The organism is Collimonas rhizosphaerae (assembly GCF_038896935.1).
Classification (GTDB): domain Bacteria; phylum Pseudomonadota; class Gammaproteobacteria; order Burkholderiales; family Burkholderiaceae_D; genus Collimonas; species Collimonas rhizosphaerae.
In genome coordinates this window covers 1-55,384 of sequence record NZ_JBANDC010000024.1, presented here as the reverse complement: position 1 = coordinate 55,384, position 55,384 = coordinate 1, and the positions used below count along the sequence as shown (strand labels likewise).

Genomic DNA, 55,384 nt, shown 5'->3' with positions numbered 1-55,384 from the left:
AGATAAGCGCCTGGTGCGTATAAGAGGAAAACCATGACAGTCGGAATTTACGAAACCAATCTGGATGGTGCAGATTTGCGCATCGGTATTGTGCAAGCCCGCTTCAACGAAGATGTCTGCCACGGCTTGATCTCGGCCTGCCTGGCGGAGCTGAAGCACCTGGGCGTGGCGGATGAAGACATCCTGCATGTCACCGTGCCCGGCGCGCTGGAAATCCCGCTGGCGCTGCAGAAGATGGCAGAGACCATGCAGTTCGATGCGCTGATCGCGATCGGCGCCGTCATCCGCGGCGAGACTTACCATTTCGAGCTGGTCTCGAATGAATCCGGCGCCGGCATCACGCGTGTCGGTCTGGACTCCGGCATCCCGATCGCGAACGCCGTGCTGACCACCGAGAACGACGAGCAGGCCGAAGCGCGGATGGAAGAGAAGGGCACCGACGCTGCGCGGGTGGCGGTGGAAATGGCCAACCTGGCGATCGCGCTGGAAGAGCTGGCGGAAGCCACCAGCGAAGAATAAGATGTTGTGACAGGCGAGGCGCCGGCGGCGCTTTGCCTTTTTGTATGTGAACGATAGCTGGAAAAATTATGACCAATAAAACTTTGCACGCCAATCCGAGCAAGAGCCGCACGCCGCGTCACCGCGCGCGCGAATTCGCGTTGCAGGGCCTGTATCAATGGCTGTTGAACAATGAAGACGTGACCGCTATCAGCGAAAACATCCGCCAGGCGCACGGTTTCGACAAGGCCGACGCCGAGCATTTCAACTCGCTGCTGTACGGTGCGATCAAGGACGCCGGCACCTTGCGCGCCGGCCTGGAGCCGCTGATCGACCGCAAGATCAGCGAGCTGTCGCCGGTGGAACACGCGGCCCTGCTGATCGGCGCTTTCGAACTGCAGAACCACGTTGAAATCCCTTACCGCGTAGTCATCAACGAAGCGGTCGAACTGACCAAATCGTTCGGCGGCATCGACGGCCACAAGTATGTGAACGGCGTACTGGACAAATTTGCCGCCAAGGCGCGCGCCGTGGAAATCGGCGCCGGCAAGAAATCCTGATCCAGCAATCAAGGCGGAGCCGCGGATGCTGCGTTATCGCTTCCGGTTCCGTGTTTCAGGCGAGGCGAACAGCCGCTGACAGGTAGCGCCGCGCCACTCGGAAAAGCATTCATGACATTCTCGCACCTGGCTTCACGCCTCGACAACATCGCACCGTTCCATGTGATGGAGCTGGCAAAAATGGCTGCAGCGCTGGAACGGCAAGGCCGCCACATTATCCACATGGGTATCGGCGAACCTGATTTCACCGCGGCGCCGCTGGTGATCGAAGCCGCCGCCAAGGCCATGGCCGACGGCAAGATGCAGTACACCTCGGCCACAGGCCTGCCGGCGCTGCGGGAAGCGATCTCGGCCCATTACCGCCAGGTGTTCAGCCTCGATATCGCGCCCGAGCGCATTGTCGTCACCGCCGGCGCTTCGGCGGCCTTGCTGCTGGCTTGCGCCGCGCTGGTGGAAAAGGGCAGCGAGGTGCTGATGCCTGATCCTTCCTACCCCTGCAATCGCCACTTCGTCGCGGCCTTCGACGGCCAGGCGAAAATGATCGCCAGCGGTCCGCAGCAGCGCTTCCAGCTGTCCGACCAGATGGTGTGCGAGCACTGGGGTGAGCAGACGCGCGGCGTGCTGCTGGCGTCGCCGTCCAATCCGACCGGCACCTCGATCCTGCACAGCGAGCTGGAGAAGATCATCGCCACGGTGCGCGGCAAGGGCGGCTTTTCCATCGTCGATGAAATCTACCAAGGCCTGAGCTACGAAGGCGACCCGTTTTCGGCGCTGTCGCTGGGCGACGACATCATCGTCATCAACAGTTTCTCCAAATATTTCAACATGACCGGCTGGCGTCTCGGCTGGCTGGTGCTGCCGGAACCGCTGGTGGCGCCTATCGAAAAACTCGCCCAGAACCTGTTCATCTGCCCCTCGGCGATTGCACAGCACGCGGCGCTGGCTTGTTTCGAGCCCGAGTCGCTGGCTTTGTACGAGTCGCGCAAGAGCGAATTCAAGCGCCGCCGCGATTACCTGGTGCCGGCCTTGGTCGAACTGGGTTTCAAGGTGCCGGTGATGCCGGATGGCGCGTTTTATGTGTATGCGGATTGCAGCGCCCTGTTTAAGGAAGGCGACGACGCCGACAAGTTCGTCAAGGAAGTCTTGAATCAGGCCGGCGTCAGCATGGTTTCCGGCCTGGATTTTGGCCCCTATACGGCACAGCACTACGTCCGCTTGTCGTACGCGACTTCAATGGAAAACCTGCAAGAAGCGGTACGTCGCCTGGGGCAGTTTCTCGGCAAGCATTAAATTCAGACAATGTTCGCTGCCGGCATTCCGGCGGTATTGAAAAAGGAGCTTCCATGCACTTCGTTTTCCCTCCCAAACCGGCAGCAGCCGTTCCCGTGGCCGGCAGCGACCAATTGTTTCCGGTACACCGGATCTACTGCGTCGGCCGCAATTATGCCGAACACGCCAAGGAAATGGGCAGCAGCGGCCGTGAAGCGCCGTTCTTCTTCATGAAGCCCGCCGATGCGGTGCTGCCGGTCGCCCACGGCAGCATAGGCGAGATGCCTTATCCATCCATGACCCAGGACCTGCACCACGAAATCGAGCTGGTGGTGGCGCTGGCCACCGGCGGCAAGAATATCCCGGCGGCGGAAGCCGTCAAGCACATCTGGGGTTACGCAGTCGGGCTCGACATGACCCGCCGCGACCTGCAGGGCGAAGCCAAGAAGCTGGGACGGCCATGGTGCACCGGCAAGGGCTTTGATCATTCGGCGCCGATTTCGCCCATCCATCCGATCGGCGCCACCGGCGTCATCGAGCAAGGCGATATCCACCTGGACGTGAACGGCGCATTGCGTCAGAAGGGCGACATCAACCAGATGATCTGGAACATCGCCGAGACCATTGAGCAACTGTCCGCCTATTTTGAACTGCAGGCCGGCGACCTGATTTTTACCGGCACGCCGGCCGGGGTTGCCGCCGTAGGCAAGGGCGACTTGCTGGAAGGATCGGTAGCCGGTGTCGGCGATCTGCGCGTACGCCTGGTCTGAGCAGATACCGATGAAACTGTATAGCTACTTCCGCAGCTCCGCCTCCTACCGGGTACGGATTGCCTTGAACTTGAAAGGCATGCCCTACGATACCGTTCCCGTGCATCTGCTGAAACATGGCGGCGAGCAGCTCAGCCAGATGTACCGGACCTTGAACAGCGACGGCCTGGTGCCGACCATGGTCGACGACGATGCAGTCGACGGCCAGGCGGTGCTGACGCAGTCGCTGGCGATCCTGGAGTACCTGGAAGAAATCCATCCGGCGCCGGCATTGCTGCCGCCGGCTGCGCTGGACCGGGCTTTCGTACGCAGCATAGCCTTGTCGATTGCCTGCGACATCCACCCGCTCAACAACCTGCGCGTGCTGCGTTACCTGGTGCATGAATTGAAAGTGGATGAAAACGCCAAGAACGCCTGGTACCGGCACTGGTGCGAAAGCGGCCTGGCGGCGCTGGAGGTGACGCTGGCCAGGGACAGCCGGCCCGGCAAGTTCTGTTTCGGCGATACGCCGACGCTGGCCGACTGCTGCCTGGTGCCGCAGATTTTCAATGCGCAGCGCCTGAAATGCGACCTGTCGGCGATGCCGACCGTGATGGGCATTTACCAGAACTGCCAGCAGCTTGACGCCTTTACCAAGGCAGCGCCGGAAAACCAGCCGGATGCGGAAGCCTGAACCGGGTCAGCGACAATAAAAAAGCCAGGGTGTGCAACCACCCTGGCTTTTTTTCAGGCGCCGGCCTGGATCGGCGCGGCAGGATGAAAACTCTCCGCGCGCGAGATAGGCCAGTATTTCTCGAACACCGGGTAGCGGTATTTCTGGTTCAGCAAATCTCCCGGCTGCAGGTAATGCAGCAGATCAGACATCAGCTTCACTTCATGGTCCGAGGTACGGCGCACGATGTGATGCGCGCGTAGCGCAGAAGCATGCGGCAGGCCCGCGGCCTGCACCAGCTCTTGCAGCGCATGCAAAGTGCTTTCATGGAAGCGATACACGCGTTCGGCCTTGTCCGGCACCACCAGCGCCTTCTGCCGGCCCACGTCCTGGGTCGCGACGCCGGTCGGGCAGCGGTCGGTATGGCAGCTTTGCGACTGTATGCAGCCGAGCGAGAACATGAAGCCGCGCGCCGAGTTGCACCAGTCGGCGCCTATCGCCAGCGTGCGGGCCAGGTCGAAGGCGGTGATCACCTTGCCGCTGGCGCCGATCTTGATGCGGTCGCGCAGGCCGGCGCCGAGCAGGGTGTTATGCACCAGCAGCAAACCTTCCTGCAGAGGCATGCCGACGTGGTCGACAAACTCCAGCGGCGCCGCGCCGGTGCCGCCTTCGGAACCGTCCACCACGATGAAATCCGGCAGGATGCCGGTCTGCAGCATGGCTTTGACGATGCCGAAAAACTCCCAGGGATGGCCGACGCACAATTTGAAACCGACCGGCTTGTCGCCCGACAGCGTGCGCAGTTTCTGGATGAATTCCAGCAGGCCGATAGGATTCGAAAACGAGGAGTGGGCGGCGGGCGAAATGCAGTCGACACCCATCGGCACGCCGCGCGTGGCGGAAATCTCCGGCGTGACCTTGGCTGCGGGCAGCACGCCGCCGTGGCCGGGCTTGGCGCCTTGCGAGAGCTTGACCGTGATCATCTTGACCTGCGGCGAAGTCGCTTGCGCCACGAATTTTTCTTCATTGAAGCTGCCGTCGCCGTTGCGGCAGCCGAAATAGCCGGAGGCGATCTGCCACAGCAGGTCGCCGCCGAATTCGCGGTGATAGGGCGAGATCGACCCTTCGCCGGTATCGTGCGCAAAGCCGCCTTTCTTGGCGCCGCGGTTGAGCGCGCGGATGGCGTTGGCCGACAGCGCGCCGAAGCTCATCGCCGATACATTGAAGACCGACATCGAATACGGCTGCGCCCGCTCGGCGCCGACCGTGACGCGGAAATCATGGCTGGCGATGATGGTCGGCGACAGCGAGTGGCCGACCCATTCATAGCCGCGCAGCTTGACGTCCAGCTCGGTGCCGAACGGCCGGCTGTCGACTTCGCCTTTGGCGCGCTGGTAGACCAGGCTGCGTTCCTTGCGGGTGAACGGTGCGCCGTCGTTGTCGCTCTCGAAAAAATACTGGCGCATTTCAGGGCGGATCATTTCAAACAGAAAACGGAAATGCCCCATCAGCGGATAGTTGCGCAGGATCGCATGGCTGCGCTGGTTCATGTCCCAGATGCCGAGCGCGGTCAGCAGGCCGGGGAGCACCGCCCACCACCATCCCATCTCGCCGGCCGCGGCGCCGGCGGCAAGCAGCAAAGTCAGCAACAGCACTGCCCAGAAACTAAGGTAACGACTGACTCTCATGATTTCCTTCCTTTTAAGATTGCCGCTGCGCCGGCGGTTCGCTTGTGGAAAACCGCTTGTAACGGTAGCAGGCTGACAATTTTACACATTGACGGCGCGCTCCGTGCGGCCGCCGCTTCCGTTTGTCCTACAAGGACTTCGGTCCCTGTCCTATAGCGCCCCGTGGGGAGGCTGGTTAGCATGGACTCACCGATGCAAGGGTAGCGATGCGGGCCGGTCGGGCCGGCGCCGTCGCTCTACAGACCGCCCCTGCATATCAAGCCAGCCGCGTTGCCGAAAGACCGGCCTGGCATTGAATCGACAACCATCAAGGAGTGCACAATGAACTGGGACACTATTCAAGGCAACTGGAAACAATTCAAGGGCAACGTCAAGCAGCAATGGGGCAAGCTCACCGACGACAAGCTGGAGCAGATCGCCGGCAAGCGCGACCAGCTGGCCGGCAGCATCCAGGAAGCCTATGGCGTCAGCAAGGACGAGGCCGAAAAGCAGATCCGCGCGTTTGAAGAGCGTCACAAGGAACGGTAGTTCCGAATCCTCGATTCCACCATGCATGATTGGGCAATGACGCCATGATGTCGAAGAAAGGGCATTGACATGACTATCAACAAAATCCTCGCGGCCATGCTGATCGGCGTTGCCGGTTTTAGCGGCACATCGCTGGCGCTGGCGGCGGACAGCGCCAAAGCCAGCTACAAGGCGGCAGAAGACCTGGCGGACGCCACCTACAAGAGCGACAAGGCAAAATGCGACGAGCTCAGCGGCAACGGCAAGGATGTCTGCCTGAAGCAGGCCAAGGCCACCCGCGAACACACCACGCAAGATGCAAAAGCCGAATATAAAAATACCCCCAAAGCCATCGCCAGCGCACGCAAATCCGAAGCTGACGCCGACTATGCGGTAGCCAGGGAAAAATGCGATGGCCTGGCGGGCAACGCCAAGGATGTCTGCATCAAGCAGGCCAAGGCGGACCAGGTTAACGATGTAGCCAACGCCAACACCCAGAGGGATGTTTCCAAGGCCAAGGCTGACGCTCGGGAAGAACGCGCCGATGCACGCTACAAGGTTGCCATGGCCAAGTGCGATGCGCTGGCAGGCGCTGCCAAGGAAGACTGTATCGTTGCGGCCAAGGCTGAGCTCGGCAAATAACCATAGGGTTTACATTGAAGGCAGTCGGACGCACACTGAACGTCACGCGCTGGAGACAGCGCCGGACAACTTATCAGATTGCGACGGTTGAATAGATGATAAAAATTTTGGTGGTTGACGACCATGCGGTAGTCCGCGCCGGCGTCCAGTATTTCATTGCTGATATCCCGGAGATGGAAATCGCCGGCGAAGCCGCCAATGCGCAGGAAGCGATCCGGCTGATCCGTTCCGAGGAATACGACATCGTGCTGCTCGATATCGCGATGCCGGACAAGAGCGGCGTGGAAGTGCTGAAGCAGATCAAGCGCGAGAAGCCGCTGTTGCCGGTGCTGATCCTGAGCATGCACCCGGAAAGCCGTTACGCAGTGCAGGTGCTGCGCAGCGGCGCCGACGGCTATGTGCAGAAAGAAGCGCTGGCGACGGAGCTGGTGAAGGCGATCGAAACCATCCTGCAGGGCCACAAGTACATCAGCTATGCGGTGGCCGAGCTGCTGACGGCAGATCCCGCCAGTAATGAGAATGCGCCGCTGCATGAATCCTTGTCGGCGCGCGAGTATGAAATTTTTTATAAATTGAGCCAGGGTGAAGGAGTGACCAGGATTGCCGAAGAGCTTTGCCTGAGCGTCAAGACCATCAGCACTTACCGTACACGTGTGCTGCAGAAGATGAGCATGACAAGCAATGCGGATATTATTTATTATGCGATCAAGAACAATCTGATCGATTAGATGGGGCAATCGTGTCGCGGGTGAAAACTGCCTGCCGTTCGCCGGCCTGGCGCAATGCATGAATTGAAGCGAGGGATGTTGAAAGATAGCCGTCAACTAAAATGGACCATACAACAACCTCCGATATAGCCAAATCCGGCGCCACGCCGTTGCGGATTTTTTTGGTCGAAGATTCAGTGGCTGTCAGGGATTTGATGATTGATACCTTGAGTGAAATTCCGGGCGTGGTCTTTGCCGGATTTGCCGAGGAAGAAGCGGATGCATTGAAAAAAATCGATGCCGAGCCTTTTGACGTGCTGATCCTGGATATCGAACTCAAGCAGGGCAATGGCATGAGCCTGTTGCGCACGCTGGCGGCATTGCCCAAGCCGCTCAATTCCACGAAAATCATATTCAGCAATAACGTCAGCAACGCTTTTCGCCGCGCCGGCGAGAAGTACGGCGTGCGTTTTTTCTTCGACAAGAGTTCGGAATTCACCAAGCTGCGCGACCTGCTGGCGGCACTTGGGACAGGGTTGCCGGATCATTGACCGAGCTGTTGCATTCCATTGATCGCCTGCAACGCTTTCAGCCATACCCGCCCGCCGGCATCCGGCGGGTTTTGTGCTGTTTCCTTTTGCAATGATCCGGTTATGCTATCGAACGACATGAAAATCCTGGAGACGACTTGACGACAGACGACCATGAGGCTGGGCTGGGCAATCCGCATTACCAGGATTTGCTGAAGGCGCGGGCGCTGGAAAGCCTTGCCGCTACACGCAACTATGTGTCGCGCACCGCCATCGCCGCCATCCTGGTGAGCCTGGCGCTGACGATCGTGTCTGCGGCGGTGCTGGTTGCCGGCGTTTACCAGGTAGCGCTGCCGTTCCCGACATCGCAGCTACCGCTCATGCGGGCCAACACCGCCGCCGGTTTCCTGCTGGCGGCCGGCAGCCTGCTGCTGCAGTGCCTGACGGGCAGGCTGCGCAAAGCCGCCAGGCTGGCGGCGCAAGCGCTGGCCATCCTGCTGCTGCTGTTTGCCATGGCAGCGTTGTGGCATGAAGCGTTTCGCAGCCCAGGCTGGCTTGACATCCTTCTTGCCGCGCTGGCGCCGCAGCCCGGCTTGCGCAGCCCGAGCGGTTTGCATCCGATGGTGGCCATCGGTTTTGTTTTGTGCGGACCGGCTTTGCTCCTGCTTGACCGCCGCGGCAAAAAAACCAGCCACCTGACCGAATACCTGGCGATTGCCCTGATATTTTTAAGCGCGATCCCGCTGCTGGGTTATCTGTACCACGTTGCGGCAATGACCCAGATGGTGTACGCCACCAGCATCCCCTGGCCGTCGGCCATCGCTTTCCTGCTGTTCGGCATGGCGCTGCTGATGGCGCGCCCGCATCAGCGCCTGATGGCGATCATCACCCGCCATGCGCCGGGCGGGCAGATGCTGCGCCGCTCGCTGCCGCAGATGCTGGTCTTGCTGGTGGCCCTGCACTGGCTGGCGGACTGGGGCGCGCGCCAGGGATTTTATGACCGTACTTCGGTGCCGCCTTTGCTGACCCTGATCGACGGCGTGCTGGTGCTGTTCATTTTCTGGCGCGCCGCAGGCCAGGTCGACCGCGAATACGGAGCACGCCTGCAAAGCGCGGCGGAGCTGGCGGAAGCCACGGCCTTGTTGATTGCGGTGAGCGACAACACCAACGACCCGATTTTCGTGAAAGACAGCCAGGGGCGCCTGATTTTCGCCAATCCGGCCTATTTGCGCCAGCTCGGGCTGAACTGGCAAGAAGCCAGACACCGCCGCAGCCGTGAGCTGTTCCCGGATCAAGAAGATGCAATCCGCATCGATCAAGATGACGCCCGCATCATGAACGGCCGGGTTTCCGAAACGCTGGAACAGACGGCGCAGCTGCCGGGCAGCCTGGTCACCACTTTCCAGACCACCAAGGCGCCGTGGTTCGGCCAGCAAGGGCAGGTCATGGGCGTGGTCGGCATCGCCACCGACATCAGCGAGCGCAAGCGTGCCGAGGATTCGCTCAGGCAGCGCGAACTGGAGCTGGAGCGCACCATCGCCCAGCGCACCGCCTTGCTGCGCGAACTGGCCAACCACATGGAAACCATACGGGAAGAAGAGAAGCGGGCGATTGCGCGCGAGCTGCACGACAACATGGGCGCATCGCTGACGGCGCTGAGCATGCACCTGGAAGGCGTCTACAAGATCCTGCCGGAGAATGAGCACTGGCAGCATCGCCGGTCGCAGATGCAAACCCTGCTGAGCTCGCTGGTGGCGACCACACGCCGGATCCAGACTGAATTGCGGCCGAACATGCTTGAGCTGTTCGGGCTGAAAGCGGCGATTGTCGAACAGCTGGAAGATTTCGGCCAGCGCACCGAGATCGTGTGCAACTCCAGCCTGCCGGATGAAGATATTGCGGTCGATCGTAAAATCGAAATAGCGGTCTATCGCATGCTGCAGGAAATCTTGAATAACGTCTCCAAGCACGCCCGGGCCACCCAGGTCGATCTGATCCTCGACATCGACGAAGACCGGCTGGCGCTGACGGTGCGCGATAACGGCGTCGGCATGTCGCAGCAGCGTTTTGAAAACACCACCACCCACGGTTTGCGCGGCTTGCATGAAAGGGCGACCTACCTGGGCGGGCAAGTCCGCTTTGCCGGAGGCGAAGGCAAGGGAACGACTGTGGTGATCGAATTGCCGATGCCGGGGCAGGCGCCGGCGGATGCGCCTAAGGCATAGGCTGACGGCTGCAGGGCGCAAGGCTGGGAGCGCCGGCCTGGTGCTGGCTCAGGACGGTGGGCAGGGATCGGTCGCCACCAGTACGCTGCAGGGCACTTTTTCAACCAGGAGAGTATCCACCGAGCCGCGCCACCAGCGTGTCGCCATCGGTTTCTTGCGCGAATGGCCGACGATCACCAGGTCTACCCCCAGCTTGCTGACCAGGTCGCTGATCACATTCACCGGTTCGCCGCTTTCAAAATGGTCGACAGCCTTGATGCCGGCGTCGCTGAGCAGCTTGTGGCCCTTGATCAATTCTTGTTCGAGCAGGGTTTTTTCAGCCCTGATGGCGGATTCGGCGACGAATTCGCCGGCCATCAGGTAGGTGGCAAGGTTGATGACCCCCAACAGGTGGACCTCGATTTCAGGGCCGGGCGCCAGCTGGATGCAGGAATACAGGGCCGAACGGCTTTCGGGCGTGCCATTGTAGGCGACGAGAATTTTCCGGTACATATGCCCTCCTGAAAATTGTATTTGCAATGCTCTCTGCTTTCATCATAGCGCAGTCTGGGGCTGTCAACCAGATGCCATTTGGGTATTTGCAGCGATGTTTTCCGGCGCCGGTCTTGCATGGCGAAAATCGATTTTCGGATTCTGCCCATGCCGTTTTTTGGCGCGTTGCCGGGTTTCCCCGAATACTGCAAATTGGCGGCGCCTGATCAAAAAGCGCCGAAACTACGGCACTATTGCGCTATGCAGCACTATAAAAGTAGACTTGGCGGGTAATCCGCCAGTTCGGGCTGCGCAAGCTTCAGCGGTTTGCAGCGTGATTGATCAATAAAAAATCGAAGGAAAAATGGATGTCGGATGAAATCGTGATTGTCGGCGGCGGCGCCGGCGGCCTGGAGCTGGCTTGCAAGCTCGGCCGCAAACTGGGGAGCGGCCACGTCACGCTGGTGGACCGGGCGCTATACCATATCTGGAAGCCGTCCCTGCACGAAGTTGCGGCGGGAACGCGCGATATCCACCAGGAAGGCTTGTCCTACCAAATGTTGGCGCATGACAATAAATTCCGCTTCGTCTACGGCGCCATGACCGCGCTCGACAGCGTCAACAACACGATCACGGTGGATGCGGTGCTGGATGAATCGGCGCAGGAACTGATCCCGCCGCGCCAGATCGGCTTCAGCAAGCTGGTGATCGCGGTCGGCAGCGTCTCCAACTATTTCGGCATCAGCGGCGCCGAGGAAAACACGATTTCGCTGAACACCACCGAAGACGCCGAGCATTTCCGGCTGCGCCTGCTGAAAATGCTGGCGATGGCGGACCTGAAGAAAGAAAAGGATCCCGACGCCGGAGTCGACATCGTGATCGTCGGCGGCGGCGCAACCGGCGTCGAACTGGCGGCGGAGCTGCGCGACGCCAGCAGCGTCTACACCGATTACGATTTCCCGCACCTGAATCCGAACCGCGATGTCCGCATCACCATCCTGGAAGGCGCGCCGCGCTTGCTGGCGCCGCTGACCGAACGGGTTTCCAAGGCGGCCACCAAGCTGCTGCAGGAACGCGAAGTGAAGGTGGTCACCGATTGTCGCGTCGCCGCCATCGCAGAGAATTTCGTGACTGACGCCAACGGCAACAATTACGCGTCGGACCTGTGCGTATGGTCGGCCGGCATCAAGGCTCCCGATTTTCTCAAGACCCTGGGTTTGCCGGTGACCAAATCAGGCCAGCTGGAAGTCGACGGCTTGCTCAAGGTCGCAGGCAGCAACAATATCTATGCGCTGGGCGACTGCGCCGCTTGCATCGGCCCCGACGGCAAAATGGTACCGCCGCGCGCCCAGGCCGCGCACCAGCAGGCCGACTACCTGCTGGAGATGTTCGTCCGCTCGAACAAGGGACAGGCGGCGCTGGACACCCCCTACGTCTACAAAGACCATGGTTCGCTGGTGTCGTTCGGCAGGAATACCTCGGTCGGCACCTTGATGGGATCGCTGACCAAGCTGGGCTGGTTTGTCGACGGCTTCTTCGCCCGCATGATGTACGCCAGCCTGCACCTGATGCATCTGAACGCCTTGCTGGGGCCGGTGCGCACCGGCGTTACCGCCGCCGCCAGCAGCCTGATGAAGCACGCCAAGCCGTCAGTCAAGCTGCACTGAGTTTGTAAGCATGTTGTTCAGATGTAAAAGTATGTATCGCTTGCATGATTTCCGGCGGAGCTGGTCTATAGTTCAAATCAACAGCCGTGGGCATACCGGTCTGTGACTATGCGACCCTTGAAGGAGTCAATCATGCTGTACAAAAAATGGATATGTGTTGCGCTGCTGGCCAGCACGACTGCTGCGGTTTCTACCTCTGCCATGGCTTATGACGATGGCGCCAATACCGCCATCGGCGCGGTGGCGGGTGCTGTCATCGGCGGCGCGGTGGGCGGCCGTAACGGCGCTATCGTCGGCGGCGTGCTGGGTGCCGCGGTAGGCGCGACTTCGGGCGGCTATCGTGACGATGGCGGTTATTACGACCGTGGCCAAGGCTATTATGCGCAGCCGGCGCCGGTGTACGTACGCCCTGAGCCGGTCTATTACCAGCCGGCGCCGGTTTATTATCGGCCGGCCCCGGTGTACTACCGTCCGCAGCCTGTGTATTACCGCCCGGCGCCGGTCTATGTGGAAAACCGCGATTACTATCGCCAGCAATATCGCGGCGGCTACTACGAGCGCTGATCCAAGCCTGGATTAAACAACAGGCGCCGGTCCAGATAAGAATCTGGACCGGCGTTTTTTATTGGCGCGGCGGATTCTTTGCTATGCGCCAGGCTGCATACGTCCTATATTGAAAAGACTCAGGATACCTGGCCATTTCACGGAGGAGACTGCTGTGGGCAAAACCAGACATGCGCCGGCCGACGACAAGCACGGCAAACAAAAGAAAATACAGCAGGTGAATCCGGCCGAGCGCTGGACCGGGCACGCACTGGACGGCAGCCAGCAGCTCGATATCGTCGAAGAACAAATGTATGTGAACGAACCCGGAACCACTATCGACCAGCCTCTGGTGCCGCAGAAAACGCCAAAATGATGCGCCTGGAGAGCCTGCGGCCTGGGACAATTTGTCCAGCCCGGACAGGCGTTGCAGGCGGCCGTCAACCTTGCTTGCTAGTTTATAATCGTGCAGAGAATGCCTTCCCTAAAAAATGCAGCATTATAAAAAAGTAGGAAATCATGCGGATTCTTTCGGTAAGACCGGCTTGCGGCCGAGCGCCAGTTCACGGGCGCCGCCTTGGCTCCCTGTTTGTCCTTGCCGCGGCGCTGCTGGCTGTCGCCGCCAGCGCGGCTGAGGTCGACGCCGGCGCCGTTCCCGACACCATCAAGCAGCGCCTCACCGCCTGCACCGCCTGCCACGGCGAGCAGGGACGCGCTACCAACGACGGCTACTACCCGCGCATCGCCGGCAAACCGGCCGGCTACCTCTACAACCAGCTGCATAATTTTCGTGAAGGACGCCGGCAGTATCCGATGATGACCTACCTGGTCGACCATCTGTCCGACGCCTATCTGCAGGAAATCGCCCACTATTTTGCGGACCAGCATCCGCCTTATCCGCCGCCGCAGCCGCCCGATCCGTCGAACGCTACGCGGGCGCGCGGCGAAGTGCTGGTCAACAAGGGCGATCCGGCCAAGAAGATCCCGGCCTGCATCGCCTGCCACGGCAGCGCCATGACCGGCGTTTTGCCGACCACGCCAGGCTTGCTCGGATTGCCGCGCGATTACCTGGTGGGCCAGATTGGCGCCTGGAAGAACGGTGCGCGCCATGCGGTGGCGCCCGACTGCATGGCGCAGGTGGTGCAGCGCCTGAGCGCGGAAGACATCGGCGCCGTCGCCTCCTGGCTGGCGGCGCAGCCGGTGCCTGCCGACGCTACAGCGGCCGCCCCCGGCACGGCCAAGTTGCCGCTGGCGTGCGGCAGCATTCCCCTCCCTCCGGCCAACCCATGATCAAGCAGAGCGCAGAATGAAACGACTATTCAAGTGGGTGCTAGGTGGTTTGCTGCTGCTGATCGCGGTTGCTGCCGGCGTGCTGGCGGTCTTCAACGCTGATGACAACAGTGCGCCGCCGCAGCCGGCGCAAGCCGCGGCGAGTCCCGGCGACCAGATAAGCCGCGGCGCTTACCTGGTGCGCGGCGGCGATTGCATGGCCTGCCATACGGCGCGCGGCGGCAAGGAACTGGCTGGAGGGCGCGCGATACAGACGCCGTTCGGCGCCATCTATGCGCCGAATCTCACGCCTGACAACGACACCGGCATCGGCACCTGGTCGGCCGACGATTTCTGGCAAGCCCTGCACAACGGCAAATCGAAAGACGGCAGCCTGCTGTATCCGGCCTTCCCGTACACGAATTACACCAAGGTCACGCGCGCCGACGCCGACGCCATGTTTGCCTACCTGCGCAGCGTGCCGCCGGTGCCGCAAAAGAACCGCCAGCACGAATTGCGCTTCCCCTACAACAACCGGTTCCTGCTCTACGGCTGGCGCGCCCTGTATTTCCGGCCTGGCGTATATCAGGCCGAGGCGCAGCAATCGGTGGAGTGGAACCGCGGCGCCTACCTGGTGCAGGGACTGGGCCACTGCAGCGCTTGCCACACCACCCGCAATGCTCTCGGCGGCACCGACCTGAAAGCGGACCTGGGCGGCGGTTTCATCCCGGTGGTGAACTGGTATGCGCCGTCGCTGACCTCGGACCAGGAAATCGGCCTCGGCGACTGGGACATCGAACACATTACAGGTCTGCTGAAAAACGGCGTCTCGCCGCGCGGCACGGTGCTGGGGCCGATGGCGGAAGTGGTCGGCGCCAGCCTGCAGCACCTGAGCGACCAGGATGCGCGCGCCATGGCGGTTTACCTGAAGTCCTTGCCGCGCCAGAAGGAAGCCGCGGAACCCGACGAACGCGCCAGGCCGGACGAGGTGGCGCGGGTGATGGAACTGGGCCAGAAGATCTACAAAAACCATTGCATCGATTGCCACCAGGCTTCCGGCAAGGGGCAGTGGCCGGCTTACCCGCCGCTGGCAAGCAATCACGCGATCACCATGCCGGCGCCGGTGAATGCGATCCGGGTGGTCCTGAACGGCGGCTTCGCGCCCAGTACCGCCGCCAATCCGCGTCCTTACGGCATGCCGCCTTACGGGCCGACGCTGAACGATGGCGAAGTCGCCGCGGTGGTTTCGTATATCCGCAACAGCTGGGGCAACAAGGCGCCGATCGTGGGCGCATCCGAGGTCAGCCGCTATCGCGCGGTGCCGCTGGATTAAAACCGCGGTTTCTTCACGCCCCCAAAAAAAGCAGCCATCGGCTGCTTTTTTCACATGGCGCGGCTTAGACGGTCAGCATGATCTTGCCGATATGCGAACTGCTTTCCATCAGTGCATGCGCTTGTGCCGCCTGCTCCAGCGGAAAGGTCTTGAAGATCACCGGCTTGATCTTCTTTGCCGCCAGCAGCGGCCAGACACGCTCCTGCAACTGGGCCGCGATGGCAGCCTTGAAAGCGACCGGCCGCGGCCGCAGGGTCGAGCCGGTAATCGTCAGGCGCCGCATCATGACGTGGCGGAAATCGATGCTGGCGCTGCTGCCGCCCAGCGTGGCGATGAAGACCAGGCGGCCGTCGTCGGCCAGGCAGCTGATTTCGCGCGGCACGTAATCGCCGGCCACCATGTCCAGGATGACGTTCACGCCTTTGCCATCGGTCGCAGCCTTGATGACGGCAGCGAAGTCTTCCGTGCGGTAATTGATCGCGCGTTCGGCGCCCAGCGCTTCACAGGCGCGGCATTTTTCATCCGAGCCGGCGGTAGCGAATACCCGGTGGCCGAGCGCCGTGGCGATCTGGATCGCTGCGGCGCCGATGCCCGAGCTGCCGCCTTGCACCAGCAAGGTCTCGCCGCTCGCCAGTTTTGCGCGGTCGAAGACATTGCTCCACACGGTGTAAAAGGTTTCCGGCAGCGACGCCGCTTCCGCCGCGCTCCAGCCGTCGGGCAGCGGCAGGCATTGGGCGGTCGGCGCGCAGCAGTATTCGGCATAACCGCCGCCTTGCACCAGTGCGCATACCAGGTCGCCTTTCTTGAACGGGCTGCTGCCGAAGTCGCCGTCGACGATTTCGCCGGCGATCTCCAGCCCCGGCAGGTCGGACGCGCCCGGCGGCGGCGAATAATTGCCGGTGCGCTGGAACACGTCGGGCCGGTTGACGCCGGCAGCCTGCACCTTGATCAGCACTTCGCCTGGCTTGAACGAGGGCAGGGGGCGTTCGCAGATCTGCAATACTTCCGGGCCGCCGGGATGGGTGATTTCGATAGCGCGCATGGCATGGTCTCAAGGTAAAGAGGCCATTGTATGACAAGTCTTATTTCTCTTTTGAAAGCGAGAGTGATAGCTTTTCTGTATTAGCTCAACACAGGCATTCAAGTTATTATTTTGATGCTAAAAGACAAGATTTCTCTATGGAAATTCTTTCAATCAAGGGCTTCATGAAGAACAGGCAATGACCGACCGCGCAAGCAATGCAGGTAACAACGCCATGTCCAAGCCGGCCTGGCACCATATGAACGCTTCGCCGGCGACGCGGCAGGCGACCAGCCGCCAGCGGCGGCGTGCATTGTGGACCTGCATCGGGATTGTCTCGGGAACATTGCTGCTGCTGCCGCTGGCGGCGGTCATGGGGCCGCGGGTGCCAGCCTTCCTGCCTTCCTACCAGACGGCGACGGTGGTCGCTTATGTCATCATCACCTACCTGATTTTTGCCCACTATCGCGCCACCAGGGCTCTCGATCTGCTGTTTGTCGGCGGCGCCTGCTTTTATTGCGCCGGGATTTTTTTACTGCAGTTCCTGGCCTTGCCCGACATGTTCCTGCCGCACGGATCGCTGCTGGGCGGCGAGCAGACTGCGATCTGGCTGTGGTTTTTATGGCATGCCGGCCTGGCGCTGGGGATCCTGGCCTACGCCGCCAGCAACTGGCGCAATCCGGCCCTGATGTACCGGCACTCCCAGCGCCTGGCGCGTTGGCTGATGGCCGCCGTGGCGGCGGCGCTGCTTGCCAGCATGGCCCTGGTCACCGTATTCCATGCGTATTTGCCGCGGCTCGATGACAACGGCGATTTTCGCCGGCTAGCCAGCAGCGGCGCCGGCCCTTTGCTGCAGTGCATGACCGGCCTTGCCTTCCTGGTCTTGTGGCAGGCCACGCGCTTCCGCGCGGTGTTGCACGTATGGCTGGGGGTTGCCCTGGTTGCGCTGCTGTGCGACAACGCCATCACCATGGCCGGCGGCAGCCAGTTCTCGGTGGGCTGGTACGTCGGCCGCTGCAACGCCCTGGCGTCGGCCACGCTGCTGCTGCTGATCTACCTGCGCGAAATGAACCAGGTCTACCTGAAGACGGTACAAGACGCCCGCCTGCTGGCGCTCAACAACGCCATGCTGGAAGTCAGGATGGACCAGGTGCGGCTGGACGACTTGACCGGGCTGCCCAGCCGTTCACTGTTTCTCGAACTGGCTGAAACCTTGCGCAGCCGCGATTTGGCGAGCCGCCAGGCGGTGGCCTTGCTGTTCATCGACCTGGACGGCTTCAAGCGCGTCAACGACGACCTCGGGCACGACCGCGGCGACACGGTGCTGGTCGAAGTGGCCGCCGCCCTCAGGTCGGTGCTGCGCGACAGCGATATCGCCGGCCGTGTCGGCGGCGACGAATTCGTGGTGTGCCTGGCGGCTCCCGCCGCTGCCGTCAAGGCTACCGCCACCGCGGTCGCCGGCCGCATCGTCAGCCGCGTCGCCGCCATCGGCGACGGCATCGGCTGCAGCATCGGCATCGCCCTGTGCCAGGCCGAGAACCTGGAGTGGGATGCCGCATTGCGCCAGGCTGACGCAGCGATGTACCAGGCCAAGCGCCAGGGTAAAAGCCGCTTCACGGTATACGGCCATGCGCTGCTGGACGAGATGGCCTGAAGCTTGACAGTTCCTTTGTAAAAATAGCATTAAATTAATAATCGATAAATTCGATCGTTTGGCTATAAATTTTCCGTTTTTCTTTTGAATTCCTCTCGACCATACTGCAATTCATTGGTAATGACCCCATGCCAATCAACAGGAATCGATTCCTGTTTTAATTTCGAATTAATCGCATATAAGAGAGGAAACATCATGCCAATCGCAACCGCCAAGCCAGGAAGCACGCTGCTGAACCCTGCCAACCACACCCTGATCATGATCGATCACCAATCGCAAATGGCGTTCGCCACCAAGTCCATCGACCTGGCTTCGCTGCGCAATAACGTCGCCCTGGTGGCCAAGGCCGCCAAAGAGTTCGAGGTGCCGACCATCCTGACCACAGTCGCCGAAAAGTCGTTCTCCGGCCCCATCTTCGACGAAATCAAGACCGTGTTCCCAGGGCAGGAAGCGATAGACCGCACCACCATGAATACCTGGGAAGATGCGCGCATTGCTGAACGCGTCAACGCTATCGGCAAGGACAAGATCGTGCTGGCCGGCCTGTGGACTTCGGTATGCATCGTCGGTCCTGCGTTGTCGGCCCTGGACCAGGGATTCGACGTGTATGTCATCACCGACGCCAGCGGCGATGTCTCCGACGAGGCTCACCAGCGCGCAGTGGAACGCATGATCCAGCAAGGCGCGCGTCCCATGACCTCGCTGCAGTACCTGCTGGAACTGCAACGCGACTGGGCGCGCGGCGAAACCTACAACGAAACCGTGGCCACTTCGATTGCGCACGGCGGCGGCTACGGCCTCGGCTTGATCTATGCCAAGACCATGTTCAATGCCTCTGAAGCCCATTAAAGACCAAGAGGCCCTGTGCATCCATTGGCGGGGCCGCGTTACACCAGATCCGATAGCGTGAGGAGAAAACCATGAGTGCAGACATGATTTTGTTGAACGGCCGCTTTCACACGGTCGACAAGGCACAGCCGCTGGCGACGGCGGTAGCGATACAGGATGGCAAGTTCGTCGCGGTCGGCGATGCGGAGGAAGCGATGCGTCATCGCGGCGCCGCGACCCAGGTGATCGACCTGAACGGCCGCACCGCGGTCCCGGGCCTGAACGACTCCCACTTGCACCTGATCCGCGGCGGCCTCAACTACAACCTGGAATTGCGCTGGGAAGGCGTGCCTTCGCTGGCGGATGCGTTGCGCATGCTGAAAGAACAGGCGCTGCGCACCCCGCATCCGCAGTGGGTACGCGTGGTCGGCGGCTGGACTGAATTCCAGTTCGCCGAAAAGCGCATGCCGACGCTGGAAGAAATCAACGCCGCCGCACCTGACACGCCGGTGTTCATCCTCCACCTGTACGACCGCGCCTTGCTCAACCGCGCCGCCTTGCGCGCCGTCGGCTACACCAAGGACACGCCGAATCCGCCCGGCGGCGAAATCCAGCGCGACGCTGCCGGCAATCCGACCGGCATGCTGATCGCCAAGCCGAATGCGATGATCCTGTATGCAACCCTGGCCAAGGGCCCGGCTTTGCCGCACGAGCAGCAAGTCAACTCCACCCGCCAGTTCATGCGCGAGCTGAACCGGCTCGGCGTCACCAGCGCCATCGACGCCGGCGGCGGTTTCCAGAATTATCCCGAGGACTACGCCATCATCGACCAGCTGGCGCGCGACCAGCAGCTGACGATACGCATCGCCTACAACCTGTTCACCCAGCGCAAGGGACAGGAGCTGGACGATTTCCAGAAATGGACCGGTTTGGTCACGCCCGGCCAGGGCGACGATTTCTACCGCCATAACGGCGCCGGCGAAATGCTGGTGTTTTCGGCGGCGGACTTTGAAGATTTCCTGGAGCCGCGGCCGGAGCTGGCGGCAGGCATGGAAAACGAGCTGGAGCAAGTGGTGCGGCACCTGGTCTCGCAGCGCTGGCCGTTCCGCCTGCACGCCACTTACAACGAATCGATCAGCCGCATGCTGGATGTGTTTGAAAAAGTGAACCGCGAGATTCCATTCGACGGCTTGCACTGGATCTTCGACCATGCGGAAACCATCACGCCGCAGAATATCGAACGGGTGCGCGTGCTGGGCGGCGGCATCGCGATCCAGCACCGGATGGCGTTCCAGGGCGAGTATTTTGTCGACCGCTACGGCGCCGACGCCGCGGCCCACACGCCGCCGATAGCGCGCATGCTGGAGATGGGCGTGCCGGTCGGCGCCGGCACCGATGCTACCCGGGTGGCCAGCTACAACCCTTGGACCGCGCTGTACTGGCTGGTGTCGGGACGCACCGTCGGCGGCATGAAGCTGTACGACACCGCGGCCAGGCTGCCGCGCGAAACCGCGCTCGAACTCTGGACCAACGGCAGCGCCTGGTTTTCCAGCGAGCAGGGCAAGAAGGGCCGCATCAAGCAAGGGCAGCTGGCGGACCTGGCGGTGTTGTCGGCAGATTTTTTCAGCGTCGACGAAGACAGCATCAAGGCGCTGGAATCGGTGCTGACGGTGGTTGGCGGCAAGATCGTCTATGGCGCCGCCGAGTTCGCGCCGCTGGCGCCGCCGCCTATCCCGGTGCTGCCGGACTGGTCGCCGGTGAAAACCGTGCCGGGCCATTACCGTCCTGTGGCGCAGCAGCGCCAGGCCCTGCCGCATCAGTGTGCCGGCGCCTGCGGCGTGCACGCCCACGCGCATGACGCAGCAAGGAAATCGACGGTGCCGATCTCGGATTATTCGGGATTCTGGGGTGCGCTGGGTTGCAGCTGTTTCGCTTTTTAAGCTTGTCGCGGACTTCCCGGTGGAAGTCCGTTTCTTTTAGGGACGGATTGAGGATTATCATGCGCTATACAAAAATCGTATTGGGTTTGCTGTTGTCGTTCGCGGTCGGCGCCGCCTGCCACCTGGCGCAGATTCCGGTGCCTTCGCCGCCGGTGCTGAGCGGCGCCATACTGGTGTTCATGATGAGCAGCGGCTACTGGCTGGTGGACCGCTACCTGGCGGCGCGCGCCGCCGCCGGGAGCAAGTTATGATTGCCCTGCTGCTGGGCATGGCGCTGGGTTTGCTGGTCGGCGCCTTGTGCCGCTGGTTCGACCTGCCGTCGCCGACGCCGCCGACGCCGGTCGGCGCATTGCTGGTGGTGGCGATGACATTGGGTTACCTGGCCGCCGGCCAGGTTTGACAGAGGGGAGGAGGCAGGATGGAGGCAGGCAATCGCAGGACCCACCAATCGGTCGTATTGAGTTTCCTGGCCGGTTATGTCGATACCGTAGGCTTCATCGCCTTGTTCGGCCTGTTCACTGCGCACGTCACCGGCAACTTCGTGCTGATCGGCAGCGAACTGGCCAATCATTCGCACGGCGTGCTGATCAAGCTGCTGGCGTTTCCGGCATTCATACTCGCAGTGGCGCTGACGCGCGTCACGCTGATCTGGCTTGAGCGCAGCGGCCGCCAGCCCATGCCCTACCTGCTGGTGCTGCAATTGATTTTCTTGCTGGGCTTCATGATCGCCGGCTGCCTGGCGCAACCGCTCGGCAATACCGAAGCGCCGCTGGCCCTGCTGGCGGGCATCTGCGGCGCCGCCAGCATGGGCGTGCAGAACGCCAGCAGCCGCCTGGTGCTGCAGCACCTGACGCCAACCACGGTCATGACCGGCAATGTCACCCAGCTGGTGATCGACCTGGTCGACATCCTGCGCGGCGCGGCGGACGAAACGGTGCGCCAGCGCTGCGTCAAGTTCTTCTGGCCGGTGGTGATGTTCGGCGTCGGCGCCATCGCCGGCGCCTTTGCCTACAAGTACCTGCGGTTCCTGTCCCTGCTGCTGCCGTCGGCGCTGCTGGCCTGGCTGGCGGTTACGGAATATCTTTCGGAAAAGAGCGAAGCCGGATCGCCATCAACTTTATAATGATCGAGGAATTGAACGCAGTACCCTGATATTGCCGACCTGGCAATTCTGGCAATTATCGACATGGCAACGAGGCGACGAAAGCGATGACCTACCTGTTTCATCTGATCGAGCAATATGGGCTGGTCATCGTATTTTTCAATGTGCTGGCGGAACAGCTGGGGGCGCCGGTGCCGGCCTATCCGACGCTGGTGATCACCGGCGCCCTGATGCATCGCGGCGAGTATTCGGCGCCGGTGCTGTTGCTTACCGCGGTGGCGGCGGCGCTGATCGCCGATTTCCTCTGGTACCTGGCGGGCCGGCGTTACGGCAGGAAGGTGTTGTCCACGCTGTGCCGGATTTCGCTGTCGCCCGATTCCTGCGTGCGGCAGACCGAATCCATCTATTCGCGCTGGGGCGCACGTTCGCTGCTGGTCGCCAAATTCATCCCGGGCTTTGCTTCCATCGCCAGCGCGCTGGCCGGCACCATCGGCACCAGCCGCACCACCTTCATCCTCTACGACAGCATAGGCGCGGCCTTGTGGGCCGGCCTGGCGATTTTCCTCGGCTCCCTGTTCAGCACCGCCATCGACGACCTGCTGAACGTGCTGACCGAACTCGGCCAGTACGGCATGATGCTGGTGGCCGCAGGCTTTGCGATATTCGTCGCCAGCAAATGGTGGCAGCGCCGGCGTTTCCGCATGTCCTTGCGCATGGCGCGCATCTCGGTGGAAGAGCTGGACCAGCTGTTCAAGCAGGGCATCACGCCGGCCATCGTCGATGTCCGTTCGCCGGCTTCGCAGCAGGCCGGACGGATCCCCGGCGCACGCACCATCTCGCACCAGGAAATCAACAGCTTCGTGTTCGATGCGCCGGTGGACCAGGAAGTGATCGTCTACTGCGCCTGTCCCAACGAAGCCTCGGCGGCGCTGGTCGCCAAGCAGCTGATGCTGCGAGGCTACAAGAAAGTGCGGCCGCTGTCGGGCGGCATAGACGCCTGGATCGCGGCCGGCTACGCGATCGATTCCTAATTCTTTTCTCTCTATCGGGAGTTCCATGTTCAGAATCAGTCTCGATGCGCTGTTGATTCTCGACGCCATCGACCGCCGCGGCTCGTTCTCCGCCGCCGGCAGCGAATTGCACCGGGTCCCTTCGACCATCTCCTACACCGTATCGAAACTTGAGCAAGACCTGGGCGTGCAAGTCTACGAGCGCCAGGGGCCGAAGGTGGCGCTGACGCGCGCCGGCGCCGAGCTGCTCAAGGAGGGGCGCTACCTGCTGAAGGCGGCGGAAGACCTGGAGCACCGCGTGCGCCGCGTGGCCTCCGGCTGGGAGACCGAGCTGACGATCTGCATAGACTCGCTGTTTTCGGTAACGGCGCTGGAAACCGATATCGCCGCCTTCTGCGCGGTAGCCGACAAGACCCGCTTGCGCATCGCCAGGGAATCGCTGGCCGGCACCTGGGAAGCGCTGCTGGAGCGCCGTGTCGATTTGCTGATCGCGGCACCGGGGCAGGGGCCTGCGGGCGGCGGTTATATCGCCGAGAAGATGGGAACGATTTCTTTCGTGTTCGTAGTGGCGCCAAACCATCCGCTGGCCAAGGTGAAGCGTGTGCTGGGCAAGGCCGAATTGTTGCCGCACCGCGCCATCAGCGTAGCGGATTCGGCGCGCAGGATGGCCTCGCGCACGGTCGGCCTGCTGTTCGGGCAAGACACGCTGACGGTGCCGGACATGCGCAGCAAATACGACTTGCAGCTGGCCGGCATCGGCTTCGGTTTTTTGCCGGAACCATGCGCGCGCGCGGCGATTGCGTCGGGCGCCTTGGTCGTGAAAGAAGTGGAAGAGCCGAAGCCGGACGAAACCTTTTCGCTGGCGTGGCGCACCGGCGACGACGGCGCCGCCTTGAGCTGGTGGATGGAGCGCATGCGCGGCAGCGACGCCATGGCGCGCCTGGTCCGGCATGTGCCTGGAGCGCTCTAAAAAACCAGGCCGGGCAGCTTGGCGCTGTCCCGGCCTGGTTCACTTCCGCTGCGCCTGCAAAATCAATACGGCAGGTCGAACAGCAATACTTCCGCAGCGTCGGCCTTGGCCAGCGTGACCGCAGTCTCGGCTGTCACCTTCACTGCGTCGCCGCCGTTCAGCGCGAGACCGTTGACGCTGACGCGGCCGCGTATCACATGCACATACGCGTTGCGTCCTTCGGCCAGCGTGTGCTGCAGCGGTTCGCCGCCGTTCAGGATCGCTGCATAGATCGACGCATCCTGGTGTATCAGCACCGAGTTGCCGCGGCCGTCGGCCGATGCGATCAGGCGCAGCTGTCCTTGTTTTTCGGCGACGGTGAAATGCTTTTCTTCATAGCTGGGCGGGATGCCGGCGACATTCGGCTTGATCCAGATCTGCAGGAAATGCACCGGCGCCGTCGCCGAGTGGTTGAACTCGCTGTGGCGCACGCCGCTGCCTGCGCTCATCCTTTGCACATCGCCGTAATGCAGGACCGAGCCGGTGCCCATGCTGTCCTTGTGTTCCAGCGCGCCGTCCAGCACATAGGAAATGATTTCCATGTCGCTGTGGCCGTGCGTGCCGAAACCCTGGCCGGCTTTTACGCGGTCTTCGTTGATCACCAGCAGCGGCCCGAAGCCGGTATGCTCGGCGTCGAAATAATGGCCGAACGAAAATGTATGGTGCGAATTCAGCCAGCCGTGGTCGGCAACGCCGCGTTCCTCGCTTTTACGAATTTGAAGCATGGTTTTTCTCCGTCAATGACTGCAGGCGGCCCCATTTTTCACCATGAAGAATGATTGCGGCGGATGCAGTGTTGAAGCAACTGGAAGAAGTATGCGCGTTGCCAAATCAAAAGAAAAACGGAAAAAATAGGGGTGTATGTTCGAATTTATCGATCATTACGGAAATGCCTTTGTTCATGCGGTTCACGGGATGACGGGCTGATTATTGCAAACGTCTTGAAGACAGGGAAATCGGCATTGCAACATAAAATTCGAAAATGGATGGCCAAGTATAAATTATTGGCGACAAATACGTAGCCGGATGATGAAATTCGCAAAGGGGGAGAGGGGCCTTGCCGCATGTAAAAATCGGCAGGACAAAACAAAAAAGCCACCTGCATTTTCCGGTTGAGCGTTTCGTATTGTATGTTTTTCCGCTGAAGCGTTCATCGTGGAAATTTGATGACTCATCATTTCTCATCCAACCAAATTTCTCATCCAGCCAAACTGCATTGACGCCGGATCCAGTGCTCGCAAGATTACGCCTGCATCTGCCGGCTGCGAAAATTGACAGGGAAAATTGACAGGTATTTATTTCGCTAGTCGCTTGCTACTCTGAATGAGCACCATCACAGTGACGCGTATGTCGTGATCACTGAAGTGTTTTAGTTCGTCACTTTACTCAACTCATTCTAGGAGTTTAAAAATGTCAACTCAAACTGCCGCCGTTTCATGGGGAACCAGCTCGCCGTCGATCCGTGTTTATACGTCCAATGGCTCTACGATCTCTGAACGTTGCTACGACGGATCGAAGGGGTGGTACACAGGCGCCTTTAAGCAACCAGGTGAAAATGCCTCTGCAACCAGCTGGTTGAACGGAAGCACCATCCATATCCGCGTCTATGCAACCACTGGTAGCCAAACGACCGAGTGGTGCTGGGATGGCGAGGGTTGGTACAAGGGCGCCTACACCGGCTAGTTTTGTGCCAATGAAGCGCGAAACAAATCAAATTCCGCGCGCTCATCGACAATAGGCGAGAGCCGGGTCTTGCAATGGCTCCAATGACGTTCGTTGCTGACCTGTTTTTTGCCTATAAATAAAATCAGCTCTTTAGCCCGTAAATTACTCTGGGCAAGGAGCTGATTCTTCATTCAAAACAGCCAAATCGAACACAGCGAATAGAGCAGTAATGATCTTGCCAATTCGAATTTTGCGGAACTGAGTGGGCGGCAAAGAAAAAGGCCCCCATTGCTGGGAGCCTTATCTGTACTGCTTATTCGTGGTAGGCCGTGCGGGATTCGAACCTGCGACCAACGGATTAAAAGTCCGCTGCTCTACCAGCTGAGCTAACGACCCGAAAGACCGCTATTATATGTAAAGTGCATATGAGCTGTCAAACCCATATGCACTTTTATTTGCACAATCCACAAAATTAAATTTTGCCGCTCACTTCAGCGTGGACAGCCGTTCCTTTGCAGTCTGGGCTGCCGGCGTGTTCGGATACTGCGACAGCAGCTGTTCCAGTGCGCGCTTGGACTGTGGCTTGTTCTTCAGCTCGGTATAGCTGCTGGAGATATTCAACAGTGCATCGGCGGCCTTGGGATTGTCGGCATATTTGGTGACAACCACTTGCTGTGCCGCAATCGCATTCTTGTAGTCGCGCAGGGCGTAATAGGCGTTGCCCAGCCAGTACTGCGCTGACGGCGCCAGGCCTGAATCGGGGCTGGACCGTATGAAATTCGAAAACGCCGTTGCCGCGGTTTTATAGTCGCCGGCCTTGAAGGTCGCCAGCGCTGCATCGTAGGCTTTCTGGTCGTTGGCGCCGATGCTGACTTCCTGGCCGTCGACGCTGACCTTTTGCGGCTCCAGCTTGCGCAAGCGGGTATCGAGGTCGACGTAGAAATCTTTCTGGCGCTGCTGGGTATTGGCCAGCTCGTTGGTCAGGACTTCGATCTGTCCGCGCAGCTTGGCGATTTCCTGGTTCAGGTGTTCATTCTGGTCGGACAGGCTCAAGGAGCTGGTCTTGTCTGCCTTGGTGTCGACCCTGGCATTCACCGCATCGATCTTGCTGCGTATATCCAAAATCGCCCGACGTGCTTCATCGTCGTCAAACAGCCCGGCGCGGGCGGTCGGAGCGGAAAAAACCGCGGCCAGCATGGCCGCAGTCATCGTGGCTTTGAAGAACGTCCGCATCATTATTGATAAACGATGTCGGAACGGCGGTTTTCAGCGTAGGACGCTTCGTCGCTGCCGAGAGCCTTAGGTTTTTCCTTGCCCAGCGAAACTGCTTCGACCTGGGTATCCGATACGCCCAGCAATACCAATGCCTTGCGCACTGCCTCGGCACGTTTTTGTCCCAGCGCCAGGTTGTATTCGCGGCCGCCGCGGTCATCGGTATTGCCTTGGATGATGATCTTGCGGTTCTTGTGGCTGTTCAGGTACTGGGCGTGCGCTTCGACCACGGACTTGAACTCGTCCTTGACGATGTAGCTGTCGAAGTCAAAGTAGATGCTGCGCTTGGAGAGGATGCCGCCTGGCTGGTTCAGCGGATCGCTGGAGCCGGCGTCAACCGTATTGACGGAACGGGTATCAGCGCCGGTAGCGCCGCTGTCGACGACCGGGACTGCCTTGTCGTCCAGCTTGACAGGGGACGAGCAAGCGGCCAGCAGGATGGCGCTGGCAATGACGAGGGCAAAGTTTCTGATATTTAGCATTTTTAATTCTCCAGAGTGGGAAACGAACGTCGATTCAAAGTAACTACGTGATTATTTCATGAAAGGACCCCAAGTAGGCTCCCGTATGTCGCCAGCTTGCATAGTTAAGCGCTGTTTTACGCGGCCGTCAACCGAGACCACTGCCAGCGAGCCGCGGCGGCCCGATTCGGTGGCGTACATGATGTATTTGCCGTTCGGCGAAAAACTCGGCGATTCATCCTTGACCGTATCCGACAAGCGCTGTTCCTGGCCGTTGGTCAGGTCCAGCGCATACAGCTGGAAGCGGCCGCCGCGCTGCGAAATATAAGCCAGCGTCTTGCCGTCGGGCGAAATGCGCGGGCTGATGTTGTAGGTGCCGCCGAAGGTCACGCGCTGGGCGTCGCCGCCGTTGGCGCTCATCTTGTAGATTTGCGGGCCGCCGCTGCGGTCGCTGGTGAAATAGATGTTCTGGCCGTCGGCCGAAAACTGCGGCTCGGTGTCGATGCCGTTGGTCTGGGTCAGGCGCCGCAAGCCGCCGCCGTCGGAGTTCACCACGTAGACCTGGGTCAGGCCGTCGCGCGCCAGTGCAATCGCCAGCTTGCTGCCGTCAGGCGACCACGACGGCGCCGAATTGCTGCCCTTGTAGTTGGCCACCACGATGCGCTGCTTGGTGATCAGGTTCTGCACATAGACCACCGGTTTCTTGGCTTCGAACGAAACATACGCAACCTTGGTGCCGTCTGGCGACCAGGCCGGCGAAATGATCGGTTCGTTGGAGCGCAGCGCGACCTGCGTGCCTTCGCCGTCGGAGTCGGCGACTTCCAGCCGGTATTCCTTGCCGGCCTTGATGATGTAGGCGATGCGGGTAGCGAAGGCGCCGCGCGCACCGATCAGTTTTTCATAGATGTCGTCGGCGATCTTGTGGGCGGTAACCCGCGTGTACTGTGGCGCGGCGGCCATCGCCAGGGCCGACAGCTGGGCCGATTTGACGGTGTCCATCAGACGGTAGCGGACATCGAAACGGCCATCGGCCAGGCGCTGCACGCTGCCGACCACCAAGGCGTCGGCGCCGCGCGCTTTCCAGTCGCCCAGGTTGACCTGGGTCGCTTCGGAGATGACGTCGCCGGTATCGATGATCTTGAAAAATCCGCTGCGCGCCAGGTCGGCCTTGATGATGGCGGTCACCTGTTGCGGCGCCAGGTCTTCGTTGCTGAAACCGGCAATCGCGATCGGAATCTGGGTAGCGCCGACGCCGGAGGTTTCGATACGCAATTGAGCATTCACCGGAGCGCTGAATACCAGCGCGCTAAGCGCTAGCCCGATGACCGCGAATATCTGGTGCAGTTTGTTTTTCATGGCTTACTGATCTTTCGGTTTATGGGTTCCGATGAAGCTGGACGGTACAGAACCCGTTTTGTCTTTTGGATAAGGCGCCGATTTCTCAATCGCTCGTTTGACCGCCTCGTCGAAACCGGACACCCCCGACGGTTTCCTGAGGCGTACGCTTGCTACCGAACCGTCCGGTAGCAGTTGGACATCAAATTCCGCTGCCGGGTTTCCAGCCAGCCCTTCGGGCACATTAAAGATGATGTTCGACTTGATCTTGCTGGCGACCTTTTGCGCATAGCCGGGATCGCCGCGCGGCCCTTGCGACTGAGCTGCGGTGCCGGTGCTGTTGGCAGCGCCGTTGCCCACGGCCTGGCCCAGCATGCGCTTCATTTCATCGCTGCGACGCTTGGTTTCGGCGGCGGCCTCGGTTGCTGCCTGCTTCTTCTTGGCATCGGCTTCAGCCTTTTTGGCAGTATCCAGCTTCTGCTTTTCCTGTGCCGCGGCCTTGTCCTTGGCGGCTTTTTGCTCGGCTTCAGCCTTCAGCTTGTCCTTGAGCTCATCCTCGGCTTGCTGTTTTTGCAATTTCTTCTGCTTTTCCAGTTCTTCCTGGCGCTGCAGGTCCTTGCGTTCCTGCTCTTTGCGTTTCTTTTCCTGTTCCAGCGCGATTTCCGGGTCCGGCAATGGCGGCGCCACCACCTTCGGCGGCGTGGTTTCCTGGATCACAGGTTCCGGCTTCGGCTCTGGCGTCGGCTGCGGCACGGGTTCCGGCGGCGTCGGCGCGGCGTCCTTGATCTGTGGATCCCAGATTTCAGCCTCGACCGCTATCGGCTGCGTGCTTTGCCAGTGGATGCCGAACCAGAGGAAGGCAAACAGGGCGGCGTGCACCGCCGCTGCAAGCAAGATGGCGCGTATGCTGCCGGGTTCTTTTGGTACGGAATACGGGGAGTTGCCTGTCATAACCAGATCGTCACTTTGTCGCCAGTCCGACGCGGTTAATGCCAAGCATCTTGGCTTCCGAAATGACCTTGATCACTTCGTCGTATTTAATATCCTTGTCGGCCGAAATCATCACCGGCATGTCGGGTTTGTCGGCATGCAAGAGCTGCAGCTTTTGCTTCAAGCCGTTCCTGGGCACGCTCTCGGCCTTGCTGGTGCCGCTTTTCTGGCCGTTGATGCGGACGCTGGTCAGGTCGCCGGGCTTGAGGGTGATCTCGATGTATTCGGTCGGCGGCGTCGCCGATTTCGCCGCATTCGGCAAATTGATCACGCTCGGGTTGGTCAGCGGCGCCGACACCATGAAAATCACCAGCAATACCATCATCACGTCGATGTACGGAACGACGTTGATGTCCGCCTTGAATTTGCGGGTGCGGCCGCCGCGCATGGATGAGGGGCCGGACATTAGCGCGCCTGACGTTGCAAGATGTTGGAGAATTCTTCGATGAAGCTCTCGAAGCGGATGGCCAGGCGATCGACATCATGCGAGAAACGGTTATAGGCAACCACCGCCGGAATCGCGGCGAACAGGCCGATCGCAGTGGCGATCAAGGCTTCGGCGATGCCGGGCGCAACCGCTGCCAGCGTTGCCTGCTGGACGTTTGCCAGGCCGCGGAACGCATTCATGATGCCCCACACGGTGCCGAACAGGCCGACATAAGGCGATACCGAACCGACCGAGGCAAGGAAAGCCAGGTGCGATTCCAGCGCATCCATTTCCCGCTGGTAAGCCGCGCGCATGGCGCGCCGGGCGCCGTCCAGCATGGCGGCGGAGTCGCCTGCGGCCTTGTTGCCGAGTGAAGCCTTGACCTTGTTGAACTCATCCATGCCGGCTTCGAAAATGCGTTCCAGCGCGCCGGTTTGTCCCGCACCTTTGCGGCGGTTCGAGGTGGCGTCCTGGTACAGGGTGGCGAGGTTGCCGCCGGACCAGAATGCGCGTTCGAATTCCTCGGTCTGCGAACGGGCGCTGCGGATCGCGAACATCTTGCGGAAAATGTAAGTCCAGCTCATCACGGAGACTGCCAGCAGCAGCGCCATGACCAGCTGTACTAACACTGAAGCATTGGTGATGAGGGTAATAAACGAAAGATCTTGGGTGACATTCATGGATAGCGGTCTTGAGGAATGGTCTTAGGTTTAAGTAAAAGACTTAAACGGTGAATTGTAATCGTAAAGTGCTTACCGCAAAATTAGCAATTGATGAAGAAATTGTTACCGGACGTTATCTCTGGCCCCGGGTTTATTGCAATGTTGCTCAGACCATGCCCGGCGCCGGAAGGTTCAAGGGTTGCCGCCGCGAACTATTTGGCTGAGTGCATTAAAGCAAGCTTTATGCCGCTGCCGGCACGGAATCAGCGGCGCCGGGCTTGATCTTGTGCAGCACCTGCTTGGGAATGGCTTGCGGCCGGAAGCTGCCGGCGTTCACGCAGGCCACGCTGATGCGGCCGGTGGCCAGCAAGGTTGGTCCATCCTCGCCGAGGCGCCAGGCTTGCTGGATGAAGTCGACCACCACGCGGCCGATGCGCTCGACCACCACGGTCAGCTGCAGCTCGTCGTCCAGCTTGGCCGGCGCATGATAGTCGACGCTGGTGCTTTTGACCACAAACATGACGCCGTCGGCCTGCTCCAGCGCGCGCTGGCCGACGCCGGCCGCGCGCAGCCATTCGGTGCGGGCGCGCTCGAAAAATTTCAGGTAGTTGGCATAAAACACCACGCCGCCGGTATCGGTGTCTTCGTAATAGACACGGATGCGCCAGCTGAAGTCTGGATGCGGGGCGGAGGTCGGGTTGCTCATCGTCTGGCTTGCTTCTGTCGTAGAGGGGAATCAGGAGGACGGGCTGCAGGCGGGAAGCGCGCTGCAGCCGTTTCGGCTTGGCCTGCGGCTCAGTTGCGCTTGATGCTCATGCCGGCGAAACCCTGGCAGGTCGGCATCATTTCGATGCGGTTGATGTTGATGTGGGGCGGCAGCGTCGCGACCCAGTAGGCGGTGTCGGCGATATCGCCTGGCGTCAGCGGCTGGGTGCCTTCATATACCTTGGCGGCCGCTTCGTCGTTGCCGCGGTAGCGCACGTTGGAGAATTCGGTGCCGCCGCACAAGCCCGGCGCGATATCGGTTGCGCGCACGCCGGTACCGACCAGGTCGGCGCGCAGGTTCAGCGTGAACTGCTTGACGAAAGCCTTGGTGGCGCCATACACGTTGCCGCCCGGATAGGGATATTCGCCGGCGATGGAGCCGAGGTTGATGACGGTGCCGCGCCCGCGTTCCACCATGCCGGGCAATACCAGGCGGGTCATGGTCACCAGGCCCTTGCAATTGGTTTCGATCATGGTTTCCCATTCTTCCAGCGAGGCTTGCTGCGCCGATTCCACGCCCAGCGCCAGGCCGGCGTTGTTGACCAGCACGTCGATTTCCTGCCATTCCGGCGGCAGCGCCACCAGCGCGCTGCTGATCGAAGCCTTGTCGGTGACGTCCATGACGATCGGCAGGACGGCCGCGCCCAGTTCAGCGGCCAGTTGGTCGAGCCGGTCCTTGCGGCGGCCGGTAGCGATGACCCGATGGCCGTTCTTGGTGAATTTACGTGCCATTTCGGCGCCGAAGCCAGCGGTTGCGCCGGTAATCAAGACAATCATGGTCAATGCTCCTGTCGTTGCGTATTGCGTTGCGGTGTTGGTCCAGCCGGAAATTGTAGCCCAATTTGGCGGGCCGCCATTGCCTATCGCAGAACGGCGGCCCGGTATTGGCCTTGGTGCAGGCCGCACCAGAACGTGGCACAGGAACCGGCCCCGGTTTTGACCCGGCAAGATCGCCGCTGGTATCGATGCCCGGCGTTGCCGGGAAACGTGGCGTGGCACAAATATTGCTGAGCAGCATTTTTCACTGCTGTCTACGATAAGGGTTATAAAACAATGAGACCTGGTTCCTCGAATCTGACCTGCGCGATTGCTGCGGCCGCAGCAACTTCCACCTTGCTGCTGGCGACAGCGACGGCCGCCGCGCAACAGCTGCCTGCCGGCGCCGATCCGGCCGCCGCGCCCGAAGTGAAAAAAACGGCGAAGCAGAGCGAGCAGATTGAAGCGGTGGTGGTGACGGCGCAAAAGCGCAAGGAGGACGCCAGCAAGGTGCCGCTCAGCATTTCGGTGATCAGCGGCGAGGAATTGCAAGCCGCCCACATCAACAACTTTGCCGACGTCACGCGGGCCATGCCGAATATCTCGTTCTCGGGCGCCAGCGGCGCGGGCGCCGGCCTCAGCAATATCGAAATCCGCGGCATCAGTTCGGCCGCCGGTTCGGCTACCGTCGGCGTCTATCTCGACGACGTTTCGATGACCACCCGCAACCTGTACAGCATGGGCAGTTCCGAACCGAAGTTCTTCGACATCGACCGCATCGAAGTGCTGCGCGGCCCGCAGGGAACGCTGTATGGCGCCAGTTCGATGGGCGGCACCATCAAGTTCATCAGCAACCAGCCCAACCTGAAGGAGCGCGAAGCCAGCGTCTATTCCGAAGTGTCGGGGACCAAGGGCGGCGGCACCAACTACACCGTCAACGGCGTCGTCAACCAGCCCCTGATCCCGGGCGAACTGGCGCTGCGCATCGGTATCCAGACCGGCCATGAAAGCGGCTATATCGACCAGGTATCGCCAACCACAGGCAATGTGATCGCTTCCGGCATCAACTCCCAGGATTCAAGCGTGGTGAAACTGGCCATGAAATGGCAGCCGACCCGCAACCTGAGCATCACGCCCTCGGTGTTCTACCAGGAAGTCAATTCCAAGGATATCGATGCCTCCTACCTGGCCCTGCCCAAGAACCAGACCAGCAAGCTGGTGCGCGAACCGGGCAACGACCGCCTGCTGGTGCCCAGCCTGACCGTCAACTACGACATGGGCAAGGCTGACCTGGTGTCGGTTTCCAGCTTTTACCAGCGCACCTTCAACCGCACCCAGGACGGCACCACCGTCAACAACCTCGGTTCCGCGGTGCCGGACACGCCGCCCGGCCTGGCGGCCGCGATCGGCGCCTTGCCGTCGGCGGTATACCTGCAGAACCAGGTGCGGCAGTTCTCGCAGGAATTCCGGGTCGCCTCCAAGCCGTATGACCAGAACGTGTCGCCTTTCACCTGGCTGGGCGGCGTCTATTACGCCAACCTGCACACCAATGTCACCGACAACGAGCCGATCTTCGGCCTGAACGCCACTTACGCCGCGTTCGGCGCCAATCCGGCCGATCCGGGCCAGCTCGGGATCGCTTTCCCGAACGATAATTCCTACTTCAGCGAGCGCCACTACCGTACCGAGCAGAAAGCGGTGTTCGGCGAGCTCAATTACTATTTCGTGCCGACCCTGCACGGCACCGTCGGCCTGCGTTACCTGCAAGCCACCGACAGCCTGAGCCGCAACGGCGACGATTACTGGAACGGCGGCCCGACCAGTTCATCGGTCAGCAGCAGTTCTTCCAAGCTCACGCCAAAGTTTTCGCTGATCTGGGAAGTCGATCCCAACAACACCGTGTACACCTCGGCCACCGAAGGATTCCGGCTGGGCGGCAATACCCGTCCGATCCCGGCCTCGCTGTGCGCCTCCGACTTCGCCAATCTCGGCATCACCGAGGCGCCGACTTCGTTCAAGTCCGACAAGCTGTGGAGCTATGAACTGGGCAACAAGTCGCGCCTGCTGGGCAACCGCCTGTCGGTCAACGCTTCCGTGTTCTATATCCAGTGGGATGGCCTGCAGCAGGATATCCAGCTGCCGGGCTGCGGCTTCGATTATGAAACCAATGTCGGCAAGGCCAAGAGCTACGGCGCCGAGTTCGAGATCAAGGGCAAGCCGACTTCCAACATCTTGCTCGGCCTGTCCGGCGGCTACACCAAGGCCACCCTGTCGTCCGACGTGCCGTCGCTGAAAGCGCACGCCGGCGATCCGATCCAGGGCGTGCCTAAATACAACGTGAGCCTGACCGGCCAGTACTCCTTCAACCTGCCGGGCGACTATTACGGCTTCGCCCGCGCCGCCGCGCACTGGACCGGCAGCAGCCACGGCACCCTGGTGGCTACCGACCCGGATTACCAGCGTCCGGCCTACAGCACCGTCGATGCTAGCGTCGGCGCCACCTATGACCGCTGGGAGCTGACCTTGTTTGTCAAGAATTTAACCAACAGCGACAAGGTGATCCAGCGTCCGAACGTGCAATCGGTATCGGAAGGCTACCGGGTCGCGCCGCGCACCATAGGCGTCAGCCTGGCGGGCAAGATATAAATATCTGCAATAATTATCTTTTTGGCAGGTTTCGTGCAAGAGCCGTCCTCCGGGACGGCTTTTTTTATTCCGCCTCAAGGCCTACGCCCAATCTTGCCCAAACCAGGTGCTTCGCTTACAATAGCCGCACCATTTCGTCTCACGTGACTGGCGAAAAAACCGGACCGCGCGGATTCATAAGATCGCGGCGGCTTCGGCAAAAGGTGGGCATCCACCGGGAAGCGTGAGATTTCATCCGCCGTGCGCCTGGGCAGCCCTAATGGAAAGTACGACTGAGGCTGCCGCATTTCCCCTTATCCTGGCCCTCATTCGATTTAGGCACACCCTTATCGTTTGGAGTATCACATGTTCGAAAAAAACCATACCATCGCCAATGTCGATCCGGAATTGTGGAGCGCCATCCAGAAAGAAAACCACCGCCAGCAAGAACACATCGAGCTGATCGCGTCGGAAAACTACACGTCGCCTGCCGTCATGGAAGCGCAGGGCACCCAGCTGACCAACAAGTACGCCGAAGGTTATCCAGGCAAGCGCTACTACGGCGGCTGCGAATTCGTCGACATCGCCGAGCAGCTGGCGATCGACCGCGTCAAGGAACTGTTCGGCGCCGAAGCCGCCAACGTCCAGCCTAACTCCGGCTCGCAAGCCAACCAGGGCGTATTCTTCGCCATGCTGAAACCAGGCGACACCATCATGGGCATGTCGCTGGCGGAAGGCGGCCACCTGACCCACGGCATGGCATTGAACATGTCCGGCAAGTGGTTCAACGTGGTGTCCTACGGCTTGAACGAAAAAGAAGAAATCGACTACGAAGCATTCGAGCGCCTGGCGCACGAAAAGAAGCCGAAGCTGATCATTGCCGGCGCTTCGGCCTATGCGCTGCGCATCGATTTCGAGCGCATGTCCAAAGTTGCCAAGGCAGTCGGCGCTTATTTCATGGTCGACATGGCGCATTACGCCGGCCTGATCGCTGCGGGCGAATACCCGAACCCGGTGCCGCATGCCGACTTCGTGACTTCGACCACCCACAAATCCCTGCGCGGCCCGCGTGGCGGCATCATCCTGATGAAGGCCGAATTCGAGAAAGCCATCAACTCGGCGATTTTCCCAGGCATCCAGGGTGGTCCGCTGATGCACGTCATCGCCGGCAAGGCAGTGGCGTTCAAGGAAGCGCTGACGCCGGAATTCAAGACTTACCAGCAGCAAGTCGTGAAGAATGCCGACGCTTTGGCGAAAGCACTGATCGCGCGCGGCCTGCGCATCGTTTCCGGCCGTACCGAATCGCACGTGATGCTGGTCGACCTGCGCGCCAAGAAGATCACCGGCAAGGAAGCCGAAGCGATCCTGGGCGCGGCGCACATGACTTGCAACAAGAACGCGATTCCTAACGATCCGGAAAAGCCGTTCGTCACATCCGGCATCCGTGTCGGCAGCCCGGCGTTCACTACCCGCGGTTTCAAGGAAGCGGAAGCGACCAAGGTCGGCAACCTGATCGCCGACGTGCTCGACAATCCGCATGACGCAGCGACCATCGAACGGGTCAAGGCCGAAGTCAAGAAACTGACCGACGCTTTCCCGGTATATGCAGCTTGATGCTTGAAACACCGGTTGCCGATGCGCTGCAGAGCCTGTCGGTAAGCGGCTAGAGCCATGGGCCCGGCGCAGCTTGAACTCTGCACGGGCCCATGCGCCATGTAACGCCGGTTTGTTTCAAATCGGCGCATGGCCGCAAAAAGGAATAATGTAGAGATGGAACTGCCGACACAGCCTGTTGCAATCACTTTCGGATTACCGCCATCATGAAATGTCCATTCTGCCAGCATGAAGAAACCCAGGTGCTCGACACGCGGGTGTCGGAAGAGGGCGACTCGATTCGCCGCCGGCGCCGTTGCATGCAATGCGACAAACGTTTCACCACTTTCGAACGGATAGAACTGGCGATGCCGGTGATCGTCAAAAAGAACGGCAGCCGCACCGATTTCGATCCGCTCAAGCTGCGCGCCAGCCTGATGCTGGCCCTGCGCAAGCGGCCGGTGTCGGTCGAGGCGCTGGACGAAGCCCTGCAGCGCATCAAGGAAAAACTGCTGTCGAGCGGCGAGCGCGAAGTGCTGTCCGGCCATGTCGGCGAGCTGGTGATGCGCGAGCTCAAGCGCCTGGACAAGATTGCGTATATCCGTTTCGCCTCGGTCTACAAGAGTTTTGAGGATGTGGCGGAATTCCAGAACATGATCGAAGAATTCTCCGGGCCGCCAAGCCGCAGGAAATAAATCCTGCAGGAAGTCATTTCTTAAATACGCTAGCGCCGGCCTGTCCGGCGCTATTTTTTTGTCAGAATGATTGATGAAAATGAAATGAATACTACCTGGCCAGGAGCGCCTTATGCATTTGCTGCGAACGTCCATGCGCGTGATTGCGCCCGATGCGGGCCTGACCCTGATCGAAGCCATGATCGCGCTGGCAATCGCCGGCATCTTGCTGAGCCTGGCGGCGCCAGCCATGCGAGGGTTCCTGGTCCAGAACCGGCTGGCCGCAGACACCAGCCAGCTGGTTGCCGCGCTGACGCTGGCGCGCAGCGAAGCCATCCAGCGCGGCCGCGGGGTGCAGGTGTGCCGCAGCATAGACGCCGACACAGCCGCCGCCGCATGCAGTGCGGCCGCTACGGCCAAGCGCGCCGCCGACGACTGGGGCGCCGGCTGGCTGGTGCAGGTGGCCGACAGCGGCCAGATCCTGTCGCGGCAGGGGGCGCTGGATGACAGCAGCCAGGTCGCCGCCACCAGGAAAACGATCACCTATAACAGCGGCGGCAACGCCAGCAGCAGTTTCGCCAAGCTGGCCGTCAGCCACAACGGCGAGTTCGCGCGCACGGTATGCATCTCCAGCACCGGCCGCATCAGCGTAAAGCCTGACACTGCCGAATGCTGAATCCTGCATCCATCTGCAACAGGCAAGCCGGACTTTCGATGGTGGAATTGCTGGTGGCGCTGGCGATTGCTTCCGGTTTGCTGCTGCTGTGCACGTCGCTTTATCTCGGCAGCAAAGCCAGCTTCCGTTTGAACGAGGATAAACGGCGGCTGCACCAGGACGGCAATTACGCCATGGTCCTGATGGAAAGGGATCTGCGGCAGGCAGGGTTTGGCAACCTGGCCAGCGCCGCGCCCGGAGCTGCGCCCATCACCGATTTCATCCTGGCCGACGGCGCGCCGGCCCAGGGGCTGCGCGGCTGCGAGCATGGTTTCGTCAAGCCGCTGGGGCCCGGAGGCAAGGATTTCTCCTGCAGCACGGCGCCCGGGATGGCCGCTTTCGAAGTCCGCTACCGGACGGATGACTACCCCGATCCGGCCAGCGGCGCCGGCGTCGATTGCCATGGCGCGGGAGTGGCGTCGAATGCAGTGCCGCCAGGCCATCCGGCGTACATGCTGGCGCCGTCCGTCACCATCGCCAGCAATCATTATTTTGCTGCGGTGCACGCCGGCAGCGGCGCCAGCTCGCTTTATTGCCAGGGCAACGGCAGCAACAACGCGCAGCCGATCGTCAATAATGTCGAGGACATGAGGCTGACATACGGCGTGGCGGCAGTTGGCGACACGACGCCGCGCCAGTTCTTGAACGCAACCCAAGTGACGGCCTTGTCTGACGACCAGCTGCAGAACTGGGAGCGGGTCGTCAGCGTCAGCCTGTGCCTGCAGTTGCATGGAGAAATCCAGCTGGCCACCGGCCCGCAGCGCTACGTCGACTGCAGCGGTACGGCCAGGCTGGCAGGCGACCGCCGCTTGCGGGCGGTATTCAAACGGGTGGTTACCTTGCGCAACCGCGCCGCGGCGAGCCTGGCGCCGCCTTGAAGCCGGCAATACCCGGCATCGCATTTTAATTAACGATGGCGTCGGCATATTTTTGTACAATCAACGCATCTATCCTTTCTCACGGCTTTCACATGATTTCCAGGTTTTTTCCATGAGCGCGGCTGAACAGTTGATGTCGCAAGCCCTGCAGCTCGCCGAAAACGGCCTGCTGTCAAGTGCGCCGAATCCCGCCGTCGGCTGCGTGATCGTCAAGGACGGCCAGGTCATCGGCAGCGGGTTCACCCAGCCGCCGGGCGGTAACCACGCCGAGATCCAGGCGCTGCAGGATGCTGCCGCCAAGGGCCACGATGTGCGCGGCGCCACCGTCTACGTCACGCTCGAGCCTTGCAGTCATTTCGGCCGCACGCCGCCTTGCGCCGATGCCTTGGTGCAGGCCGGCGTAGCCAAGGTAGTTGCGGCCATAGGCGATCCCAATCCGCTTGTGGCGGGGCAGGGCATGGCGCGCCTGCAGGCGGCAGGGGTCGCGGTCGAATCGGGCGTCCTGGCGGCGCAGGCGCGCGAGCTGAATATCGGGTTCTTCACGCGCATGCAAACCGGCAAGCCCTGGGTCAGGCTGAAAGTGGCCGCCAGCCTGGACGGCAAGACCGCGCTGCATAACGGCCTGAGCCAGTGGATCACCTCGCAGGCGGCACGCGACGACGGCCACATGTGGCGCGCCCGCGCCGGCGCCATCCTGACCGGCATCGGCACCGTGAAAGAAGACAATCCGCAGCTGACGGTGCGCACCGTGCCGCCGGTGTCGCGGCAACCGCTGCGGGTGATCGTCGACAGCAAGCTGAGCATCAGCCCGGACGCAAAAATCCTGGTGGGCGGCGGCAACCTGGTGTTCAGCGCTGCCGCCAATCCGGAAAAACAGGCTTTGCTGGAGCAGCAGGGCGCTGAAGTGGTGGTGCTGCCGAACGCCGCCGGCAAGGTCGATTTGCCGCAAGTCATGCGCGAACTCGGCAAGCGCCAGATCAATGAATTGCATGTCGAAGCCGGCTCCAAGCTGAACGCCTCGCTGATCCGCGAACATTGCGTCGACGAATTGCTGGTTTACCTGGCGCCCTCGATCCTGGGCGACGGCCGCGGCATGTTCAGCCTGCCGGCGCTGGAAAACCTGGATGACAAGTTAAGCCTGAAATTTCATGAAATCAAGCAGATAGGCGAGGATTTGCGTATCCTTGCACGATTCCGTTAATTTTTTATATTGCCATCATGTTCACTGGTATCGTCGCCGCCGTCGGCAAAATCACTTCCGTCAAACCGCTGGGTTCCAGTACCGATGATGGAGTCCGGCTCCAGATCGACGCAGGCGCCCTGTCGCTGGCCGATGTCGCGCTGGGCGATTCGATTTCCCTCAACGGCGCCTGCATGACCGTGGTCGAAAAGAGCGCCGGCAGCTTTGAAGTCGACGTTTCGCGCGAAAGCCTGAACCGTACCGTCGGCCTCGACGCCACCGGCGAAGTGAACCTGGAAAAGGCCCTGACCCTGGCCGACCGCCTGGGCGGCCACCTGGTGTCGGGCCATGTCGACGGCCTCGGGCTGGTGCAGAAATTCGAGCCGGTGGGCGAGTCCTGGGAGCTGGTGATCAAGGCTGCGCGCGATCTTGCCAAATATTTTGCCTACAAGGGCTCGGTGGTGGTCAACGGCGTCTCGCTGACGGTCAACCGGGTCGACGATGTGGCCGATGGCTGCCTGTTTTCGATCAACCTGATTCCGCACACGATTGAAGTGACGTCGCTGAAACATCTGCAGGTCGGCAAGCAGGTCAACCTGGAAGTGGACCTGATCGCACGCTATGTGGAACGCATGCTGAGCGTCGACCAGGGTGCGGCTTCTTAAAGCATCCCGGAATGCGCCCATGAAAAAAGCTATCGCACCGCAGCTGTTGCTGCTGCTGATTGCGCTGGTTGCATGGTTTTCCATCGCCGCGCAATTTTCCATTTCGATCCCGATCCTGGTGGCCAAGGGCATGACCTACGGCGAGGCCGTCTGGCGCATGTTCGGCTACCTGACCATCCTTACCAATGTCCTGCTGGCGGTGTGCTGCACGCTGCTGCTGCTTCAGCCTGATTCCGCGTCCGGCCGGTTTTTCTCACGGCCCGGGGTGCTCACCGCGATGGCCCTGTACATCATCTTTGTCGGCCTTGGCTACAACCTCCTGCTGCGCAACCATGCGCCGTTTACCGGCCTGCACAGGCTGTCGGACGAGGGTTTGCACACCGTGGTGCCGTTGCTGTTCGTGTCGTACTGGCTGCTGTTCGCGGTCAAGAGCGGCCTGCAGGCAAAAGACAGCCTGCTGTGGCTGGTCTACCCGCTGGCTTATTTCGTGATGGCAATGGTGCGCGGCAGCTTGTCGGGTTTTTATCCCTATCCGTTCCTGAATGTCCTCCAGCTCGGTTATCCGCGGGTGATGGCCAATGCCGCCATGCTATTGGTGGGATTTTTCCTGATCGCAATGGCCTTGGTTGCGATTGCCCGTTACAGGCGTCAGGACTTGGCGATCGATTAAGCCCGGGTGTACGAAAAAAGCCACAGTTCATATACAGCGATACATGTTGTTACAGGCCTTACGACTTGTACGTAGCGCCACCTTCAAAAATTAGGTTAAATATAGTCATGTTTAACTCAAAGCCATCGAGAATTGCCATGAAAAACCCCATGCGCGTTGCCCTGTTCGGAATGCTTGCTGTCGGCATGTTCGCGGCGGCCCCGGCGTTTGCCGGAGCACATTGGTCGGTGAATATCGGTGTGCCTGGCCCCGCCTACTACGCACCGCCGCCGGTCTACTATGCGCCGCCACCGGTTTATTACGCACCGCCGCCGCCCGTGTATGTGCGGCCGCCTCCGGTCGTGGTGTATGGCGCCCCTGGCTACTATCCGCCGGCTTATTACGGCCGTCCGGGATACTGGCGCGGTGGCCGCGGCTGGCATGACCATTACTGGCATGACCGCGGCTGGCGCCGTTGATTAGAATCAGGTCACGCTGCCGGTCGGCAGCGTGACTAAAAACAGACACGCTGCAATTTACTGTATGCATATACAGTAGTTATGGTACAGTGCAATTCCCTTCAACGAGATTGGAATTGCTGCCATGACGAACTTGGACATTACCTCCGGCTCCCGCTTTGGTATGGAGTCTACCCCTTCCTCAATCCTGATGCGCTTCGGCAAGCGTGAGCTGTTCATCTGCCGCGATTTCTACAAGCGCCTCTATCGAAGCAATCCCGTGGTCGAATGCAACGCCGGCATCCAGGCTGGCCATCTCGAAATATTGCTGTTTCGCAAATGGCTGGTAGTCATGTCGAAAGCGCACTGAAGCGATTGCCGCATGTCCCCGATTGTTTCCCGATTGCATATTTTGCGTAATTGAAACAAATGTTCTAGCCCGCCACATGGCGTGATTCTCCCGCAGCTGTTAAATTTGTTGCCGTTGGCTTGTCCAGGCACATAAATATAACCAGAGCGGGAGACGCACAGTGAGCGATGAGTTCGACTTCGTGGTGATAGGCGGCGGTTCGGCCGGCAGTGTCATGGCAGGCCGCCTGACGGAAGATCCTGGAATATCGGTATGCTTGCTGGAAGCCGGCGGCAGCGGCGACAGCTGGGTGGTGAAGATGCCGGTCGGCGCGGTTGCCATGGTGCCGACCCGGATCAACAACTGGGCGTTCGAGACCGTGCCGCAAGCCGGCCTCGACGGCCGCCGCGGTTACCAGCCGCGCGGCAAGGCGCTGGGCGGATCATCGGCCATCAACGCCATGGTCTATATCCGCGGCCATCGTTCCGATTACGATCATTGGGCCCGGCTCGGCAATAGCGGCTGGTCGTTCGACGATGTGCTGCCCTATTTCAAGAAATCAGAGCATAACGAACAGTTTGCCAACGCCTGGCACGGCCAGGACGGGCCTTTATGGGTCAGCGGCCTGCGCAGCGACAACCCGATCCAGCAGCACTACCTGGAAGCCGCGCGCCAGGCCGGTTATCCGCTGAGCGCGGATTTCAACGCCGAGCAGCAAGAAGGTCTCGGCGTTTACCAGGTCACGCAGAAAAACGGCGAACGCTGGAGCGCCGCGCGCGCTTACCTGATGCCGCACCTGGGACAGCGCAGCAACCTTAGGGTGGAGACCGGCGCCTATGCCGAACGCCTCGTCATCGAGCAGGGACGGGCGGTCGGCGTTGAAGTCCGGCAGGGCGGCACGTTGCGTGTGCTGCGCGCCCGGCGCGAAGTGATCCTGGCCGCCGGCGCTTTCCAGTCGCCCCAGCTGCTGATGCTGTCAGGCATCGGCGACGGCACCGAACTGCGCAAGCTGGGCATTCACGTGCAGCACCACTTGCCGGGCGTCGGCAAGAACCTGCAGGATCATCCCGACTTTGTGTTTTGCCATCAGTCCGACAGCCTGGACACCTTCGGCATTTCCGCCGGCGGCGCGCTGCGCATGTTCAAGGAGCTGCAGCGCTACCGCAAGGAAAGGCGCGGCATGTTGAGCAGCAATGTCGCCGAATGCGGCGGTTTTTTAAAGACCCGGCCGGATTTGCCGGCGCCGGACCTACAATTGCATTTTGTCGTCGGCTGCCTGGAGAACCATGCCCGCAAGCTGCGCTGGGGACACGGTTTCTCCTGCCATGTCTGCCTGCTGCGGCCGAAAAGCGTGGGACACGTCAGCCTGCGCAACACCAATCCGCAGGACGCGCCGCTGATCGACCCCAAGTTCCTGGACCATCCGCAAGACCTGGAAGACATGGTGGCCGGCTTCAAGGCCACCCGCAAACTGCTTGAAGCGCCGGCGCTGGCCGCCTACAGCACGCGCGACATACGCACCGCAGGCGTGCAGTCGGACGAACAGATACGCGCCATCCTCAGGCAGCACGTCGATACGGTCTACCACCCTGTGGGCACCTGCAAGATGGGCGTCGACCAGGCCGCCGTGGTGGATCCGACCTTGCGGGTGCGCGGCATCCAGGGCCTGCGGGTGGTCGATGCCTCCATCATGCCGACCCTGATCGGCGGCAATACCAATGCCCCCACCATCATGATCGCCGAGAAAGCGGTGGATTTCATACGGCAAGGGCGATGACGGCAAAGGCGCCGGCAGCGACGAATATCGCTGCCGCTACGCGAAAACAGCCTGACAAGGCAAGCGGCATATGCGCCTGTTGGCGCAAAACAACGCTATGTTGCGGCGCATGATGACGGTTAAAGTTTTTTGGCTCAGTATCGCTTCACGCAAAAAAGAGTCCATCTCTCTAGAGGTGAGGAGACAGGGAAGCCCGCATCGTTAAAGATAGCGGGCTTTTTATATGGTGGAGCCGGTTCGGCGGCGAGAGTGATATTCACGAAACTTATATAAGGAATCAGAAATAAGAATTGGCAATAAACCCTCCGTTTTTATATGCTGCGATGCATCAACACAGTCTATTTAACCGGAGCCCTGCCATGACTTTCGTTCAAACCCTGCCTTTAATCGCCGTTGTCGCCGCCTTTGCCCTGCGTTTCTACCTGTCGAAAAAAATCGGCAACAACCAGAAGTAATTCCCGGCCGGCAGCCCGGCTGCCCAGCCGGACGTGTTTATCCCGGCACAACCGCGGTCCGCATCACCGGATACAGGTTAAAGCGCTCATCCCACGAAGAATGACGGCGCGCGAAGAACTCCAGCCGCGCCGCCGGATCTTTGGCAAACGCCGGATCGTCGGCCAGTTTCTGCTTGAACTCGGCCGCCAGCGCCGGATCCGCCGCCAGCTGTTCGCGCGCGACATCTTCCGCCACATACGCTTCCATATACTCCTTCTTCTCGAAGGCATTGTTGAAACGGCCCCAAGCCGCCAATGAGTCTGGCGCCTGCGGTTCCAGCAACGCCATCACCAGCCGCGCCTTGGCCTGGGCTATCGGCACGAACAGGGCGCCGGCGCCGAGGTCGCGCGTTTCGCTGTGCCAGGCGCCTTGCAACTTGAGCAACTGGTGGCTTTCCATCGGTTGCGCATCGAAGGCGGTCTTGGTGGCGCGGAAAGTTTCCAGCGTTACCCGGTTCAGCGCCGCCGGCAGCACGCGGAAAGCAATGCCGTGCTGCTGCAGCTTTTGCCCGACCCAGGCAGCGTGCGCCGCCGGCACCAGGTAACCGGCCTGCGGCGCGTTGACGCTGAGGTCCGGCTGCAGGTCGTCGCGCACCGTCACATTCCAGATCTGCGGCTTGCTTTCGTCGTAGCGTGTCATCAGCGCGCCCGAAATATCCGACTGGGTGCGCGTATATTCATAACCGCGGAACGCCACCGGACGGGTCTTCTCGCTCGCCTCGTAAGTCAGCGCAACCGGCTGGCCGCCCAGCCTGGCGGCGCGCAGGTCGGCCTGCTGCGCATTCTTCAGCCAGGCGTCGCCGTGCGCGGCGATCTGCGCCATGATCGAGACAATGGTGTTGTGCGTGATGCGCACCCGGGTCGGATAATCTTTCCAGGAGTGGGTTTCCACCAGCATGCCGAAGCGGTTGCGCAGATGGAAATAGCCGGTTGAAAAACGCGGCGGCGAGACGCCGTCGACAAAACCGGAACTGGGATCGTCGTCAACCTTGAACGACATGTAGAACGGCAGCGGCAGCGAACCCTGCTTGCTCAAATCGCTGATGACAGCGTCGCGCAAAGCCTCGCCGTCCTTGCGCTGGGCGAGGTCGCTGGCGTGCACCGGTTCGACCTGGATCGAAACGTCGTGCTCGAACTTGGCGCCGTCGGTGACATGCAGGTCGATATACGCCAGCGGATCCCAGCGGTTGACCAGCTGCAGCATGGCCTGCATTTCCGGCGCGTCGGCCTTCGCGTAGTCGCGGTTCAGGTTGAAGTTCTGGCCGGTGGTGCGCCAGCCCATTTCTTCCGGGCCGCGCTGGTTCGGACGGTTCCAGCGGCCAAAGCGCTCATGGCCGTCGATATTGAACACCGGCACGAAGACCAGCACCTGCTTGTCCAGCACGCTATTGGCGGAGGTATCCTGCAACGCTTCACGCAAGGCCAGGAAACCGGCATCCTTGCCATCGATCTCGCCGGCGTGGATGCCGCCCTGTATCAGCAGCACCGGCAGGTTGCGCTTGTGCGCGGCTTCCGCGGTCAAGGCGCCGCTGCGCGAGGCGATCAGCGCCAGCATCGGCCGGCCTTCCGGCGTACGGCCGAACTCGGTGCAGCGCACCTGCTTCGGATAGGCTTTCTGGAAAGCGGCGCAGAGCGCGATGACTTCTTCGTAGCGGCCGGTTTTCTGGAAACCGGAACGCTCGGCGACCGTGCTCAGGGCAGGGTCGGCGGCGTGGGTGAAGGGAGTGGCGGAGAGGGTAAGCAGGGCGGACAGCACGGCAGAACGCAGCATGAATCAAGCTCCAACGGTTAGGTGACGGACAACAAAATGATGGAGGGATTCTAGCGCGCCTGCGAGAATATTGCTTAGTGGCATCTGGTTGTTTGCCTGTCACCACCCCGGCTGCAATCGGGAGCGGTGCAGCGCATCTCAGCCGGCCGCACGCCGCCAATGTGCCCGCAGACAAACCTCCAGCGTTTCATCGCTGACGCTGGCCGGATCCTCGCAGGCTGATGGTGAAGTTAGCGGGAAAAAAGAGCGTTGATTTCGCCTGCCGCAAGCATGCCGTCGCCCATGGCGCCGAAGCTGCCCTGGCCGAGCGCCTCGCCGGCGATCCGGTGCAGCAGGCCAAGCGCCGACTGCATGGGGCCGCAGCCAACACTGATGCGCCGCACGCCGGCCTGCCTGAACACATCGACCGCGGGCGCGCCGGCATAACCGGCGTAGATATTCACCGGCAGAGGGATTGTTTGCGTGAAGCGGGCGATCTCTTCGATGCGCGCCAGGCCCGGCACGAAGATGCCGTCGGCGCCGGCCGCCGCATACATCTGCGCGCGCCGCACCGTGTCTTCATAACGCGCAACAGGATCATCGTTGGCGACAAAATAGGTGTCGCTGCGAGCATTGATAAACAGCCGCGCATCCATCTGCGCCAGCATCTTGCGCAGCGCGCCTATGCGCTCGCACAGGATTTCCGGCGGCGCCAGCTGGCGCGTGCCGGGCAGTACGCCGTCTTCGATGTTGATGCCGGCCACGCCCATCCCTGCCAATGCTCGTACTACATCGCACACTTCCTCGGTGCTGCGGCCGAAACCGCGCTCGATATCGACGCTCACCGGCACGCCGGCGACCCGGCAGATGCGGGCGCAGGCAGCCAGCAGTTCAGCCGCCGGCATCTGCTCGCCGTCGGCGTAACCGGCGGCCCAGGCCATGCCGGCGCTGGTGGTGCCGATGGCCGGGGCGCCGGCGCGTTCGAGGATGCGGGCGCTGACGGCATCCCAGGCATTCAATAAAGTCAGCGGCGCAGGGCCGAGGTGCAGCTGGTGAAAGGCGTTGGCATGCTGCTGGGCGGCGCTGGATTGCATGGTTTTCTCCATTTGATTACGTTGTAGAATGAAATCGAGTGTAGGAGGGAGGCAGCTTTAAAACTTGGAAAAAACTGCTGTTCCCGACCCGTGGCGCAAAATCAACCATACGGATTGCAATTCCAGCAATGAAAACTTTGCTTTTACCTTCAGGCGTCGCCATCCCCGCATTGGGACAGGGAACCTGGTACATGGGAGAAGACCCGGCGCAAAAAAAGCGTGAAGTCGACGCGCTGCGGCTAGGCATGGAGCTCGGCATGACGCTGGTCGACACCGCCGAGATGTATGCCGACGGCGGCGCCGAGAAAGTCGTGGGCGAGGCCATTGCAGGGCGCCGCGACGAGGTCTTCCTGGTCAGCAAGGTCTATCCGCACAACGCCGGCAGGCGCAGCATGCAGGCCGCCTGCGAACGCAGCCTGAAGCGGCTCGGCAGCGACCACATCGATCTCTACCTGCTGCACTGGCCCGGTTCGGTGCCGCTGGCGGAAACGCTGGAAGCGTTCGAGTCGCTCAAGAAGGCCGGAAAAATACGCGATTTCGGCGTCAGCAATTTCGACCGCGACGGCATGCAGGAAGCAAGCGAATTGCCCGGCGGCGCAGAGGTCGCGGTCAACCAGGTGCTGTACAACCTGAAGCGGCGCGGCGTCGAATGGGATTTGCTGCCGTGGTGCCGCGAGCGTGCGATACCGGTGATGGCGTATTCGCCGCTGGAGTCTTCCGCCAACGAACAGCGGCGCTTGCTCGGCAACCCGCATCTGCTGGCGGTCGCGGCAAGGCACGCAGCCAGCCCGGCGCAGATCGCGCTGGCCTGGCTGCTGCAGCAAGAGCAGGTGATCGTCATTCCCAAGGCAGTCGATCCGGCGCATGTGCGCGAGAACCGCGCGGCGCTTGATGTCATGCTTACGGCGCAGGACCTGGCGGAGCTTGACCAGGGGTTTCCGCCGCCGCGGCATGGCAGCGCGCTGGATATGAGATAAGCGTTTTTCTAAAAAACCACTGAGAGGCACACCCGATGTCATTCCAGAACTATTGGCTTTTCCTGCCCGCCTGTTTCGCGCTGAACATGGCGTTCGGTCCGAACAACGTGCTGTCGCTGTCGAACGGCGCGCGCGACGGCATGCGCTATTCGATCCTTGCCGCGTTTGGAAGGCTGCTGGCGTTTGCGGCCATGATCGCCATTTCCGGCCTCGGACTGGGAGCGCTGCTGCTGGCGTCGGAAACGCTGTTCACGCTGCTGAAATTCGGCGGCGCGGCTTACCTGGTCTGGCTCGGCATCAAGCTGTTCCGCGCCGCGCCGGTCGCGCTGGCAGGCGCGGCCGATAAGATCCAGGCCAGCCTGGAAACGCCGGCGGACAAGCTGCGCCGGCTCGCCAGGCAAGAGTTCCTGGTAGCGGCGGGCAACCCGAAAGCGATCCTCATCTTCACCGCATTCTTCCCGCAGTTTGTCGACCGCTCAGCGTACGCCGCCAGCTTCGTCGTGCTCGGCGCGACCTTCCTGCTGCTTGAACTGATCGCGATCGCCATCTACGCCGCCATCGGCGCCAGGCTTGGAACCTTTACCGGCGCCGCCGGACGCTTCCGCTGGTTCAACCGCGCCAGCGGCACGCTGATGATCGGCTTCGGCTTGCTGCTGGCGTTCCTGCGGCGTCCTGCCAGCTGAGGTTGGCACCGGTCCTCCATGGCATCGCGGCGGCAAGAGTCATCTGGGGTCAGAGTCAACTTTCGCAGCGTTTCATCGCGAAACTTGACTCTGATCCCACATGACGGATTCGGAGAAAGACAGAGCGCACACGCGGTTTTGTTTTTTTTAACGATGAGGCAAGTACTCCGTGGCCCGCTAAATGGGGTCAGAGTGAAGTTTCTGCAAAAAGCGCGCAGAAAGTTCACTCTGACCCCAGTTAGCTGCGTCTGTCATTCTGTTCCATAGCACTACCCTTGAAGGAAGTACTACATGGATAAAACGAAGGCTGTCCCCGCAACGTTCGACATGACGGCGAATGCGCCGAGGATCATCCGGCAGCTGTTCGAGCATGCCGGCATCCAGCTCAACGGCGATCAGCCGTGGGACATGCAGATCCATGATCCGGTGTTCTTCCAGAAGATGTTCACCAAATGGGAGCTTGGCATTGGCGAGTCCTACATGGACGGCGACTGGGATTGCGACAGGCTCGACGAATTCTTCTTCCGAGTCACCAGCCACGACCTTGAGCAGACAGTGGTCGGCCCCGCGAAGATTGGTTTTTTCCTGGAAATCCTGCGCCAGAATTTTTTCAACCTGCAAACCAAGGGCCGCGCTTTCCAGGTCGGTGAGCAGCACTACGATATCGGCAACGACCTGTTCGAGAGCATGCTCGATCCGTACATGATGTATTCCTGCGCGTATTGGCCGCGCGCCGCCAACCTTGAAGAAGCGCAGCAGCACAAGCTGGAGCTGATCTGCCGCAAGCTGGAGCTCAAGCCCGGCGAACGCCTGCTGGATATCGGCTGCGGCTGGGGCGGACTGGCCCGCTATGCGGCCGAACGCTACCAGGCGCAAGTGACCGGCATCACGATTTCCAAGGAACAGCAAAAACTCGCGCAAGCGCGCTGCGCCGGCCTTCCGGTCACGATTGAATTGACCGACTACCGGCAGCTCAGCGGGCAATACGACAAGATCGTTTCCGTCGGCATGTTCGAGCATGTCGGCGCCAAGAATTATGCCGAGTACTTCGATGTCGCCGGCAAGCTGCTGGCGCCAGAGGGTTTATTCCTGCTGCACACCATCGGCAACTACGTCACCGAAAAGAAGCGCGACGTCTGGCTCGACAAGTACATTTTCCCGAACGGCCACCTGCCTTCGGCGAAGGAAATCACGCAGGTGCTGGAAGGACGTTTCCTGATCGAAGACTGGCATAACTTCGGCCGCGACTACGACCTGACCCTGATGGCCTGGTGGGACAATTTCGAGCGCGCATGGCCGCGCCTGTCGGAAAAATACGACCAGCGCTTTTACCGCATGTGGAAATACTTCATCCTCTCTTCGGCAGGTTTCTTCCGCTCTGGCCAGGGCCAGCTCTGGCAGCTGGTATTAAGCAAGCGCGGACGCAGCGCCCCCTATCGTTCGATACGATAGGGGGAAGAAGAGAGTAGGGCGGGCAAGGATTCTTGCCCGCGCGCTACCGCGCTGGATTCATGTGGGTGCAACTGCACGCCCTGCTCAGAATTTGTAATTCACGCCCGCCGATATGCCCTGCAGGCGTCCCCCCGCATAACAGTTCGGCGCACCTGCCGCAATCGTCTGGCCGTCGTGGCAGTCGGTCGTCACGCCGCGTCCGCCCGCTCCCAGGTCATAGTGGGCCAGGGCGTGGTTGGCGGTCACCGCATAGTTCGCATACCAGGTGGTCTGCTTGTCGATCTTGTGTTTATACGCCACGGTGTACATGTTGGCGGCATTGTCCGGGCTGATGGTGCCGATGCCGTCGGCCGCGCTGGTATTGTGCTGGCCTGGATCGCCAGGCGTGGCGTTGGCGTGGGCCCAGCCGACCGAGAGGCTGTCGTCCGGCGTCAGCTCCTGCGTCAGCGCCAGCCAGTAACCGTTGCGCGAGCGCTCGTTCTGCTCGTTCAGGTAGGCCGGGATATTCCTGCGCATCACCTCGTAGATGGCGCTCAGCGTGGTCTTCGTCGGGAAGGCGTACTGGGCGCCGATCTTGTAGGCATACTCGTTGCCGACATCGTTCGGATCCAGTCCTATCGGGCTGGCCAGCGCCTGCGGTGTGCCGGCCACGTCGCCGGTGCGGTTGACCCTGGAATGCAGCTCATAGGCGCCGGTCACGTACAGCGGTCCGTTTTCATAGGCGACGTTGGCGCTGTAGGCGGTGCCGTAGCTGCCGTCGACGCAAGCGATCGCGCCGCCGCCGCTGCCCGGGATATTGCCGCCGGTGCAGCTCGATTCGCCGCTGGCCTGGATCGAGTTTTCATAACCGCGGTTCTGGCCCGGCGAGATCAGCGCATTGAAACTCCAGCCATGCCACTTGGGTGATTCGTACCAGAGCGCATGGTCGAGGCGGGTGCCGAATTCGACCCGGTTGTCGCCGCCGGTATTGCCCATGATGACCGAGTAGTCGCCCCACATGCCGGAGAAAGGATTCATGCGCGCGGTGGAGGTCTTGTACGGCGCGTCGGTCTTGCCGATCTTGACCGCGCCCCACCTGGCGTCGGCCAGTCCGACATAGCTGTTGCGCGTGGTCAGTGCGCCTTTGACGGTAGTGTCCTGGGCGCTGGTGGAATTGGCGGAACCGGCGGTCGCAGTGATGTCGATCTGCGTTTCCAGCTGGTAGACCAGCGACAAGGTATCGCCGACCGGATGCTTGCCGCGTATGCCGACGTAGGACAGGTTGGTGGACAGGTCGGACTGCCAGCCGTTTTGCCCGACCGGCGACACCACCCGGTTGCCGCCGACGTCGTTATAGGAATTCTTCAAGCCCTTGGTGCTGCCGTCGACCGACACATCCAGGTTGCCGTAGAACTCGACATCCTTGATCGCCTCGAAGAACTTGCGCGTTCGTTCACCCAGCGCCGGCGATGCCGCAGGTGCTGCGGCGACTTCCGCCGCAGCAGTAACCGGAGCGTCTTGTTTGGTCGATACCTGCTGCAGTTTTGTGGTCAGCAGTTTTACCTGCTGTTCCAGCGCTTCGATGCGGGCATCGGTTGCCGGGTCGGCCTTGGCCACGGTGGACAGTGTCAGTGAGGGAAGGGAAAATGCAACGATAAATGCCGCTTGCAGCGGCTTCAGCCTGAACGTCATGTTGTCTCCATCGTTATAGGAAAATTTTTTGTACGACGGTTCAGAGTGCTGCCATCGGTGGCTGCGTTGCGTTGACTTAGCTCAAGTTTTTTAAAAATAATCGCAGCGCGGGGCGCGTGCTGAAAAGTCCCTGTGGTAATTTTGCAGCGCTTGCGCGCAAGCCTGGATCGGCGGTCGGTGATATCCTCCTGAATTCCGTCCAAGGCCGTTAAATCCTCTTTTTTTGATCATGAACTTCCATACCTGGTTTACCTTTTTCGCCGCCTGCTGGCTGATCGCCATTTCTCCCGGTTCCGGCGCGGTGTTGTCGATGTCGCACGGCTTGTCGTACGGCGTCAAGAAAACCTCGGCGACCATCGCAGGCCTGCAGCTGGGTTTGCTGCTGATCCTGTTTGTGGCCGGCGCCGGCGTCGGCTCGATCCTGCTGGCGTCGGAGACCATGTTCACGGTGGTCAAGACGGTCGGCGCGCTGTACCTGATCTACCTCGGCCTGAGCCAGTGGCGCGCCAAGGTCGACGCCGCCGCGCTGCAGCAGCCTGAGCCGGCCCTGCAATCGACGCCGCCGACCATGCGCAAGCGCATGCTGCTGGGCTTCATGACCAATGCCACCAATCCCAAGGGAATCATTTTCATGGTGGCGGTGCTGCCGCAATTCATCAGCGCCGGCAGCGCCTTGCTGCCGCAGTTGCTGCTGCTGGCCGTCACCATGTGCACGGTCGACCTGGTGGTGATGCACAGCTATGCCTTTGCCGCATCGACCATGCAGGGTTATTTCCGCGATGCGCGCGCGGTCAGGAAACAGAACCGTTTCTTCGGCGGCGTGCTGATGGGAGTGGGGACGGCCTTGTTTTTTGTCAAGCGCAGCGCCTAAGCGCGCCCAACTGCATCTGACGAGCTCGGACATGCGGATGTCCGGGCCGCGTTCTAAGTTTTTTCTTAAATATCAGCGGGGCGGCATCGCGCCCGATTCTCCCGCGCGCCACGTTGTGGGTAATTCCCAGCTGGCGTAAGAATTTTCTTGTTCCCTTCAGCAAGCCGGCCTCATGCCGGCTTTTTTGTTTCCTCTGTACATGTTTCTCGCAGGAATTTCAGAATTACCTTAATTAAAGATTAGGCATTTCCTTAATTAAGACTTTTCTTATATTCGATAACGAGTCGGTTCCGCATAGTTGCGAGTTGCTTATTCCAGGTATCACTTTCAACTAACTGTAAAGAACCATGAGTACACTGACTTCACCACCGCAATTCCGAAAGCACACTCTAGCGCTTGCCGTCAGCAGCCTGCTGTGTGCGCCATTTACATCCGTCCATGCGGCCAACTCGCCGCTGGTGGCTGGGCCTGGTGAGCATCTGATCGCCTCGGGAGATTATGACGCGAACGGTGGCCTTGCTGCCTTGCGGGCTTTCGGAGGTGGCAGCATTATTACTAGCGGTCCGGTGAATGCAGTTAGCACATTGACTGGCCTCCCGGGTGTGAGCGTCACTGACGCTGGCAGCCTGATCGACTTTCGGGGAGGCAGTATCACCAGTGCTGGTACTGGTGCGGCGGCCAGCAGTATGGCAACGTTGAGAGTGGATAGCACAGCCATTAATGTGGTGGCCAGTGCCAGTAATACCCGTGGCGACATAAGAGGTGTGTATGCTCAAGACGCTTCGCAAGTCATTTTGACCAACAGTGACATCACGGTATCAAACAGCGATTTCAGCAATGGTGCCGGTTCGGTCGTTGGATTATCTGTAAACAGCGGCAGCACGTTGACTGCCGACGCAGTTAACGTGCTGGCCACTGGTACTTTCGGGAACGGCATGTTGGTGTCACGTACCGGCAGTCAGCTCGACTTTGATAACGGTACAGTGATTGCTTCCCAGGGAGGTGCTCGCGCTACCAATTCCGCCATCCTCAATATCCGCAACACATCCTTGACTACTACAGGTTCTGGCGTCTTTGGCAGTACTGGTGTGTCTGCAGAGAGCCGTGCGCAGGTATTTGTGGCGGATAGCACACTTGATGTGTCAAACAATCCTGGAGGTCTGACTGCCGGTATTCTTGCATCCGGCGGTGCTGAGGTTACTGTGACTAACAGTCGTATCGTTGTGTTTGGCAGTGGTGGTGGTCTCAATAGGAGTGATCCCTTCGACGGTGTTGCTACTTTCAACAGTGGTACCCGCGTCAATCTGACCGATACCAGCATCCACGTAACAGCAAGCTTGAACAACGCCGGCGGCTTCACGAATGCCTATGGCCTCAATGCCGGTTCGGGTTCCATCATCGCGATGAGTGGCGGCGTCCTCTCCGTAGATACCGGGTCGGCGAGTGATACCGCACTCGGTATCGGCGCTTTGGCGACGGGCAGCGGCAGCCTGATCGGCCTTACCGACGTTGCGCTCGACAGCGCAGGAGAAGGCGCACAGGGCCTGGTCGTCAACCAGGGCGCCGCCGCGCTGGTTCGGGGCGGGTACATCAACAGCACCGGCGCCGCCGTCACCGTGGGTAATGGCGGCGGCAGCGCAACGTTGCTGGATACCCAGGTAAACACCACGGGTGATAACGCGATCGGCTTGCACGTACTCGACACAACCGGCGCAAGCGCCGTGCTGGCGGCGGATGGCACGCGCATCAGCACTGCCGGCGCGGCCAGTGCCGGTGCCCGTGCAGATGGTCCGGCCGCTGAGCTGCTGGCCTCCAACAGTGCGATCACTACCGCCGGCGACGGCAGCATCGGCGCGCAGATTGTCGGCGGCGGGCAGGGGAAATTCCTCAATACGCAGGTAACCACGCAGGGCGCGAATAGCCACGGCCTGCAAGTAGGCGCCGCCGGCGATGCCGCGACCACTACCCTGGCGTTCCAGGGCGGCAGCGTGCTGGCCAGCGGTGCGGCGGCGGCGGGCGCCTTGATCGCTGCCGGCGGTGACGCCACCTTTATCGATACCTCGATCCAGGCAACCGGCGCAGGCGGTTCGGCGCTGCAGCTGCAAAACGGGGCGCTGGCTGCAACGGCTCGCGTCAGCAACAGTGTGTTGAACAGCGCTAACGGCGCGGCGATCGAAGTGATTGCCGACCCTGCCATCAGCGTGGCTGGTGGGCCGGTGCAGATCAGCCTGCTCAACGGAACGCAGGCCAGCAGCGGCACTGGCATTCTGCTCGATGCCGGCGCCGGCACCCAATCGATGCTCAATCTCAACGGTCAGGTACATGCTGTTGGCGATATCGTCGCCAACGGCAACGCCATCGTCGATGTATCGCTGGAGAACCGGTCGTTATGGAACGGTGCGACCAGTACCGTGCGCAATGTGTCGCTGGACGCCGGCAGCCAGTGGCAGATGGCAGGCAGTTCGACGGTGCAGAACCTGAACCATGCCGGCCTGGTATCGTTTGCCGCCCCGGTGGCGGGCAACTACCATACGCTGACTGTGCAAGGCGACATCACTGGCCAGAACGGCGTAGTGGCTTTGAACGCCGTGCTCAACGAAG

General features: G+C 60.9%; 59 protein-coding genes, 1 tRNA gene and 1 riboswitch. Of the genes, 41 read left to right on the top strand and 19 right to left on the bottom strand.

The genetic code is table 11. The features are described from left to right. The first annotated feature begins 33 nt into the window (after positions 1–33). The 5 genes from ribH to maiA all read left to right on the top strand — a co-directional run bounded on the left by ribH (position 34) and on the right by maiA (position 3,770). On the top strand, positions 34–519 hold the full coding sequence (gene ribH, locus V8G57_RS23900) for a 6,7-dimethyl-8-ribityllumazine synthase (RefSeq protein ID WP_092399808.1): 486 nt from the start codon (positions 34–36) through the stop codon (positions 517–519). 68 nt (positions 520–587) lie between these two features. Then, positions 588–1,058: a transcription antitermination factor NusB gene (gene nusB / locus V8G57_RS23895; RefSeq protein ID WP_092399806.1), complete on the top strand. Its 471-nt coding sequence runs from the start codon at positions 588–590 to the stop codon at positions 1,056–1,058. 111 nt (positions 1,059–1,169) lie between these two features. After that, positions 1,170–2,348: a pyridoxal phosphate-dependent aminotransferase gene (locus tag V8G57_RS23890; RefSeq protein WP_342831496.1), complete on the top strand. Its 1,179-nt coding sequence runs from the start codon at positions 1,170–1,172 to the stop codon at positions 2,346–2,348. A 53-nt stretch (positions 2,349–2,401) separates the two neighbouring features. After that, positions 2,402–3,097, top strand: coding sequence for a fumarylacetoacetate hydrolase family protein (locus tag V8G57_RS23885; RefSeq protein WP_342831495.1), 696 nt, complete (start codon positions 2,402–2,404; stop codon positions 3,095–3,097). Between the two features lie 10 nt (positions 3,098–3,107). Beyond that, positions 3,108–3,770: a maleylacetoacetate isomerase gene (gene maiA / locus V8G57_RS23880; RefSeq protein ID WP_342831494.1), complete on the top strand. Its 663-nt coding sequence runs from the start codon at positions 3,108–3,110 to the stop codon at positions 3,768–3,770. Positions 3,771–3,823: 53 nt separating this feature from the next. On the opposite strand, the gene V8G57_RS23875 is transcribed toward maiA, so the two are convergent. Continuing rightward, a complete protein-coding gene (locus V8G57_RS23875) occupies positions 3,824–5,437 on the bottom strand; it encodes an FMN-binding glutamate synthase family protein (protein ID WP_342831493.1) in 1,614 nt (537 codons plus the stop codon). A gap of 321 nt (positions 5,438–5,758) precedes the next feature. On the opposite strand from V8G57_RS23875, the gene V8G57_RS23870 reads away from it, so the two are divergent. The 4 genes from V8G57_RS23870 (at position 5,759) to V8G57_RS23855 (ending at position 7,844) form a co-directional block, all read left to right on the top strand. Continuing rightward, the gene (locus V8G57_RS23870; RefSeq protein ID WP_092399796.1) at positions 5,759–5,965 is read left to right on the top strand and encodes a CsbD family protein; all 207 of its coding nucleotides are present in this window, start codon (positions 5,759–5,761) and stop codon (positions 5,963–5,965) included. A 69-nt stretch (positions 5,966–6,034) separates the two neighbouring features. Beyond that, positions 6,035–6,586 carry a hypothetical protein gene (locus V8G57_RS23865; RefSeq protein ID WP_342831491.1) on the top strand — a complete coding sequence of 184 codons (552 nt, stop codon included), beginning with the start codon at positions 6,035–6,037 and terminating at the stop codon, positions 6,584–6,586. A 95-nt stretch (positions 6,587–6,681) separates the two neighbouring features. Next, positions 6,682–7,314, top strand: a complete 633-nt coding sequence (locus V8G57_RS23860; protein ID WP_092399792.1) for a response regulator — start codon at positions 6,682–6,684, stop codon at positions 7,312–7,314. A gap of 101 nt (positions 7,315–7,415) precedes the next feature. Next, on the top strand, positions 7,416–7,844 hold the full coding sequence (locus V8G57_RS23855; protein ID WP_092399790.1) for a response regulator: 429 nt from the start codon (positions 7,416–7,418) through the stop codon (positions 7,842–7,844). Here V8G57_RS23855 and V8G57_RS23850 read toward each other — a convergent pair. Beyond that, complete coding sequence (locus V8G57_RS23850) at positions 7,838–7,963, bottom strand: hypothetical protein (protein ID WP_256381583.1); 126 nt, start codon at positions 7,961–7,963, stop codon at positions 7,838–7,840. The two genes, V8G57_RS23855 and V8G57_RS23850, sit on opposite strands and share 7 nt — an antisense overlap. An 18-nt stretch (positions 7,964–7,981) precedes the next feature. On the opposite strand from V8G57_RS23850, the gene V8G57_RS23845 reads away from it, so the two are divergent. Continuing rightward, entirely contained in the window at positions 7,982–10,048 is a 2,067-nt protein-coding gene (locus V8G57_RS23845) for a PAS domain-containing sensor histidine kinase (protein ID WP_342831490.1), read from the top strand. A 48-nt stretch (positions 10,049–10,096) separates the two neighbouring features. On the opposite strand, the gene V8G57_RS23840 is transcribed toward V8G57_RS23845, so the two are convergent. Beyond that, a complete protein-coding gene (locus V8G57_RS23840) occupies positions 10,097–10,540 on the bottom strand; it encodes a universal stress protein (RefSeq protein ID WP_092399788.1) in 444 nt (147 codons plus the stop codon). Positions 10,541–10,887: 347 nt separating this feature from the next. Here V8G57_RS23840 and V8G57_RS23835 point away from each other — a divergent pair, with 347 nt between their 5' ends. The 5 genes from V8G57_RS23835 (at position 10,888) to V8G57_RS23815 (ending at position 15,331) form a co-directional block, all read left to right on the top strand. Further along, positions 10,888–12,186, top strand: coding sequence for an NAD(P)/FAD-dependent oxidoreductase (locus V8G57_RS23835; RefSeq protein ID WP_342831489.1), 1,299 nt, complete (start codon positions 10,888–10,890; stop codon positions 12,184–12,186). 132 nt (positions 12,187–12,318) lie between these two features. Beyond that, positions 12,319–12,750, top strand: coding sequence for a glycine zipper 2TM domain-containing protein (locus V8G57_RS23830; RefSeq protein WP_092399784.1), 432 nt, complete (start codon positions 12,319–12,321; stop codon positions 12,748–12,750). A gap of 154 nt (positions 12,751–12,904) precedes the next feature. Further along, positions 12,905–13,105: a hypothetical protein gene (locus tag V8G57_RS23825; protein ID WP_342831488.1), complete on the top strand. Its 201-nt coding sequence runs from the start codon at positions 12,905–12,907 to the stop codon at positions 13,103–13,105. A 143-nt stretch (positions 13,106–13,248) separates the two neighbouring features. Further along, a complete protein-coding gene (locus tag V8G57_RS23820) occupies positions 13,249–14,019 on the top strand; it encodes a c-type cytochrome (RefSeq protein WP_342831487.1) in 771 nt (256 codons plus the stop codon). A 16-nt stretch (positions 14,020–14,035) separates the two neighbouring features. Further along, positions 14,036–15,331, top strand: coding sequence for a c-type cytochrome (locus V8G57_RS23815; protein WP_342831485.1), 1,296 nt, complete (start codon positions 14,036–14,038; stop codon positions 15,329–15,331). A gap of 64 nt (positions 15,332–15,395) precedes the next feature. Here V8G57_RS23815 and V8G57_RS23810 read toward each other — a convergent pair whose 3' ends face one another. After that, a complete protein-coding gene (locus V8G57_RS23810; RefSeq protein ID WP_092399778.1) occupies positions 15,396–16,373 on the bottom strand; it encodes an NAD(P)H-quinone oxidoreductase in 978 nt (325 codons plus the stop codon). A 178-nt stretch (positions 16,374–16,551) separates the two neighbouring features. Between V8G57_RS23810 and V8G57_RS23805 the strand changes: the two genes are divergently transcribed. The 8 genes from V8G57_RS23805 (at position 16,552) to V8G57_RS23770 (ending at position 23,856) form a co-directional block, all read left to right on the top strand. Continuing rightward, entirely contained in the window at positions 16,552–18,006 is a 1,455-nt protein-coding gene (locus V8G57_RS23805) for a GGDEF domain-containing protein (protein ID WP_342831484.1), read from the top strand. Between the two features lie 195 nt (positions 18,007–18,201). Continuing rightward, positions 18,202–18,855, top strand: a complete 654-nt coding sequence (locus V8G57_RS23800) for a hydrolase (RefSeq protein WP_342831483.1) — start codon at positions 18,202–18,204, stop codon at positions 18,853–18,855. 71 nt (positions 18,856–18,926) lie between these two features. Next, on the top strand, positions 18,927–20,774 hold the full coding sequence (locus tag V8G57_RS23795; RefSeq protein WP_342831482.1) for an amidohydrolase: 1,848 nt from the start codon (positions 18,927–18,929) through the stop codon (positions 20,772–20,774). A 59-nt stretch (positions 20,775–20,833) separates the two neighbouring features. Further along, a complete protein-coding gene (locus tag V8G57_RS23790; protein ID WP_092399770.1) occupies positions 20,834–21,025 on the top strand; it encodes a DUF1427 family protein in 192 nt (63 codons plus the stop codon). Further along, positions 21,022–21,174: a XapX domain-containing protein gene (locus V8G57_RS23785; protein ID WP_144741600.1), complete on the top strand. Its 153-nt coding sequence runs from the start codon at positions 21,022–21,024 to the stop codon at positions 21,172–21,174. Before V8G57_RS23790 ends, V8G57_RS23785 begins: the two co-directional genes overlap by 4 nt. Positions 21,175–21,192: 18 nt before the next feature. Then, a complete protein-coding gene (locus tag V8G57_RS23780) occupies positions 21,193–21,897 on the top strand; it encodes a YoaK family protein (RefSeq protein ID WP_342831481.1) in 705 nt (234 codons plus the stop codon). Between the two features lie 86 nt (positions 21,898–21,983). Then, a complete protein-coding gene (locus V8G57_RS23775) occupies positions 21,984–22,907 on the top strand; it encodes a rhodanese-like domain-containing protein (protein WP_342831480.1) in 924 nt (307 codons plus the stop codon). 25 nt (positions 22,908–22,932) lie between these two features. Further along, positions 22,933–23,856 (top strand): LysR substrate-binding domain-containing protein, encoded by a 924-nt coding sequence (locus V8G57_RS23770; protein ID WP_342831479.1) that lies wholly within the window; start codon positions 22,933–22,935, stop codon positions 23,854–23,856. A gap of 62 nt (positions 23,857–23,918) precedes the next feature. On the opposite strand, the gene V8G57_RS23765 is transcribed toward V8G57_RS23770, so the two are convergent. Then, complete coding sequence (locus V8G57_RS23765; RefSeq protein WP_342831478.1) at positions 23,919–24,620, bottom strand: pirin family protein; 702 nt, start codon at positions 24,618–24,620, stop codon at positions 23,919–23,921. Between the two features lie 332 nt (positions 24,621–24,952). Between V8G57_RS23765 and V8G57_RS23760 the strand changes: the two genes are divergently transcribed. Further along, positions 24,953–25,183, top strand: coding sequence for a hypothetical protein (locus V8G57_RS23760; RefSeq protein ID WP_342831477.1), 231 nt, complete (start codon positions 24,953–24,955; stop codon positions 25,181–25,183). Positions 25,184–25,305: 122 nt separating this feature from the next. Continuing rightward, positions 25,306–25,578: a fucose-binding lectin gene (locus V8G57_RS23755; protein WP_092399758.1), complete on the top strand. Its 273-nt coding sequence runs from the start codon at positions 25,306–25,308 to the stop codon at positions 25,576–25,578. Here the strand turns inward: V8G57_RS23755 and V8G57_RS23750 are convergent. The 11 genes from V8G57_RS23750 to V8G57_RS23700 all read right to left on the bottom strand — a co-directional run bounded on the left by V8G57_RS23750 (position 25,575) and on the right by V8G57_RS23700 (position 32,490). After that, positions 25,575–25,751, bottom strand: coding sequence for a hypothetical protein (locus V8G57_RS23750; protein ID WP_175501088.1), 177 nt, complete (start codon positions 25,749–25,751; stop codon positions 25,575–25,577). The two genes, V8G57_RS23755 and V8G57_RS23750, sit on opposite strands and share 4 nt — an antisense overlap. A gap of 129 nt (positions 25,752–25,880) precedes the next feature. Beyond that, positions 25,881–25,956 (bottom strand) — tRNA-Lys (locus V8G57_RS23745). 90 nt (positions 25,957–26,046) lie between these two features. Next, a complete protein-coding gene (gene ybgF / locus V8G57_RS23740; RefSeq protein ID WP_371326611.1) occupies positions 26,047–26,793 on the bottom strand; it encodes a tol-pal system protein YbgF in 747 nt (248 codons plus the stop codon). A gap of 2 nt (positions 26,794–26,795) precedes the next feature. Then, positions 26,796–27,314 (bottom strand): peptidoglycan-associated lipoprotein Pal, encoded by a 519-nt coding sequence (gene pal, locus V8G57_RS23735; protein ID WP_092399754.1) that lies wholly within the window; start codon positions 27,312–27,314, stop codon positions 26,796–26,798. Between the two features lie 51 nt (positions 27,315–27,365). Further along, the gene (gene tolB, locus V8G57_RS23730) at positions 27,366–28,649 is read right to left on the bottom strand and encodes a Tol-Pal system beta propeller repeat protein TolB (RefSeq protein ID WP_092399752.1); all 1,284 of its coding nucleotides are present in this window, start codon (positions 28,647–28,649) and stop codon (positions 27,366–27,368) included. Positions 28,650–28,652: 3 nt separating this feature from the next. Beyond that, positions 28,653–29,579: a cell envelope integrity protein TolA gene (tolA, locus tag V8G57_RS23725; protein ID WP_342831476.1), complete on the bottom strand. Its 927-nt coding sequence runs from the start codon at positions 29,577–29,579 to the stop codon at positions 28,653–28,655. A 10-nt stretch (positions 29,580–29,589) separates the two neighbouring features. Further along, positions 29,590–30,024 (bottom strand): biopolymer transporter ExbD, encoded by a 435-nt coding sequence (locus tag V8G57_RS23720; RefSeq protein ID WP_342831475.1) that lies wholly within the window; start codon positions 30,022–30,024, stop codon positions 29,590–29,592. After that, the gene (gene tolQ / locus V8G57_RS23715; RefSeq protein WP_342831474.1) at positions 30,024–30,725 is read right to left on the bottom strand and encodes a protein TolQ; all 702 of its coding nucleotides are present in this window, start codon (positions 30,723–30,725) and stop codon (positions 30,024–30,026) included. The genes V8G57_RS23720 and tolQ overlap by 1 nt, the downstream gene beginning before the upstream one ends. 223 nt (positions 30,726–30,948) lie before the next feature. Then, on the bottom strand, positions 30,949–31,413 hold the full coding sequence (gene ybgC / locus V8G57_RS23710) for a tol-pal system-associated acyl-CoA thioesterase (RefSeq protein ID WP_342831473.1): 465 nt from the start codon (positions 31,411–31,413) through the stop codon (positions 30,949–30,951). An 89-nt stretch (positions 31,414–31,502) separates the two neighbouring features. After that, positions 31,503–32,249 carry an SDR family oxidoreductase gene (locus V8G57_RS23705; RefSeq protein ID WP_342831472.1) on the bottom strand — a complete coding sequence of 249 codons (747 nt, stop codon included), beginning with the start codon at positions 32,247–32,249 and terminating at the stop codon, positions 31,503–31,505. Then, positions 32,194–32,490, bottom strand: coding sequence for a hypothetical protein (locus tag V8G57_RS23700; protein ID WP_342831471.1), 297 nt, complete (start codon positions 32,488–32,490; stop codon positions 32,194–32,196). Before V8G57_RS23700 ends, V8G57_RS23705 begins: the two co-directional genes overlap by 56 nt. A 35-nt stretch (positions 32,491–32,525) precedes the next feature. On the opposite strand from V8G57_RS23700, the gene V8G57_RS23695 reads away from it, so the two are divergent. The 11 genes from V8G57_RS23695 to V8G57_RS23645 all read left to right on the top strand — a co-directional run bounded on the left by V8G57_RS23695 (position 32,526) and on the right by V8G57_RS23645 (position 43,791). Further along, positions 32,526–34,874, top strand: a complete 2,349-nt coding sequence (locus tag V8G57_RS23695; RefSeq protein ID WP_342831470.1) for a TonB-dependent receptor — start codon at positions 32,526–32,528, stop codon at positions 34,872–34,874. Positions 34,875–35,007: 133 nt separating this feature from the next. Further along, positions 35,008–35,133, top strand: a riboswitch (ZMP/ZTP riboswitch). Positions 35,134–35,219: 86 nt separating this feature from the next. Continuing rightward, a complete protein-coding gene (gene glyA / locus V8G57_RS23690; protein ID WP_342831469.1) occupies positions 35,220–36,467 on the top strand; it encodes a serine hydroxymethyltransferase in 1,248 nt (415 codons plus the stop codon). 206 nt (positions 36,468–36,673) lie between these two features. Continuing rightward, positions 36,674–37,141: a transcriptional regulator NrdR gene (nrdR, locus tag V8G57_RS23685; protein WP_014007375.1), complete on the top strand. Its 468-nt coding sequence runs from the start codon at positions 36,674–36,676 to the stop codon at positions 37,139–37,141. A gap of 112 nt (positions 37,142–37,253) precedes the next feature. After that, positions 37,254–37,796: a GspH/FimT family pseudopilin gene (locus tag V8G57_RS23680; RefSeq protein ID WP_342831467.1), complete on the top strand. Its 543-nt coding sequence runs from the start codon at positions 37,254–37,256 to the stop codon at positions 37,794–37,796. After that, complete coding sequence (locus V8G57_RS23675) at positions 37,790–38,713, top strand: PilW family protein (protein WP_342831466.1); 924 nt, start codon at positions 37,790–37,792, stop codon at positions 38,711–38,713. The genes V8G57_RS23680 and V8G57_RS23675 overlap by 7 nt, the downstream gene beginning before the upstream one ends. Positions 38,714–38,825: 112 nt before the next feature. Further along, positions 38,826–39,914, top strand: a complete 1,089-nt coding sequence (gene ribD, locus V8G57_RS23670) for a bifunctional diaminohydroxyphosphoribosylaminopyrimidine deaminase/5-amino-6-(5-phosphoribosylamino)uracil reductase RibD (RefSeq protein ID WP_342831465.1) — start codon at positions 38,826–38,828, stop codon at positions 39,912–39,914. A 17-nt stretch (positions 39,915–39,931) separates the two neighbouring features. Next, entirely contained in the window at positions 39,932–40,558 is a 627-nt protein-coding gene (locus V8G57_RS23665; RefSeq protein WP_342831464.1) for a riboflavin synthase, read from the top strand. A gap of 19 nt (positions 40,559–40,577) precedes the next feature. Further along, positions 40,578–41,228 (top strand): Pr6Pr family membrane protein, encoded by a 651-nt coding sequence (locus tag V8G57_RS23660; protein WP_342831463.1) that lies wholly within the window; start codon positions 40,578–40,580, stop codon positions 41,226–41,228. A gap of 137 nt (positions 41,229–41,365) precedes the next feature. Further along, positions 41,366–41,686, top strand: coding sequence for a hypothetical protein (locus V8G57_RS23655; RefSeq protein ID WP_092399726.1), 321 nt, complete (start codon positions 41,366–41,368; stop codon positions 41,684–41,686). Positions 41,687–41,810: 124 nt separating this feature from the next. Continuing rightward, positions 41,811–42,035, top strand: a complete 225-nt coding sequence (locus V8G57_RS23650; protein ID WP_038492120.1) for a hypothetical protein — start codon at positions 41,811–41,813, stop codon at positions 42,033–42,035. A gap of 160 nt (positions 42,036–42,195) precedes the next feature. Then, entirely contained in the window at positions 42,196–43,791 is a 1,596-nt protein-coding gene (locus V8G57_RS23645; RefSeq protein WP_342831461.1) for a GMC family oxidoreductase, read from the top strand. A gap of 492 nt (positions 43,792–44,283) precedes the next feature. On the opposite strand, the gene V8G57_RS23640 is transcribed toward V8G57_RS23645, so the two are convergent. Further along, positions 44,284–46,056 carry a M14 family metallopeptidase gene (locus V8G57_RS23640; RefSeq protein WP_342831460.1) on the bottom strand — a complete coding sequence of 591 codons (1,773 nt, stop codon included), beginning with the start codon at positions 46,054–46,056 and terminating at the stop codon, positions 44,284–44,286. 230 nt (positions 46,057–46,286) lie between these two features. Continuing rightward, the gene (locus V8G57_RS23635; protein ID WP_342831459.1) at positions 46,287–47,129 is read right to left on the bottom strand and encodes an isocitrate lyase/PEP mutase family protein; all 843 of its coding nucleotides are present in this window, start codon (positions 47,127–47,129) and stop codon (positions 46,287–46,289) included. A gap of 128 nt (positions 47,130–47,257) precedes the next feature. On the opposite strand from V8G57_RS23635, the gene V8G57_RS23630 reads away from it, so the two are divergent. The 3 genes from V8G57_RS23630 to cfa all read left to right on the top strand — a co-directional run bounded on the left by V8G57_RS23630 (position 47,258) and on the right by cfa (position 50,241). Then, positions 47,258–48,106, top strand: a complete 849-nt coding sequence (locus V8G57_RS23630) for an aldo/keto reductase (RefSeq protein WP_342831458.1) — start codon at positions 47,258–47,260, stop codon at positions 48,104–48,106. Positions 48,107–48,141: 35 nt separating this feature from the next. Then, the gene (locus V8G57_RS23625; protein ID WP_342831457.1) at positions 48,142–48,789 is read left to right on the top strand and encodes a LysE family translocator; all 648 of its coding nucleotides are present in this window, start codon (positions 48,142–48,144) and stop codon (positions 48,787–48,789) included. Positions 48,790–49,080: 291 nt separating this feature from the next. After that, positions 49,081–50,241 (top strand): cyclopropane fatty acyl phospholipid synthase, encoded by a 1,161-nt coding sequence (gene cfa, locus V8G57_RS23620; RefSeq protein WP_342831456.1) that lies wholly within the window; start codon positions 49,081–49,083, stop codon positions 50,239–50,241. Positions 50,242–50,325: 84 nt separating this feature from the next. Here cfa and V8G57_RS23615 read toward each other — a convergent pair whose 3' ends face one another. After that, positions 50,326–51,912, bottom strand: a complete 1,587-nt coding sequence (locus V8G57_RS23615; protein ID WP_342831454.1) for a porin — start codon at positions 51,910–51,912, stop codon at positions 50,326–50,328. 229 nt (positions 51,913–52,141) lie between these two features. Between V8G57_RS23615 and V8G57_RS23610 the strand changes: the two genes are divergently transcribed. Together V8G57_RS23610 and V8G57_RS23605 are read left to right on the top strand one after the other, a co-directional pair. Continuing rightward, the gene (locus V8G57_RS23610; protein ID WP_092399842.1) at positions 52,142–52,783 is read left to right on the top strand and encodes a LysE family translocator; all 642 of its coding nucleotides are present in this window, start codon (positions 52,142–52,144) and stop codon (positions 52,781–52,783) included. A 1,202-nt stretch (positions 52,784–53,985) separates the two neighbouring features. Then, on the top strand, positions 53,986–55,384 hold a 1,399-nt coding region (locus tag V8G57_RS23605; RefSeq protein ID WP_425458324.1), incomplete at its 3' end, for a beta strand repeat-containing protein.

Coding starts and splice junctions, on each gene's coding strand:
- V8G57_RS23830 (WP_092399784.1), top strand. CDS start 12,319: ATGCTGTACAAAAAATGGATATGTGTTGCGCTGCTGGCCAGCACGACT.
- V8G57_RS23780 (WP_342831481.1), top strand. CDS start 21,193: ATGGAGGCAGGCAATCGCAGGACCCACCAATCGGTCGTATTGAGTTTC.
- glyA (WP_342831469.1), top strand. CDS start 35,220: ATGTTCGAAAAAAACCATACCATCGCCAATGTCGATCCGGAATTGTGG.
- V8G57_RS23795 (WP_342831482.1), top strand. CDS start 18,927: ATGAGTGCAGACATGATTTTGTTGAACGGCCGCTTTCACACGGTCGAC.
- maiA (WP_342831494.1), top strand. CDS start 3,108: ATGAAACTGTATAGCTACTTCCGCAGCTCCGCCTCCTACCGGGTACGG.
- V8G57_RS23695 (WP_342831470.1), top strand. CDS start 32,526: ATGAGACCTGGTTCCTCGAATCTGACCTGCGCGATTGCTGCGGCCGCA.
- V8G57_RS23675 (WP_342831466.1), top strand. CDS start 37,790: ATGCTGAATCCTGCATCCATCTGCAACAGGCAAGCCGGACTTTCGATG.
- V8G57_RS23650 (WP_038492120.1), top strand. CDS start 41,811: ATGACGAACTTGGACATTACCTCCGGCTCCCGCTTTGGTATGGAGTCT.
- V8G57_RS23750 (WP_175501088.1), bottom strand. CDS start 25,751: ATGAAGAATCAGCTCCTTGCCCAGAGTAATTTACGGGCTAAAGAGCTG.
- V8G57_RS23770 (WP_342831479.1), top strand. CDS start 22,933: ATGTTCAGAATCAGTCTCGATGCGCTGTTGATTCTCGACGCCATCGAC.
- V8G57_RS23790 (WP_092399770.1), top strand. CDS start 20,834: ATGCGCTATACAAAAATCGTATTGGGTTTGCTGTTGTCGTTCGCGGTC.
- V8G57_RS23815 (WP_342831485.1), top strand. CDS start 14,036: ATGAAACGACTATTCAAGTGGGTGCTAGGTGGTTTGCTGCTGCTGATC.
- V8G57_RS23615 (WP_342831454.1), bottom strand. CDS start 51,912: ATGACGTTCAGGCTGAAGCCGCTGCAAGCGGCATTTATCGTTGCATTT.
- V8G57_RS23890 (WP_342831496.1), top strand. CDS start 1,170: ATGACATTCTCGCACCTGGCTTCACGCCTCGACAACATCGCACCGTTC.
- nrdR (WP_014007375.1), top strand. CDS start 36,674: ATGAAATGTCCATTCTGCCAGCATGAAGAAACCCAGGTGCTCGACACG.
- V8G57_RS23885 (WP_342831495.1), top strand. CDS start 2,402: ATGCACTTCGTTTTCCCTCCCAAACCGGCAGCAGCCGTTCCCGTGGCC.
- cfa (WP_342831456.1), top strand. CDS start 49,081: ATGGATAAAACGAAGGCTGTCCCCGCAACGTTCGACATGACGGCGAAT.
- pal (WP_092399754.1), bottom strand. CDS start 27,314: ATGCTAAATATCAGAAACTTTGCCCTCGTCATTGCCAGCGCCATCCTG.
- V8G57_RS23705 (WP_342831472.1), bottom strand. CDS start 32,249: ATGATTGTCTTGATTACCGGCGCAACCGCTGGCTTCGGCGCCGAAATG.
- V8G57_RS23630 (WP_342831458.1), top strand. CDS start 47,258: ATGAAAACTTTGCTTTTACCTTCAGGCGTCGCCATCCCCGCATTGGGA.
- V8G57_RS23765 (WP_342831478.1), bottom strand. CDS start 24,620: ATGCTTCAAATTCGTAAAAGCGAGGAACGCGGCGTTGCCGACCACGGC.
- tolA (WP_342831476.1), bottom strand. CDS start 29,579: ATGACAGGCAACTCCCCGTATTCCGTACCAAAAGAACCCGGCAGCATA.
- V8G57_RS23865 (WP_342831491.1), top strand. CDS start 6,035: ATGACTATCAACAAAATCCTCGCGGCCATGCTGATCGGCGTTGCCGGT.
- V8G57_RS23625 (WP_342831457.1), top strand. CDS start 48,142: ATGTCATTCCAGAACTATTGGCTTTTCCTGCCCGCCTGTTTCGCGCTG.
- V8G57_RS23655 (WP_092399726.1), top strand. CDS start 41,366: ATGAAAAACCCCATGCGCGTTGCCCTGTTCGGAATGCTTGCTGTCGGC.
- tolQ (WP_342831474.1), bottom strand. CDS start 30,725: ATGAATGTCACCCAAGATCTTTCGTTTATTACCCTCATCACCAATGCT.
- V8G57_RS23680 (WP_342831467.1), top strand. CDS start 37,254: ATGCATTTGCTGCGAACGTCCATGCGCGTGATTGCGCCCGATGCGGGC.
- V8G57_RS23720 (WP_342831475.1), bottom strand. CDS start 30,024: ATGTCCGGCCCCTCATCCATGCGCGGCGGCCGCACCCGCAAATTCAAG.
- V8G57_RS23835 (WP_342831489.1), top strand. CDS start 10,888: ATGTCGGATGAAATCGTGATTGTCGGCGGCGGCGCCGGCGGCCTGGAG.
- V8G57_RS23785 (WP_144741600.1), top strand. CDS start 21,022: ATGATTGCCCTGCTGCTGGGCATGGCGCTGGGTTTGCTGGTCGGCGCC.
- V8G57_RS23660 (WP_342831463.1), top strand. CDS start 40,578: ATGAAAAAAGCTATCGCACCGCAGCTGTTGCTGCTGCTGATTGCGCTG.
- V8G57_RS23640 (WP_342831460.1), bottom strand. CDS start 46,056: ATGCTGCGTTCTGCCGTGCTGTCCGCCCTGCTTACCCTCTCCGCCACT.
- ybgC (WP_342831473.1), bottom strand. CDS start 31,413: ATGAGCAACCCGACCTCCGCCCCGCATCCAGACTTCAGCTGGCGCATC.
- tolB (WP_092399752.1), bottom strand. CDS start 28,649: ATGAAAAACAAACTGCACCAGATATTCGCGGTCATCGGGCTAGCGCTT.
- V8G57_RS23860 (WP_092399792.1), top strand. CDS start 6,682: ATGATAAAAATTTTGGTGGTTGACGACCATGCGGTAGTCCGCGCCGGC.
- ribH (WP_092399808.1), top strand. CDS start 34: ATGACAGTCGGAATTTACGAAACCAATCTGGATGGTGCAGATTTGCGC.
- V8G57_RS23850 (WP_256381583.1), bottom strand. CDS start 7,963: ATGTCGTTCGATAGCATAACCGGATCATTGCAAAAGGAAACAGCACAA.
- ribD (WP_342831465.1), top strand. CDS start 38,826: ATGAGCGCGGCTGAACAGTTGATGTCGCAAGCCCTGCAGCTCGCCGAA.
- V8G57_RS23665 (WP_342831464.1), top strand. CDS start 39,932: ATGTTCACTGGTATCGTCGCCGCCGTCGGCAAAATCACTTCCGTCAAA.
- V8G57_RS23635 (WP_342831459.1), bottom strand. CDS start 47,129: ATGCAATCCAGCGCCGCCCAGCAGCATGCCAACGCCTTTCACCAGCTG.
- V8G57_RS23855 (WP_092399790.1), top strand. CDS start 7,416: ATGGACCATACAACAACCTCCGATATAGCCAAATCCGGCGCCACGCCG.
- V8G57_RS23610 (WP_092399842.1), top strand. CDS start 52,142: ATGAACTTCCATACCTGGTTTACCTTTTTCGCCGCCTGCTGGCTGATC.
- ybgF (WP_371326611.1), bottom strand. CDS start 26,793: ATGCGGACGTTCTTCAAAGCCACGATGACTGCGGCCATGCTGGCCGCG.
- V8G57_RS23775 (WP_342831480.1), top strand. CDS start 21,984: ATGACCTACCTGTTTCATCTGATCGAGCAATATGGGCTGGTCATCGTA.
- V8G57_RS23700 (WP_342831471.1), bottom strand. CDS start 32,490: ATGCTGCTCAGCAATATTTGTGCCACGCCACGTTTCCCGGCAACGCCG.
- V8G57_RS23805 (WP_342831484.1), top strand. CDS start 16,552: ATGACCGACCGCGCAAGCAATGCAGGTAACAACGCCATGTCCAAGCCG.
- nusB (WP_092399806.1), top strand. CDS start 588: ATGACCAATAAAACTTTGCACGCCAATCCGAGCAAGAGCCGCACGCCG.
- V8G57_RS23820 (WP_342831487.1), top strand. CDS start 13,249: ATGCGGATTCTTTCGGTAAGACCGGCTTGCGGCCGAGCGCCAGTTCAC.
- V8G57_RS23800 (WP_342831483.1), top strand. CDS start 18,202: ATGCCAATCGCAACCGCCAAGCCAGGAAGCACGCTGCTGAACCCTGCC.
- V8G57_RS23840 (WP_092399788.1), bottom strand. CDS start 10,540: ATGTACCGGAAAATTCTCGTCGCCTACAATGGCACGCCCGAAAGCCGT.
- V8G57_RS23875 (WP_342831493.1), bottom strand. CDS start 5,437: ATGAGAGTCAGTCGTTACCTTAGTTTCTGGGCAGTGCTGTTGCTGACT.
- V8G57_RS23870 (WP_092399796.1), top strand. CDS start 5,759: ATGAACTGGGACACTATTCAAGGCAACTGGAAACAATTCAAGGGCAAC.
- V8G57_RS23810 (WP_092399778.1), bottom strand. CDS start 16,373: ATGCGCGCTATCGAAATCACCCATCCCGGCGGCCCGGAAGTATTGCAG.
- V8G57_RS23755 (WP_092399758.1), top strand. CDS start 25,306: ATGTCAACTCAAACTGCCGCCGTTTCATGGGGAACCAGCTCGCCGTCG.